Genomic DNA, 52699 nt, shown 5'->3' on the forward strand with positions numbered 1-52699 from the left:
TCACCCTGCTGAAGGTCATCGAATGGCTATAGGTAACAGTTTGGTGAAACGTAGAACTATTATGGTCGGGCGTGAAAAGCGCAGCGTGTCTCTCGAAGATGAGTTCTACGTTGCCTTAAAAGAGTTAGCGGTGAATCGCGGCATGCCAATTGGCAAACTGGTTTCTCTTATTGATTCCAGGAGGGTGACCGCGAACCTTTCGTCAGCGTTGCGTCTGTTTGTCCTCCAACAAGCACGAGATGGCGCGCTGTCGCCGCGGCAACCGAACCCGATTCGATCCGAGGATGCTCCGACGGGGGCACCACAATCGATGCCTAGTGTTTCCTGACACTCCCTCACGCCGCCGCCGGCCAGCCGACGGCCGGCAGCTCGGCGAGGAAGTCGGCGATTTCCGGCGCGGCGCGCTCGCCCGCCGTTACCTTCGCCAACTCAGTGAGCGCATAGGACCACACGGCCGAGCGCCATTCGAACAGCGCCTGCGCCTCGGCGGCATAGGTCTCGTTCGGGTCGCCGCGATAGGTCACGGCAGTCTGGATCGAATCATACTGGCGCTCGCCCGCCGTGGCGTCGAGATGCGCCTGGATCGCCGCGACATAGTCGGCCTGCGTCCCCCGCGCCCTCGTCATCCGGTTAAACAAGGGCAAGCCCGCCATCCGCCGTCGACAGGGTGAACGGCGCGCTGCCGGCGCGCGGCGTCACCTCGAGCTCGACCAGTTTGCCGACAAGGTTCAGATCCGTGAAGCGGATCGCCGGCGCCGGCGCGCTCGTGTTTCGATGCAGCGGGATCCTGATCGTTGCGGTCATCTCGGCTCCGGACATAAAAATGCCGCCCGAAGGCGGCGTGCGGGACAGGCGGGCGTGGTGGAAGCGTCAGGCCGAGACGAATTCGAGCGGGATGACGAGCGTTTGCCCGTCGCCCGTCACGGGGTGCGAGCCGTCTGCGGTGGTGATGATGAGCTGGTCCGATCCGGCGGCGACGGCGGCGGACAGGAGCAATCCGGCGCTGGTGTTCTGGCCGGGCTTGGCGGTCGATATACGCGCCGCGAACGGCAGCGTGACGGCGATGCCGTTCGCGGCCGACCCGTTGGCGCCCACCGTCACCGTGACGGCGCCCATGACGTGGTCGAAGACGGCGCTGCAATCGAAAGCCGCCGTCGCCGAACCGATCGTCCCGGAGACACCCGCCACGGCGAGGCCGGTATGGTTTCCGCTCTTGGTGTCGTTGAAGGTCGCCTTCCTTGTGTCGCGCGCCGTGATCGAGCAGTTCTTGAGCCGCCCGGCCAGGTCCAACGCGTCGACGATCGCCGATCCGCCATAGGAATAGACGTTCTGCCCACCCGGGCAGTCGAGCGCCAGCGCATCGTGGATCTGCCCGATACTGTTGAACTCGCGCAGGCCGATGGCGAGGCTGCCGGTTCCCGCATTGGCATAGATTATGCGCCCGACACCATTTGTATGGTGCGTATTCAGGGCGAAGCCGTCCATGCTCGCATCGAGGTCAAACGTCTCGATATTGATGTTTCCGTCGTTCCCCGACCCCTCGAACGAGAAGTTGAACACCATGTCGTTCATCATTGGGTGGGTCGGATCGTCGAAATAGATGCCGATCTGCATCTGGCCGTAATTGACGATGTAGCAGGTCTCGAACTTGAACTGGTTGGCCCTCGTCAGAATAAGAGACGGCTTGGTCTGGCATTTGACCAGAAGCCCTTCGGCGACATAGGTGCTGAAGGTCGAGGTGTCGAGGTCGACGGTGATCTCGTTGCCGACGATCGAAAGGATTTCCGCGCGCTCCTTCCATACCTCCACCATGCCCTGGACATCGACGCTGAAGGTCACGAGATCGCCCACCTCGAGCGGGGTGGCCGACATGTCGGAAAAGGTTATGACGGCATTGGCGGCCTTGGTGATGCCGGTGATCTTCGCCCCCACCGATGGCACATAGATCCAGCTGTCGCGCAGGAAGGTATTGTTCCCGTGGCTGACCGGACCCGAGCGCAGGGTCGTGAATTCCGAAGTGACGGGGAGAAGCGACGTGTTGCCGATATGGATGCCGATCCCCGCGTCATATTGCGAGTTGCACCAGATATTCTGGTGAGCGGTGTTCTCTTCCTGCCCGTAGGAAAGATAGGCCGCCTCGCTGAAGAAGCCGAGCGTGGAACAGCCCTGAAACAGGCCCTTTCCGCACCCCCTCAAGGTGGAGGGGCCGGAGATCCAGGCATGGGAGGGCATGTCGTTCTCGTCGCCGATCCACGCCACGTTCGTGATCGTGTAGCCGCTGGAGCCGGACAGATCGAACATCGGCTTGCCGGCGCACTTGCCGAGAAAGAGGCCACCCCGGATACGCCACCCATAGGAGGCTATCTCGGTGAGATCGATCGTATCGGTGATAAGGAACGGACCGCCGCTGAGATCGAGGAAAACGCCCATTGCATTGGCGCCCCAGGCCGGGTCGAGCGACGTGAGGGAGCTGTTGAGGCCCAGGATCGCCCTCACGGCATCCACCGCCGACTGGACGGCGGCGGTATCGTCGTTCACCCCGTCGCCCTTGGCGAAGAAGTCGAAAGGCGAGATGGCGCCGCGCGCGCGCGCGAAGTTGACGCGCTGCCACCATGCGCCGTCGAAGCTCTGGATATCGCCGGTCAGGCTGTCGGCGCGCCGGAAATAGCCGCCCATGCCGTCATGGGGCGCGTCCTCGCCCAGCACCCGCACTGCGTCCGGCGAAACACCGATGGTTGCCGCCTCGAGATCGCCGATCGTCGAGAAGGTCAGGGACGCGGCCGCGTCAAGCTCGCCCTCGATCGCCGCCAGGCGACTTCCCGCGTTGAGGCTCTCCAGCGCGTCGACGCGGCCGGAAAAGCTCGACAGGTCGGGCGACCACAGCTCGTTGTCGGTCACGTCGCTGGCGGCTATCACCTCGATATCGGTCTTCTGCGACGTTCCCCACGTTTCCACATAGAGGCGGTAATAGCGCGCCGTGCCGGGCGCGACGACGTCGACGCCGGTGCCCGCGGCGGCCGCGAAGATCTTCTCCACCGAAGTGCGTCCGCCTGAGACGATCAGATCATCCCAGACATGCAGGTCGGTCGAGGAAATGTACTCGCGCGAGGCGGTGTACCACGCGATCCTGAGCGCGACGGCGTCGCCGGACGGATCGCCGGTATCGACGTTTCGCTGCACCACGGCCCGGGCGCGGTAGGTCCGGCTCGGTTCGACGGCCCGCAGGCCGCGCCCGGCGATCAGCGCGCTTCCCGTGAGCCGGGCCACACGCCCCCGGCTGGACGTGACGACCCAGGCCGGCGGGACCGACGGCGCCGTCGCCTCGTCGCCTGTCAGGCCGCTCGCGAAACGCTCGGGCGACACGCCGGGACGGTTCGCGTCCGTGGCATCCACACGCGCGCGGATCGCCGCCTCAGCCGCGATCGCCGACATCCGGGCCGAGACCTCGAGATTGATCTGGAGCTGTAGCGCGGCGTCCTTGGAATCGAGCCGCGCCAGCATCGCACCGGCCTGGTCGCCGAGCGCGTTGATGTAGTCGACGACGTCCTGATGGGTCGACGGGATAAGGGGCATGAGCGGTCCTCGGAGTGGATCAGAGCGCTTCGACGAGCGTTAGGGTCGGGTCGGCGAACTTGCCGAGGTCGAGGTCGAGCGGGATCGACGACAAGCCCTCCGGCCAGCACTGCAGGCGCAAGTTCTGAAACGACAGGCGCGTACCGGCAGGCGCGGCGGCACGCAGCGGCGGCAGGAACCACAGTTGAACCGGCGTCACCCCCAGCGTCGGCGCCGGCCACGGCTCCCCGCCCGTCCATGCGTCCGCATCGAGCCAGTTGTCCTGTGCCTCGCCGGGCGCCGTCACTGCCACCACGCGGTAAAGACGATCGCCGATCGAGAACATTGCCCCCGGCTCGGCCTCGATCCCGTAGATCGCGACCAGCGCCGACACCGAGCCAATCGGCACGGGCGAGAGCACGGTCGCGCTGCTGCCCGCCGCGTCGGCACCCGTTGCTCGGTGCATGTCGTAGACTGTGGCGACAACGGCCTCGCCGGCTTTCATCCGCGTCACTAGCGCCCGCCAGGCGAGCACCTGTTCTCGACTGCGAATGGCGAAGGTGTAGGAAAGGCGCCAATAGCCCGCATCGGAGAGCACGCGCTGCTCGAGGCCGTTGCTGGTCCGCCCGCCGGTGGCATAGGACGCCACGAGTTCCGGATCGGTGATCTGGCTCGGCTTGAGCGAGGAAGGCCAGGTTGCGGTCATGGCAGCGTGATAAAGTTCGGGCCGTCGGCGGCCGATTGCACACCCGACCCGTTCTCCACCTTCACCCAGTAGTACCAGGTGCCGGAACCGGGAGCGGGGTCGACGAAGGAGAGGACGGCATTCGGGCCGCCATAGATCGGGCCGGAGATCTCGTCCGCGCCGGCGAAGCTGCCGTCCGTGTCGCGGTAGACCCGTCCGGCAACGACATTCCGCGAGTTCGGGTTGCGCCAGGTGATCGTGGCATTGGTCGTGCCGTTGACGCTGGTGATGCTCGGCGCCGCGGGGGCCGTGTTGTCCGCCGTCGCCACGATCCCGGAGATCACCGCCCAGGTCGAGGCGCTGCCGGCACCGACGTTCCGGCCGCGCACATTGTAGGTGGCGCCGTCGACGACACCGACGATCTGCAGCTTTTCCTCGCCGTCGTCGACGCTCCCGCCGGGCTGCCAGATCCCATCCGCCTGGTTGGCGTACTGGACCTCGACCCGCAGTCCCGGCTGCGCGGCCTGCGTCCACGTCGTGATGATGGCCGGTGCCGAGGTGCTGCCGGACACCGCCACCGATCCGCCGGTGGCGTTGAAGCCGGTCGGCAGCGGCAGGCTGGTTTCCGGCACCGCCTCCGCGGCGGTCGGCGCGGTCCCCTCCTCGGTGGCCGGGTCGAAGCTGTAGGCCGCGCCGGAGAACGAGGCGATGGACAGGGTCACCGACATGCTCGCCATGTCGAAGTCGACCCCGGTGACCTCGAACGTCTCGTTCACCTCGAGATCGGCGATGATGACGCGGATCCATCTCTCGTCCCAGGCCCGGAGCCCGGCGAGGGTGGTGTGGATCGTCCCCTGCCAGCGCGGCGAGCCGCGAAAGGCGGCGATCTTCATCAGCCGGCGGGCGAGGTTGTGGTGCTGGATCTCGAAGGCCTCGATCGTGGTCGAGCGCACTTGGCCATAGGCCGCGATCTCACTCTCGATCCGCCACGGTTCGGCCTCGACCTCGGCGAAATACTGGCCGGGATCGGTGTACTTCAGGCGGTACTCGTTCGCCTCGCGCAGCGGCCCGCCGCCATCCGAGAGCGAGAAGTCGATGATCTGGTCGTCGGTGATCGTCACCGTGGGGTCGGCCCACACCCCGACCCGGAAGCCGATCCGCCCGTCGGGCCGGAGCCGGATGTCGCCGTCGCACATCGTGATCAGCCGCGAGAGGATGCTCTGCGGCTCGGCGTCGAACTGGTAGCTGAGCGCCCCGAAATAGCGCGGCACCGTACCGCCGGCCTTGACCGGCACCGCAGCGTCGCAGGCATTGGCGGCCGCGATGAAGTCCGCATCGTCGATATAGGCCGGGTCGATCTGCAGCCCGTCCGCATGGGTCAGGTAGTCGCGCAGGAACAGCGCCGGATTGGTGCTGTAGACCACGCTCGCGCTGCGCGGGTCATAGGTTTCCGCCGCTTCGAAGATACCTTGAAGCGACGGAATGCGGTTCGGGTAGACGTCGGCGATGATCTCGGCATCGGCGTTGCGCGCCAGCAGATACGCATGGGCGATGCCGTCGCCGCGATGACCGGTCGTCCAGTAGGGATCGCCCAGCGCGGCGACGAGGCTCGCATAGGCAGCCTGCGAGGCCGAACCGTCCCGCTGCTCGATCTTGACCGTGTTCGCGGGATAGGGCGCCGTGACCACCCATCCCGACACGTCGATGCCGACCCCGCGCCCGTCGATCACCCAGCCGAGCTGGGCGTGCATCTTCTGGCTGCCGAAGGCGACGACCTGGTGCAGGTCGCCGTCCTTGGTCTCGATCATGGCGAGCGACCCGCCGATCATCACCTGCCCGTAATGGCGCCAGCGCGGCCCGACCGAATTGCGCAGCGTGGTCTTGACGTCCTGCGGCTTCGGGGCGCCCGACGAACGGCTGAAGAGCGCGTTGGCGGCGTAGGAAATACCGATCGTGAGCCCGAGGGCGATCGCGCTCGATGCAATCGCGATAGTTCCCGCCGTCGCCGTCGCCGGCAGCAGCGCGAAGGCGAGATAGGCGCCCACGGCCTGCGGCATGGCAGCGGCGGGAAGCACGGACGCCACCAGCAGCACCGCGATGAAAAAAAGGCGCATTCACACGCTCCACATGGCGACAAGATGGGGATGGGCGACCGCGACGATCCCGCTCTCGGACTTCGCCGCCCAGCGCATCCCCGGCGTACAGACCATCGCCAGGTGCTCGTCGCGCTGGCGCACGATTCCGAAGGCGCCGGGCCGCGCCTCATTGAGCCGGGATGCGCCGGCCGACGCGGCGAGGCGGGCCACCAGCCTGAGAAGCCCGCCTTCCCGCACCAGGACCGCGCGGCATTCCTCGCGCGTGGCATAGGTGCCGCGCAGGGGCGCGGCGGGATCGTGGCCATGGTTCGCCAGCCACCAGTCCGCCACCGTGAGCGCGCAGTCGAACCGTCCCCAGGCGAACGGCTCGGAAGCCATCCGCCGGAGAAAGGCCGTAAGATCCGCCGTCATGGCCAGTTGATCACCCTGCCCTCGATCCCGGCGACGCGATCGAAGAACCGGTCGCCCGGCGAGCGCGCCTTCTGGTCGGCATCGGTGTAGAAGCCGTGGCGCGGCCGGCGATTATTGATGAACGGTCCTTCGGCGCGCACCGAGACCGTGTAGACGTGCCGCATGTTGCTGTCGTCCCAGCTCCGGCTCGCGGTCATGGTCTTGAGCTGGGCGAAGCGGAACGGCATCGGCAGGTCGAGCGGCTGCCAGGACTCGTCGAAGAACTGCCAGAACACGATGACGACCGCGTCGTACCAGTTCGCCCGGTCGCCCTTCACCTTGGCGGCGAAGTCCGCATCCACGCCCGACACCGTCAGGTCGAGCGGCGCGGCCGCGCCGTTCACCGACTGCCCGAGGCCGGAAATGTCGCCGACCACGCGAAGCCCGGACCAGAGATAGCCGTCATTCGTGCGCAGCGCGCGCGCCCCATTCCACAGCCGCACGGCGCCGGTGGGGAAGTCGAAGCGTACGAGTATGCCGCAGCGGACCAGTCGACCGCCCAGCTGGGCGTCGATGGCAGCGGGGAAATCAGCCATGCAATTAATCCATGGATCGGTAGGGCCGTGCCAAAGGCCCGGCGGCGCCAATGATGCGATGATTATTCAGTCGGAGGCGTCGGCCATCGACACTTTCGGCAACGCTGTTACCGTTGCGACTTGAGGGAGGCGACAATGACACTTAAGGCGCTAACGGTCGTCGCGGCCGTGACTTTGATCACAGCATGCACTCCGAATATCAAGTATGTCGCAGACACCTATAAGGACATTCCGCGTACAGTATATAAGGTGCCGCCAAATGATGGATTGCCTGCTGTCCGTGAGCTTCCAAGTGGAAAGATCGCAGATGTTTCTAAGGCGTACATCATCTTCGATAACACCTCTGTTGGAAAGCTGATGATATTGCCTTCTGAACAGGACATAGCATCAGCCGGAGTTGTCCGCGGATACACCTTTGGGGCCGTAGATCTTATCCCGACAGAGGATGCATTCCGCGAAGCGGCATCCGGATATTTGCGATCATCCGGAAGGCAATGCGAAATCATCTCGATCCGTGAGATGGACGAGCCCGTCCACGAAATCTCCTACTCGTGCTCTACCATCGACACAGGTCAGCCGAGCCCGCTCTGAGCTGGTGCGCGGAGGCGATCCTCGGAAACCCAGCCCGAAACGTTGCCACGCACCTGCGTGACGACCTTCCGGTTGTTTTCGTCGAGGATCCGACGGAACTGCTGCTCGCTCATCTGCGAGCCGCGCGCGTCGATGTTGTAAACGGGGGCGAAGGTGTTCCCCGTGGAGGAACCCGCAGCATGAACGCCTCCCGGCGCGGAAAACTGGCGCGCCGTGGCACCTATCTCCTGCCGTTCCGCGTAGCCCCCCTCCGCATATCCCTTCTTCAGGCTGCGATGCAGCATGTCGAGATGGCCGACGCCCGCTTGACGGACGGCTGCCTGGGAGAAGACGAATTCGCCCCTGTGAACGACGCCCGCCGGCTCGTTCCGGCCGCCGGCGCCCGTATAGCCGCCCGTGTCGAAGCCGGGGAGTAGGCCGAAGAGACCGCCGCCATTCCCGCCACCGAACAGCCCGACCATGGCCTGCCGCGCTGCATAGCGCGCCAGATCCGAGATCATGCTGTCGACGAGGCTCTTGAAGTCCAGCTTGCCCGTGCTGGCGAAGTCGGCGAACGCGTCCTCGAGCGAACCGAACACCCCCTGCACCAGGTCGGCCGTGCGCTCGGCCTCCGTGCCGAGGGAATCGAAGTAACGCATCGTTCCGAGCTGCAGGCCGCTCAGCGGGTCAGACGATTTCCCCAGCCGGTCCATCAGGTCCTGCTTCTCGGCATCCGCCAGCGCCTCGGCGGCCTTCGAGGCGTTGCGCGTATACGTGTCCTGATTGATCGCCCCCTGCGCCAGCAGATCGTTCAGCTTGGCGATCTCCGCCGCATAGCGCTCCGCCGCGGTGCGGGTCTGCTCATAGTAGCGCTCGGCGTCGCGCAACGTGTCCCGCTGCGCCCGCGCCGCATCACGGGCTCGCGCGCTTGCCGCCTTGTCGGCCGCTGCGCGAGCCTGCTCCGCGGCGTAGTTCTTGGCCGCCTGCTCCTCGATCTGCTTGCGCAGGTCCTGCGGCACCCCTTGCCCCAGGTTGTCGGTATAGCGGCCGATGAACTCAGCCCGGGGGTCGCCGATGCGGGAATAGTCGCGCCGCAGTCCTTCGAGCGCCTTGGTCGCTGAAGCGATGTCGCTTGCGGCATCGGCGACGCCCACCAGCTGCTTCTGCGCATCGGTCGCGGTGCCGGCGAGCACGGCAAGCTGCGCCTCGAGCATCTTGGCGCCGCCGGCCGCGGCCGACAGGCTGTTGTCCGCATCGTCCGCGTTGCGGATGATGCCGAGCAGTTCCGAGGCCGTCTTGGCGACCTGCGGCGAGGTCTCGCCGATCTGGCCGATGCTGTCGACGAGCCGGTCGACGTCGGGTGCGCCGGCCTTCACCGAAGCCAGGAAGTCGTTTATGGGGCCGGCGAAGGCTTCGTAGTCGCCGCCGACGGTGAACCGGCGCTGCGCGCCTCGCCCCGCATACGTGCCGACGTCCCGGAGGAAGTCGCCGGAAAGATCGTTGACCTGCGCGCGCATGTCGGCGAGCGCCTGCGTGGTCTCGACCACCGTCGCGGAGCGGCTGGCATTGTTCCATTTGGTGGCGGCGCCCGACACCTCGTCATAGGCGTCCTTCACCAGCTTCAGCAGGCGTTCCTGCTCTTTCAGGTCGTCGCTCAGTGACTTCGTCGACGAGCCGAATGCCGACCACGCGGCCTCCGCCGCCAGCCCCGCCCCCACGATACCGAGAAGAGCCAGGTTGACGGGCGTCGCCATCGACAGGACCGCCTGGCCGATGCCCATCACGGCGCCCTTGACGCCCTTGTCGCCGAGGATCTGGCTGAGCTGCCCGCCCTGAGTGGCGATGACCTGGAATGGCGAGGCGCCCGATGCGAGCATCGTCGCGACATCGTTGAGCTGAAACTTCAGGTTTGTGAGCTCATGCGAGGCCAGCTGGAAGTTATCGTTCGCGCCCGGCGGGCCCTGCTTGGCCTTCAGCAGTGCAAGGGCCCGGCTGTATTCCTCCGCCGTGATGATGCCTTGCTGCATCGCCCGATCCAGCGTCGCCTGGCCGCGCGCGAGGTTCTGCTGCGCGCGGTACTCCTCGTCGATCGAGCGCCGCAGGCGATCATAGGCATTCACAGCCGAGAGCTGGCGCCGCGTCACCGTGTCGGTGACCGTCGCCACCGTCTGGCCGGTGGCGGCGACCTTACCCTGCGCCGCCGCCACCGCGTCGAGGTCGGCAACCGACTTCTCGGCGCCGCGGCTGTCATACTGCGTGACCACGCGCCGGATCTGTTCGACCGATGCCATGAAATTCCCCTGCAGGATGCGCTGGCGCTATTTCGGCCGCGCCATCACCTTCTCGACGAATGCCGCGTCCATCGCGGCGATCAGGACGCGGAGCCTCTCGAAGGCGTCGCCATGAACGTCATAGCGACGGGCGAAGCGATCGATCGCGGAGAAGGATATGCGGCCGATCATGGCGAAGCCGAGCGGCCGGTCGTTCTTCAACGCCCAGAAGGCGCTCCACGCGAATTCCAGATGCGCCGGTATGGTCGGCTGGTTACCAAGCGCCGGGATGGCCTCGCCTTCCTCGGCCAGGTCCTGGAGCCACTCGATCTTGTCGCCCCACTCCATCTGCCAGAGCAGGGCGTCGGTCAGTTTTTTGCGTCGGTCTCCAGGGCATCGCGCCCCTGCGCCGCGACAACCGCGGCGGCATAGGCGACACCCTCGCGCATCGTCTCGCCGATCTCAGGATCGGTGAGCAGATCGAGCGCGGCCTCCGGGGTGAACGGGATCAGCGCATCCGCTTCGTCGGTGAGGTTCCAGTCGAGAAGGACCGCCCGCGCCATGACTTCGGTCGCGATCGCCTCGACCGTGTCCGCCGGCAGCGCCGTGCGCTGCTCCTCGTCCAGCGCCGCGATCAGATCGGCGCGCAGCTTGATCGCGTCGGGATTGCGGGCGCCACGCACCCGGAAGGCGACGCCTTCGAGCGCGTCGATCGGGATGCGGTCGACCCACCCTCCTTCCGTCACGTTGCGCACGCCCTTGCGGATCCGGGAGAGCTTCATGTGGTGCTTCCTTCCTGCCGCCCGAACGTACGGGCTTATGACCGATTGTCGTCACGCCACCGCCCGGGTGATCTTGATCGAACAAGCCTCCGCCGCGTCGTAGACGGCGCGGAACGGGATGTTGACCATCACGTCGTCGCTATTGCCGCCGACCTGCCGCTCGCCGTTCAGGAACACGATCTTCGGGAACAGGAAGGTGTACTTCTTGCCGGCATCCTTCCCGATCGTGAAGCTGAGCGCGCCGCCGCCATGGTCGAGCACGGCCTGGTAGAGCGCATTCGAGCCGAAATAGGCGTTCAGCGTGCCGGTGACGTTGCAGCGCCCGAGCCCGAACTCCTCGGAATAGAGCGAGCCGACCACCGGCCGGGTCCGCAGATCGTTGTTCACCTCGAACGAGACCGAGCGCAGCTTCGGCGCCGGATCGAGAGAGGCGACGGCGAGCGAGGCGATGTTGCCGGAGGCGCTGAGGATCGGCTCGGCATTGGCCGCCGTGTAGGTCGCATCCTCGATCACGGCCGTGTCGAGCTCTTCCTTCTGGCCCATCAGGCCGATGGAGCCCGTCACCTTCTCCCGCGCCGACACGGACAGCGAGAAGGTGTTCACCATGCAGCCCGAGAAGCGGGAGAAGCTGTCGGTGGCGCCGAGCTCCAGCGTCTCCTCGAAGGTGAAGCTCTTCGGCGTAACGCCGTTCTTCAGCACGTCGCTCGCCCAGGCGCCCATCAGCGCCCCATCGAGCATGTCGTCGAACGTCCCGTAGGAGAATTCGAAGGGGTAGGCGCCGGCGACGTCCATCCCGACCATGCTCTCGTCGGGAACGTTGCGGTCGGCGCGGATCTCGTCCGACGTGATGGTGGTCTTGCTGGTGCGCGGACCGCCCCCGGTCGTGCGGAAGACCTTGAAGGCCGGCGTCGCCGGCGTGGTGCCGAAGGTGGCTTCGGCGACATAGGCGATGCGCGCCCCGCTCGATGCGGCGAAGGACATGGCGTGTCTCCAGAGGTGAGTGGGATCAGGCGTGGATGTCGGCGTCGTAGAGCACGGCCGCGCTCAGCAGCCAGAACTTGCCGTCGTCATTGCGATCGTCGAGCACGGCCGGCGAAGCGCCATAGGTGCGCACGCCGTCGAACTGCCTTGAGCGGAACAGGGCGCGCAGGTCGTCCATCCATTCCAGCCACGGCGCGATGCGCGAACCGCGCGGAATCGCCAGCACGAGGCGGAGGACGCCGCTCTCCCGGAACACGTTCTGTCCAGGCGCCCCGATGGTGATCTGTTCCTCGTTGCTGACCGGGAACTGGAACGTCACCCACGGCGGGTCCTGTGCCTCGGAGACATCGTTGAGATCGACGACAGGCGACCGGCTCCAGTTGACCTCGAGGCGCGCCTGCACGGCGCTGAAAACGCTAGCCGACGCCATCGCTCACCTCATCTGGATCACGACGGCGGGCTGGCGCGTCGCGTGCTCGCGGTTCCGAGCCTCGGAAACGCCGGCACCCGAGACAAACCGGCCGCGACGGTCGCGCGTCGCCGGCGCGCCGACCGGGATGTAGGCGACGATGCCGCCCTCCTGGAAAGACCGGTAGGAAAAGCGGATATGGGCGAGATTGCCGAAGCGCGCGCGAGCCATGGCGGCGACGGCCTCATAGACGCCTTCGGGCGCCTGCGGCGACAGTCCGCGCTCGATCTTGCGGGCATAGGGCTGGACATTGATGAAGACGTATTCCTCCGCCGACGGCAGCGCTGCGCCGGGATCGACCTGCACCCCGTCGGCGAAAAAGAGATGGCTGTCGGAATAGCGCCCCGTGCGCACCGGCGAGTGTTTCACCAGCATCTCGCCGACCCATTCGAACAGATCGCCCAGCAGGTCGAACTCGAAGACAATGACGCCATCCGGCTTCACACTCTCGAGCGGCGCGCCTTGGCGTCCGTCGACGAAGGTTTCGTGCGGCGGCACGGCGCCCGTCGCCTGACGGTTGATCTCCTGCGCCTCCGCAAGCGCCTGCCGGGCGAAGGCGGCGAGCCTGGCGCCGCGTTGGGCCGGATCCTCGCCCTTGCGAATGGCCAGCACGATGTTCCGGTCGATCGGCTCGACCCGGGTCGAGACCCGCGCCATCAGCCGCGGACCTGCAGGTTGATCCGCACCAGATCGCCCCCGATGTAGCGCGGATCGACGGCGATGACGGCCAGCGACCGGCTTCCGGAGATTATGACATCACCCTGGCGCGGCAGTTCGCCGGCGCCGTCCGGCCAGGCCGATGCGCCCAGCTCGGTCGGAGAGATGACGATCTCGCTGTCGCCTTGGACGATTCCACCCGTCAGCTCATCCGGCCGATAGCCCCGAAGGCAGACACGGACTGGCAGATCGGCCGATGTCCGGACGGTTCCCGCCCAGGCCTGCCTGCGCAGCAAGGCATCATGGCCGTGCTTGCGAAGTTGCCGGTCGAGGGCGGTGATAGCTGAGCTCGGCGTCATGAGACCCACATGGTGCGGAACGGTTCGAGCAACGCCTGGACGGTGGAGGAAAAGGCGCCCGGTACGGCGCCACCGATCCCGCCGACCCAGAATTCCTGTTCGCCGATTCCATCCACTCGATCGCGCTTAAGCAGCGGATCGCGCTGCGTCGCCGACCACTGTTCCTGCACTGCGACGGAAGCAGCCAGCACCAAGTCGCCCGGGACGTCGTCGAAGCCGGCTGCATAGGTGATGACGACGGTCGCCGGCTGCCACATGGCAGGCCGGGATTCTCGGAGCCGGCGCAGCATCCCGGCACTGGCGTCGAGTTCATAGTCGGAGGTCGCTGCCGCCTCACCGTCGATGCTGACAGAGGTCACGCCTGACACGAAGCGGCGCGCGAGCAGGAGCAGCGATACGGGGCACGACAGGCGGAAAGTCTGTTCGACCGTCTCCCGCTTCAACGTGGGCGGGCGCACGCCATCGCCGGCGATGCCGCATTCGCGGGCGATACGATCCGACACGCCGAGGCCAATCCTGGCCAGATCCATGTCGTGACTCGCATCGCTTGATGCGAAGCCGGCGGCCACCCGCAATTGCTCGATCGACAGCAGATTGCGGTCGTCCGCCGGCGTCACGATGGTAAGCATCACGAACCCGGCTGTTCGGTCCGGCGGGCTATCTCCGCCTCGATGACGGCTTCGGCTGCCGCGGTGTCGGCGGGCTCCTGCCCGCTGATTTCGCGGGCGAGCTTCTTCTTGGTGGCATGATGGAGCTCATGCCAGTTTTCGGGGATCTCCACGGGAGCGTCCTGCGCCCCGGACGCGTTCGACGTCGACGGCGGGGACCGCAGGTCCGCGGCGGCGGCCGGATTACCCGACCCCGGCGGGAGGCCCGGCGCGGTGATATAGCCGGCACCGACGAGCCCCGGCGCGAGTTCGCCGAAATCGCGTTCGGCTCCCACCTGGAGCTGCTCGATGTGGACACCATCAGGCGACCACGGGAAGGGCTTGCTGACGACGTGCATGTCAGCCTCCCGCGCTGGCCAGCTTGAGCGAGCCGGCGTCGTTCCAGATCGATAAGCCGTCTTCGGGATCGGTGGTGGGCAGAGAGGCGACGGTGACCACCGCCGCCGTCACGTCGGCGCCACCCACAATGATCGCACCGCCTTCCTCGACGGTGATGACGCCACCGGAGGCAACGACGAGCTCATCGCCGCCCTGTTTCCGGTACACCTTGCCGGCATAGTCCGACATGGCCCTGTCCTTTCCTGTGCTGGGATGGAACGGCGGGTTTGCCCCGCCGCCGGTCATGCCTCGTTCGGATCGTTGAGCAGCGCTCCGGCGATGACGCCGGCGGCATGGACGGTGGGCCGCGACATCGCGCCGTACTGGATCGCGAGGATGCCGTCGACGACGGCATTCGCCGTCCCGCGCTCGAGCACCGCCCGCACGTACTGTTCGCGCGGCTTGTGGACGTCGAGCAGGAGAACGGCGCTATCGGCGTCGCTGGCGCCCGCCGTGAAGCTGGCCGCGCCGTCCAGTTCGGCCATGCCGCCGGCGGCGTTGGCGGTGTTCTGCTCGGCCTTGAGAGCCAGCACCGAGCCGGTGGTGACGTCGCCGAGCAGCGCCACGAACATCACGCCGTCATAGCCGGCCATGTCGAGGATGCTGCCGTTGACGTCGCTCTGCGCCGCGACGGCGGCGTTGGCCACGCGGGTGACCTTGACGTTCTGCAGGAGGTTCATCGTCTTGCTCCGAATTGGGAAGGGAGAAGAAGGCGGGCCGTGGCCCGCCCCGTTCCGCGCGGCTATCCGGCCGAGACCACCAGCTTCTTGAGCGCGTCCGCCTGGCGAACGCCGCCGCCCACCCGTTTGCGGCAGCGGAACACGACCACGCCGTTGTCCGCGCCGGTGACGTAGTCGGGCTGGAACGCGATGGCGACGCGATCGACGATGATGTAGGCGCGCCGGAAGTCGCCATAGGCGATCGGGAAGGTTCCGGCCGCGATATCGGGCATGTCCGGGAACTCGACGTAGTTGGCGCCGAGGATCGTGTTCGGCACGCTGCCGGCGATCCCGGGCAGCCACAGATACTGGCCGTTGCCGTCCTTGAGCTTGCGAATCGCGCCGATGGTCTTGCGGTTCAGGGTGAAGACGGCGCGAGAGGCATAGCCGGTCTTCAGCGACGACCACAGGTTGATGATGCCATCGCCGGTGAGCCCGTCGGCCTGCCCGGTCGCCACCGACGCGACGCCGGCCGATGCGTGGAGGAAGCCCTGCGCTTGGTTGGCACCGCCCGGCCCTCCCACATACTCCGCATTCTCGCGGACCATGAACTGGTCCACGAACTCCGAGCGCAGCTCACCGACCAGATCGTAATCCGCGTCTTCCAGCATCTGCAGCGAGATTTCGGCACGGGCGAACATCTCCGGCGCCTGGAATTCGAGCATGCCGTAAGCCGGGTCGCCGGTATTGGGCCGCGGCTGGACCTCGCCGACGCGCGTCGCCGCGCCGGCTGCCGTCGTTCGCTTCGGCTGCTTCAGCGAAGGACCGCCGATGATGCGCACCGTCGCCAGCGAACGCATCGGCGACATCTCGATGATGTCCTTGATGATGTCCCGGTTGACGTCCGGCGGAGCCAGCAGATAGCCGGCGCCGGCATCGTCGCCCTTGACCAGCGTGTTGCGCCGTTCGTTGATCAGCGCGACCTTGGCAGTGTCCCGGCGATCGGGCGCGCGACGCAGGCAGTGGTCGAAGGCGTCGTTGTACTCGGTATCGGCCTCCATGCCGTCGCCGGGCTTGCGCGGGCGGTTGAGGGCCTTCTCGACCTGGTCGAGCTGTTCCTGCATCGACTTCTGGCCGTCCTGCACCTTGGTGAGCGCCTGGTTGAGCGGCTCCCACTTGTCCATGTGCTCGTTGAGACGGTTGAGCTTGTCGTCGAGCACGCCGTCGCGCTTCTTCAGGTTTTCGTCGTTGGTCTTCTTGAACTCCTCGAACCCGGCCATGAAGTCGTCGACCGACTTCTGGAGCGTATCGAGCGAAGGCGCGGCCGCAGCGGCGGCGATGACCATCGGCGCGGGACCGAGGTGATGGGTGGCGGCAGCTACCGCCACGCCGAGTTCGGGAACGGCCACGAGGGCCAGGGCGGCGATGAACGCGCAAGCGCAGACCGCCGCGAAGACGCGGTAATTGGTCATATCTTTCTCCGGTCGATCAGGATTTGAAGAGATGAGCCGCGCGTTCGAATCGACGCGTGAGCTCTGCAACGGCTGCGCTGTCGACCTCGTCGCGAGGTGCGACCTCCCGCTCGTCGCGAGCGGACTTGAAGACCCTCGCCGCAGCGGCAGCGACGCGCTTGGCGAGGTTGCTCGGCATCTGCTCCGCATCGCGCAGGAGATGCTCGAACTGACGGACCTCCGGCAGATCCGGTGCGGTCCGCAGGTCGGAAGGAGTGTTCTGGTAGATGTCGAGAAGGGCCGATCGGGCGGCCTTCTTCTCCTTCGTCTTATTGGGCGTCACGGAATCGGCGAAGCCATCGTCGACGGCCTGCTGACCGCGGAACCAGGTCTCCGCCTTCATCCACACCTTCAGGGCGTCGGCGTCGTTCTCCGTGCGGGCACGGTAGATGTCGACGATGCCCTGCTCGAGCCCGTCAAGGACATCGGCTTCCGCGCGCATCTCGTCGGCATCGCCGATCATGAAGCTCCACGGCTTGTGGATCATGATGTTGGCGGATTCGCCCACCCTGATCTCGTCGCCGGCCATGACGATGACCGACGCGATGCTGGCGGCGATGCCTTCGACATGCATGACGATATTGGCGTCGTGCGAAGCGAACGCGTTATAGATGGCGATGCCGTCGAACACGACGCCGCCGGGGCTGTTGACGTGGACGTTGAGCGTCGCGACGTCGAGGGCGGCGATCTCCTCGGCGATTTCCTGAGGTTCGATGCCGCCCCACCAGCCGCCGATGTCGCCGTAGATGTAGATGTCGGCGGCATCGTCGGCGGCATTCACCCGGAACGATCCGTGACCGAGCCGGGCCGGCGCGCGATTGACCGCCCGCACCGACCGCAGGCCGGCGAGGTTCACGATGTGCTTGGCCATGGTGCTATTCCGCCTGCTCTTCGAGCTTGGAGAGGACGGCATCCAGATTTTCCCGGGCGCCGCGGATCCTGCCTTCGTTCTCGGCCGACAGCACAAGGCCGGCATTCATGCGGCTCTTGGGAGCCTTCGGCGCCTCGCCATCATCCTCCGCTGCAGGAGCATCGTCCGCGGAAGGATCGTCGGCCACCGTGCTTTCCAGCGAAGGGTCGCCATTGTCGCCGATACCGCGTGGCATCGCCGCGTTCTCAACGGTGGTCATCGTCGAGGGAACGAAATGCCGCTCGCCACCCTCGAAGCCGTCTTGGTCCTCGAGAGCGAAGATGTCGTTGGGCGACATGCCCATCTGGAACATCTTCCAGTAGTACTCCGCCCGGTCCTTGGCGGCGCCACGCAGGAGCTCGGTGTCGAAGAACTTGAAATAGTACCCCGCCTTCACCTCTTCCCGGGTGAGCAGGGAGCGTTTCATCGAACGTTCGAACCGCCGGTGCCAGGGCCGCACCGTATGGACCGCATGGGCGAGGAACATCTGCTCCGCGCTCGCATAGGTCGCCGCCTTGTCCGAATAGCCCACCATGATGGGCATCACGCCGTAGGCCCGGCAGACCTCCTCGATCTGCAGCTTGCGCGTCTCGACATGCTGGGCGTCGACACCGCTCAGGTCGATCGGCTTCCAGTCCGCCTTGCGGTCGAGGATGAGCGGCTTGCCGCTATTGCGCGCCCCAACATGGTGGAGGTCAATCCACGCCTTCAACCGCTTGTACTGATCGGGCACGAGCTCCCCCTCGACGGAATAGATGCCCGTCGTCTGCAGGCCGTTCGCGAAGCGCTGCGCATGCGCGTTCTGGGTTGCCATCGCTAGGCCGAGCGCCTCGCGCGACAGCCGTGTGATGTCCAGCCCGGTCCAGGAATTCCACGAGGGGCCGCGCAGGTGCCACATCGCCGCCTGGGGGAATTCCTCGACCGAGCCGTCGATCGCACTGACGTGGTAGACGAGGCTGTAATCGTCCTTTCGCTCGACCCTCACGCCGGCCGGCTCCAGCGGAATCATCTCGACGATGCGGCCGCGAACCCGATTGAGGAAGGTGTAAGAGTTCCCGGTGAAGACGGTGTGCAGCGTCTTCGTCTCGAAGAACTGCAGCGGGTCCATCCATCCATTGGGCTCGTAGTCGAAGAGTTCGTAGAGCGGATGGTCGAATGCCGGTGCGCGCCGGCCCGTCGCCGGATCCTTCCTCATAAGCTTGCACGGCACGGTCGACACACCGTCCGCGATCACCAGGCCGCACCGAAGCGCGGTGGTCACTTCCAGCGCGGTCTTCCAGGTGACGTGCTCGCCGGAACTTGAGGCGCCCCCGACACCGAGATCCTGCCAGAACGATTCCGAGAACGCGACGTTCTGCGGCGGGCTCTTCTTGAACAGAGAGAAAAGCCACATCACGGTGTCCTGTCGGTCTCGTCCGAAACGAAGTCGTCCACGTCCCAGAAGGACTTGGCGGTATCGACCGGCTGCGCCAGGGCCGCGCCCGTGGCCATGGCGATCGTCACCATTCCGTCGATGCGCCCGCGCGAGCGCTTCTTGTCGAAGGCCCGGTTGTTCATGCCGTCGGCGATGACGTGCGCATTGGCGGCACAGGCATAGGTCACGGGTGTGTGGTCGATAACGATCGACTTCTTGAGGATCTGGTCCTCCAGCCGCTCGATTGACCTCGGCATGCAGAGCCGCTCGATGGGCTTCCCGTTCTCGTCGAGCTGCTTGTAGAACACGATCCGCGTGCCCTGGCCGTGCGGTACTAGCATCAGCCCGTTGCCCGCATATGTGTCGGGCCCTTCATAAAGCCAGGCGGGCAAACCGATGTCCTCGCAGGCCTCCATGAACGACCCGATGCCTGCCGGATCGAAGGCGAGGCATCGCGCCTCGTGCGAGGCGCAGATCTCGGCAACCTTCGCCGCCACGAAGCTCTTGTCGATGACCGCTCCGTCCACGGCGGTGATATGTCCCTCGAGCGCCCAGCGGTCATAGGGGGCCTGATCGGCCTTCGCCCGCTCCTCGAGCCCGTCTTTCGTGGTCCAGTACCAGGTCTTGGCGTAGAGCTTCCCGTCCTTGAGCCACACCGCGGTCAGCGCGGTCAGGTCGTTCTTCTGCGAGAGGTCGAGCGACAGCCAGCAGGGACACCCCCGGAATTCGTCGGCATCGACCCTTCCCTGGACCGCCGACCATGCCTCCTCGGCGATCCAGAACTCGGTCGCGCCGATGGGAATCCCGAAATAGAGGCGCTTGAGCGAGAGCGCCGTCGAGAGCAGCGACTTGGCGGTCTTCACCTGGCCGCGGATGTTCTCGATCGGGAAGGTGACGCCGAGCGCGGGAAGCGCCTTGGGCCAGCAGTCCTCGTTGTCGAACACGGTCTCCCGGTCGGCCTTGTCGACGCGGGCGACGAAGGCGAAGGCCTCGTCGTCGTCGATCTCGCCGAGTGCGACCTTCTGGTAGAACTCCGAATATTCCGTGCCGACGATCTGCGTCGACGAGGGCGTGTTGGTGCCGAGCAGCATGAAGGCGTCGCCCGGCATCTTGGCGATCGCCGCCTTCCACAGTTCGATCGACGTGTTGTTCTTGAACTCGTGGATCTCGTCCGCGCCGACGAAGGTCGGCTTCGGACCCGAGATCGCCTCGCCGTTCGCCAGCGACTGGAAGATGGATTCGCTCTCGATGAACTCCAGCTTCCAGGCGTTATCCCCCTCCCCGCGCACCACGACATGGCCGCTGGCGACCAGCGTGTCGTCTTCATCTCCGCCGGGGATCGGTGCCCGGCACATGGCGACAGCGTCCTTGAACAGCACGTTCGCCGTGTTCTTATCCTGGCCGATCGCAAAGGCGCGAGCACGGTGGATGCCGCAGAAGCCGCTCATGTAGAGGCCGGTGGCCGCCATGAAGGGGCTTTTTGCCTGTCCCTTTCCCGTCTCCAGCCACCCGCTGCGGAACCGCATGCGACCGCTGTCCTTGCGCCATCCGAACAGCGAGCCCGCCACGAAGGTGTGCCAGGGGAGCAGCTGAAACGGCTGCCCGACCTTGGTCCCCTCAGTGATGGTCAGCATCGCCGGGTAGAACCCGATGGCATGCGCCGCCTTCTCCGGACGCCAGTGCAGGCCGCGCGACGGGCCGTCCTTCAGGTCGCGGAGGTGCCGTTCAGCAGCATGCCGCACGAGCTCGCCCGCGACGATGCGGCCCTCGACGACATCACGAGCCCAACGGCTGGTCGGGTCATTTGGATAGCGATCCGAGGTAACTGTCCGCGGCGCGCGGGGCTTTCTTGCCACGTTGCACCTTCCCGGCCTTGTTGCGCCGCAGAGGCGAGAGACCAAGCTCGGCTTCGTTCATGCGGATATGCTCGTCCGCCTGCCGCATGACGGTCCAATAGGGGCTGGTCTGTGGGACCTTCGTCCGCCGCGCCCGGGTGATCGCTCCGAGCTCGCCAACCTGGCGGGCGGCCCGGCGATAGACCACGTAGAACTCGACGAGCCGCTGCACGGTGTGGCCGTTGACCATCGCCAGGGTGCCGGCCTCCCGCAGCTCGCGGGTCACGATACCCCAGCGCTCCTTCGCTTCGACGATGTCGAGCTCATCGGTGTACTGCGAAGCCCAGTCGGGCTCCGGCGGCGCGCCTTCCCCACCTTCGACAGAGGTAAGTTTCATGTTCACCCCCTATGGGGGTGGCGGAAACCCCCTTTCCAAAATCTGCTCGCAGTGCGAACGCTTGGCCCCTGCCGGTCCGGGTCCCCAACCGCCCAGAGATCGGATACCCCCCCGGGGGTCACCGCCGGTTCCAGGGATGGCTCGGATCGATCGGGCGCCCGTCGACGGTCGATCCCCATCGGCCGCCGCTGCGTTCCTCGCGTTGCTTCGTGCTGGAATGGTGGGTCGAGCAGAGCCCTTGCCAGTTGTCCGGATCGCGCAGGAGCCGAAGTGCGGTTGCCTTCTCCTCAGGCGTCCGCGCCTGACCGTATCGATGCGGGATGATGTGATCGACCACGGTTGCGGCGGTCCGCGTCCCCTGCTCTGCGCAGCGCACGCACCACGGATGCTCGGCAAGGAACTGGGCTCTGGCCCGCTCCCAACGACCGTCGTAACCGCGTGCGCGAGCTGGCTTCCGTCCGATACCCGCATATTCATTCATCGCGAGTTCCGCGGCTCGAAACGGTATCGGTGCAACCCAAGTTCTACACCGCACGTCTCAATTCTGTGGACGCGGGCGCTTAGATTCTGTCGAGAGACAATTGTCGCTATTCTTCCGACCGTCTCTGATGCAGCTTATAATTGCGGTGTTGCCGCAATGGACCCAAGGCGAAATCTAGAGAGGCTATGGGCATGGCTAACGTGAAGGGCGGCAAGGATCATTCTGATCGCATAGAGAAGCTGGCGGGACAGAAGCTCCGCGATCCCAAGGCTGGCAAGGATATGAAGGCGCTCGCTGCCGCCGTTATTGCACACGGAGACGGCAAACCCAAAAAGGCGCCAAAGAAGAAATGAACCCGTCCACAGGCGGAGATTTGGTGCATTCTTCGCGGTAGCGGCTGGTCCTCTCGCGGCTCTCCCCGCTTCAATCCGCAGCCCAAACGAAAAACGCCCGGAATTGGCATCCGGGCGCATCTATCGAACTTGAAGAAATTAGGTCTGATTTGGGGGCCTGCGTCAAGCGTCAGCGGAGCCACGATTCGAATTTGACTGAAGACGAGGCTGGTATTGGTACTCGCGCAACCGTTGGCGAGCGCGGTCGAGCTCTCTTTCGGAGAAGAGGCCGTGCCAGCGACAATTTTCTATGACAACGGCCTCGACGGTCAGATCAAGCCGCTTTCGCATATATAGCGCCGTATAGCCGTCGGACGGCTTCGATGCATTGATCAACGTTTTCGCCGTGCTCAAGCCGCCGTTGTCGGTAAGCATCTGAAGGAAAATCGTCGCATTGTAGTGCGCCTCTTCCTTTGCACGGCGGTAGACCTCGAACATCGCTTGGTCGAACTGCTTCTCAAGGGAGGTCATGGGGCGATGCTCCGTTACAGGCGGGCCCTGGATCGATGGCGACCATTCGAGAGCTTTGATCGTTCACCCCTTCGGATCAAGCATCATTGGCGCCGCCCAGCCTCTCCGCATTGCTCTGCCTCTTGCGAAGATCGCCCTTGTCCGTCACGTCCCACTCGGTTGCGGGTCCACTTGTGCTCTCTCGTGTCGACCGCATCTTCGGCAGCGTCGGAGGCTTTTCCCGCCAGAGCTCCGCCAGCAGATCCAACGCGGCCGTAACCTGGCCAGAGACGAACCCTTCGGCCCGCTTTCCGGACAACCGGCCGTAGTGCTCGGCCATCTGCTTGATCGGCACGAGTTCGCCGACGACGGCCACCGTGTAGCCGTAGAGCGTCTTGCCCAGACGCTCCCTCGCCTCGCGCAATCGCGCCTGCGCCTCCATGGCGTCGACATTCATATCCGGCTGCGGCGACGTGCCGTCGACGACTTCCCGGGCCGGGTCGATCGCCTTCAGGTTTCCGATGCCGGCGCGCTCGTAGAGCCGTCGAAACTGATCCGCCGCTCGGTGCTCCGCTTCATCGATCGTCCCGGCGGCGAGCATGTAGGACACGGGGCTTTCATGAACGTTGATCGTGACGGCCAGCGGCTTCCCATCCGCCGGGCTCGGCACAAAGCGTTCCTTCCGCTCCCGACGTCCCGGCAGGTCGGCCGGGATGTCGTCGGGAATGCGAAACGGCTGGCGAGCCAGCTTCTTCGGCTTTCGGGCCTTCGGTGCCGGCGCCGGCGGGCTGGCGGCGCAGCGCGCGGCCAGACGCCCCGCATAGTCGGACATCTGCATGATCGGCCGGTACTTGGCGAGGATCCTTTCCTGCGCCTTGGCCTGAAGCGCGCGCTTGCCGATCGACCGGCGCAGCTCAGCCGCCCGGTCGGTGTTTCCCCTGCCCTCCGCTCGCGCCAGCGCTTTTGCGTCTCGCTCATTCAGCGTAAGTGCCTTCTCGAGCCGGCGCGTCGCGGCCTCGACCCTGTCATGCGCCGTGCGCCTGGTAGCTTTCTGCATGTCCCTCTCCGTCACTCATCGCTCGCCTGCCGCCTTCTGCAGGAGGTCCGGTCCGTCCCTTGTCGGCGGCCACTCGCTGGGGAAGTACCGACCCGTCATTTCGCGATCGCGCCCGGCCATCGGTCGCGGCGGGAGGATGACCGCCCTCAGTGGGTACGCGGCCTCGCTGGCAACGGCCTCCCACGCCCTCCAGGCAGCCGTGCCGCATTCGACGAAACGGGCGCCTGCGAATGCCGCGCCGGCGGACCGCCGCAGCGCCGCGACGGCGGGAGCCTCCGGGGGCCGTGGCTTCAGCGCGCCGGCGAAATTGTCGAAGATGCGCCGCGACAGGTAGGCGCTCGGATCGAGCATCTTGCGAGGCTTCGGCCGTTCGGCAGCGCATGCGGCCCGGTAGGGCCCTATGGCCGCCTTGGCCCGCTTGCGCTCGTCAGCCGTCAGCCGGTTCCAATGGCGCCGTGGCGTGAGCCTCGATGCCATGGGCGGCGGATCGTAGGCCCTCAGGAACTCCTCGAATTCCTCATCCCGATCGTTCGCCTCCCCCGCCCCCTTGGGGGCTATGGGGGTAACCTTCGGTTCTTCTAACGGTTCTATGGGGGTGTCAGCAGTGACACCCTCGGGGGTGTCTACCGTGACACCCTCCCCCTGCATCGGGAGGGTTTCAGCCTGACACCCTCCCTCGCGAACGTTCTCGGAATGTCCTTGCAACGATGCAACATCATCTTGGGTAAGAAGACGCGACAGAACCAACCGATAGTGGTTTGCCTTCTGGCGCCCGCTCGTCTCATGCATCTCGCTCTTGACGACGAGCCCATGCTCGACCAGCCAGTCGAGCCGCCGAAGAACCGTGCTCTTGGATTGGCATGACTCCTCGCAGATGCGGGCGATCGTCGGCCAGCACTCGCCGGTCTTCTTGTCGGCGTAGTTGGCAAGCGAGATCAGCACGAGCTTCGTCGCCGCGTCGCGGATATACTGATCCAAGGCCCAGGCGACGGCTTGAACGCTCATGCACGGGCGCTCCCGTCGGCCTTGAGCACATAGCGCGAGCGCCTGATGCCGAGAGAAGCGTCACCACGCCAGTGCCCTCGCACGACCTCGAGTTTCCCCAAGCGGATGCGAAGATGAGCTCGGCAGAAGTGCAGCGCCCGCTCACCGGTCAGGTGGGCCTCGGTCGATTTCTCTCCCGATGCATCATGAGGCGGTGTGACGTGAAGCTTGATCTCAGTCCATGCGTGCAGGGGGAATTTGCCAATGGCACGGCGCTGGGCGACCAGACGACGCTCAAGCCCACGATGAGGCATATGCTGGCGTCGCCCGATGATCTTGGGCGTGTTGATGAACGCGAGTGCACCCGTCAGCGCCAGTGATAACAGACTCACGGCCCTGTTGTGTTCTTCCGGCATCTTGCCCTTTACGCGGACTATGCCGTCCCGCTCCATATCAGACGAACCGGCAAGCGGGACGGTGAACTCAATGGGGAAGGAGGCGAAGTGACCCTCGGCGCGTCTCGCGCCGCAAACCCAGGCGACGCCGCCAAGCTCTTCGAGCAGGAACCCACTTCGCTCGCCGCTGTCGGGATCTTTCCATTCAACCCATGTCCGCGACGCCGGAAGAAACGAAGTCTCCCGCGCCATGGCAATGATAGGCTTGCCGCCTTCAGCAACCAATTGAACGATCAAGGCAAAAACTTCGCTCAACTCGAAGCAGTGGATGTCGGACATCCGAGGCAACAGCCCGGTGGGGTCCGAGAATGTTCGATCCCTTATCGGCAGCGTCAGTTCCTTGACGATCTGGTACGCAAGGGGCGTCATGCCGCCACGCTCCCTTGTAGGAAGCGCTCGGCGAGCGCACGGATGCGGCTGCCATCCGAGAGAACGGGCATGACGCCCTTGCCCGGATCGACGATGCCCTGCGCCTGGCTGGCCTTGAGGCCGAGCATGCTGACGATCAGGGGATCGGAGCCGCCATTGGCGTGCAGGAAGATCGCCGTCACCTGCTCGCTCTGGCCCGGCCGGTCGAGGCGACCGATGACCTGCTCATGGACCTTGGGCGACCAGTCGAGCTCGCCGAACACCACGTGGCTGCATCTCTGCTGCAGGCCGTCGAGGCCGGCGCCGGAGCGCAGCGAGATCATCATCAGGTTGGTATCGCCGTTGATGAAGGCAGCCTTGGCCCGATCCTTCTGTGAAGGCGTCTCGCTGCCCGTGTAGAGCACGGGATCGAACTCGCCGAGCTCCCGACCCCAAATGTCGTAGACCTCGCGGTGCCAGCCGGCCAGCAGCACCGGCAGGCCTTCGTTCAGCAGCAGACGGACATAGGCAGCGACCGATTTGGCCTTGGCGAGACCCGTCACCATGCGGGCCATGATGTCGAGCTCGCGCGCCGCCTGCCCTCTCTGCGCAAACGATCCGCTGACCACAGTCGAGGCCAGCGTGCGCATCAGCGCGAGAGAATCGGCCTCGACATCCTCGTCATAGTCGACCTCGATCGGGATGGTGTTGACGTTGCCGCCCGCCCGCTCGCGTCGCAGCACGAGCTGGATTTCACGCAGATAGGTGCCGAGCGCGTCCGGCTCCTTCACGATCGCCTTGCGGCCACCGAAGCTGCACCATTCGCGCAGGAAGTCCTCATAGGTGCCCAGCGCTCCCGGCTCGATCGCCTCGACCACGTGGAACATCTCCGGCCCGTAATTGTAAACCGGCGTCGCGGTCAGGCCGATGCGCATGCGGGTGTTGGCCGAAAGGATCGCGGCCGCCTGCCCCTTGGCCGTCGAGGTGCCGGTGCGAAGCTCCTGGATCTCGTCATAGACGACGGCGCGGAACCTCCCGGTAGCGAAGACGTCGACCCAGCCGGCGATGTTGGAATAGCTGAAGAGGTAGAGGTCGGCCTCGGGAAGGTCATACGGCTGCGTGCCCTGGATGATGTGCGCCCGCAGCGTCGTGAACTTCTCGACGTATTCCTTCTTCCATTGCGTGCGCAGATGCGGCTGCACGACGATGGCGGCGGGCAGGTTTTCGCCATCGGTCAGCGCGCCGAGCGCCGTCACCGTCTTGCCCAGCCCGACATCGTCGAGCAGGAGCAGCCGGCCGAGCTTGCGAACGACCTCCGCCGCCTCCGCCTGGTAGCGATAGAGCTCGCGGCCGGGCTGGAAGCCGAGCGTCGCCGGCGGCGTCCAATCGGGCACGAAGATGCGCTCGACGTCGTTGCGCCGACCCGTGAAGGCGTCCCGGCCGGCGAGCATGCGCGCGCGGTCCGCCTCCGCCATCTCCATCGGGTAGCGATGCAGGAACCATTCGAGGTCGCTCGCCATGGCGACGCCGTCCGGGAACGTGAATGGCCCAGTCGATGCCTTGGGCACGCCCGGGAACATCGCTTTCAGCTTGATGGCGACGTGCGGCTCGAGGCCGGACATCACCCACCGCTCGCCGTCGAAGTGAAGGGTGCCGTACATCCTCACAGCCAGGCCCTCCCGAGATTGAGGACGGCCGTCGGCTTGCCCTTCAGCGACGGCGGGAAGCCCATGGCGACATTGGTCACCAGCAGGATGGCGGAGACGCTGTCATGGCCGGCATAACGCTCGCACTGGCGGTAGATCGCGCGGCGCTGCCCCTTGATCTTCACCTCCACGGCGACGGTTCCGACCATGAAGTCGACGATATCGCCGGGGCCCAGCGTCACCTCGCGCTCGAAGGCGAGGCCGCTTTCGATCAGATGCGCCTCGATCGCCTCCTGCAGCGGCTTTTCGCCGCTCAAGGGAAAGCGGGCCGGTGCCAGGCAGTCGTAGAGGGCGTAGAGGTGGGTACTCATGCGGGCGCCCCGGCAGCCGTCTGCACATCGAACTTCGTCACCTCGTTGCCCCAGCTCGCCCAGCCCTCCCGCGTCTGCCGGGCGAAGATCGACACGCGCCGAGCCTCCGGCCATGCCGCCTCGCAGCGCGCATAGAACTCGTCTGGCTTGCGGGAATGTTCGCGGGCGAGACCGTCGAGCGAATCCGCCTCCAGTGTCTCCACGAGGTTGGGAAAGCCCGCCCCGGCCCAACGGGCGCCGGGCAGCTTGGCGATGATGTAGGGCTCGTGCAGGGAGCGCGCGGAATAGCCCGTGCCCCAGCGCAGCTTTCCGCTCGCCGTGCGCTTGGCCCAGCCGCCGCCGGTCACCGGCAGCAGCCCCCAGCCCTTGATCACCTCGACATGGGCGCCGACCGCGACCAGCGGCCAGGTCGTCCACATGACGCAGATTCCGCCGGGCGCGAGCAGGTTGCCGACCGGCATCGCCTTGATGTCGGCGAGCGACATGGTCGTGTATTGCGCCTGCGCCGACTTCACTGCGACCTTCGCCGAATACAGATCGAAGTTCCACGCCGGGTCGATCTCGACCAGGTCGAAGCCGAACAGAGGAAGGGGATCGAAGAACCAGGTCACCGCTCTATCTCCTCTCGATAGGCCGTGTGGCGATGGAAGTTGCCGGACGAACGCCGCAGCGTTGCGGCCACCGCCCCGCCCTCCCGTAGAGGCGCGGATCGATCGCGCGGGCCCGACAGGCGGAAGGACCCCGATCAGCCGGGATCAGGAGGCCCAATCGCTGCTGGAATCGCGAGTGCGCGGGGTTTTTCGCTGCGGACTGCGCACAAGTGGTCATACGGCCGGAGGCCGGGGGTATAGCGTTGCCGAATGTGGCGGCGCACCGTGCGGGTGACCTGACGTTGACCGGCCCGGTCGCGCGCCTCCACCGCAAGAAAGTCGCGGGCACTCCGATGCGAGGTGCACCGACGACATAAGATCTGGGCGGGCGCATCTGCGCGTTGTCGGGACAGCGGTGCCGTTCGGGAGCCGCAGCCTTCGAGTCGCTTATGCCGGGCGCGGGACTGACCGCGTTTCTGAGCCCACTCGTCCACGTCGGTAGCTCACCGGCGGCAACATCCCGAAACCGATGACCGAACATTCGGAGAGTCGTGCGCGCATCATCTGCGCCATGGACGCGCGCCTTATCGGCCTGCGCGAGGAAGATGTCGCGGCCTTCGTCGAGCGGTTCTGGCCGGTCGTGGCGAACGAGATCAATGGCGGGCTGCTCGACCTGGAAGAGGAAGTCGACGCCGATCGGATCGCCGAGCTGCGCAGCCTGATGCAGGAGTACCGTAATTTCCGGCGCTGAGGACGGCGAAGGTGTACCTTTCGTGGTCATGCCTCGCCTCCTATCGCCCGCTTGAGCGCCATCACCTCGTCGCGTCGGTCCGGGTCGGCTTCGACCAGCCGCGCCACCTTCCGCACGCCCGACAGCACGGTCGTGTGGTCGCGCCCGCCGCAACGCCGGCCGATCTCCGGCAGCGAGCGCATGGTCAGTTCCTTGGCGAGGTACATCGCGACATGACGCGGCCACAGCAGGTCGGCTGTGCGTCGCTGCGACAGCAGGTCCGGAAGCGAGACGCGATAATGCCGGGCCACGGCCCGCATGATGTCGTCGATCCGCAACCGCTGATGGCCCCCGAAGACGCTGCGCAGGAAGCCGCGCAGGATGACGTCGGCCTGCTCGAGCGACGGCACGGCACCGGTGAGCTCGAACTGCGCGCGCAGCCAGTTCAGCGCCCCGCCGATATCGCGCCCGTTCAGCCCGCCCCGGCCAGCGATGGCGTCGACGATGCGGGCGGGAACGACGAACCCGGGCACATCCGCCGCGATCGCCGCGATCCGTGCCGCGACCAGGTCCCGCCGCAGGGCCGCGTCCATGGGATCGATCTCGGCGACCAGCCCGCCCGCGAGGCGGGAGCGCAGGTGCCGATCCAGATGCTCGATCTCTGAGGGCGGCATCGCGGCAGCGAGGATCAACGGCTTGCCCGCGGAAAGCCGGAGTTCGACGATTGCCGCGAATTCCCGGTATGCGCCCTTCCCGGTGATGCGGTGGATGTCGTCGATCAGCAGCAACCCGACGCCGCAAGCCACCTCGCGCAACGCGCTCGCCTTGAACGCGCCGCCGCCGGCGGCCAGGCTCATGAAGTGCTCGGCACCGAGATAGAGCGCGGCGCCCTGCCCGGCCTCGCGTGCCGCCGCCTGCAGCAGGTGCGTCTTGCCCAGCCCCGGGCCGCTATGCAGCAGCAGAGGGCTGAAGCGTGCCTCCTCCGCCGCGGCCTTGCGCATGGCGGCAAGAGAAAGTGCGTTCCCCTGCCCTGCGACGAAGCTGTCGAAGGTCAGGCCGGGAGTGAGCGGCGAACCGTTCGGGTCCGGCACGCAGATCGGCGCGAGCGGCGGCGCGCGATCGAGCGGCACCGGGGCTGTGATGGTGAGCGCGGCGGCCGGCATTGCGGTCGGCGAGCGAAATGCCGCCGTGCGCACCGTCAGGTCGATCCGCTCGACACCCGCCTCCTCACGCCAGAGTGCGCCGAGGCGATCGGCATAGTGCTGCTGGATCCAGGACCGGAGGAACCGCGTCGGCACCGACAGCCGGACACAGCCGCCGGTCACGCCCTCCAGCCGGAGACGCGGGAACCAGCTCCCGTAGATCTCCTCGCCGATCTCGACCCGCAATCGCCGGCGTACCCGGTCCCAGGCCTCGCCCGCGCTCTCCGTGACGTGCTCGATCGCATTCATGGCGGACCTCAATGTTGCAGGAAGGCGATGCGCCGGCGGCTCTGCCAGCACAGCGCGCAGGTGGAGCAGGATTCCGTCTTCCCCGTCTGCTGCGGGCACAGCACCGCGTCCGCCGGCACCTGCCTCGGATGCTCCACCGTGACCGTGGAGCACTCGTCGACCGGCGCGTTCGAGAAGCGCAACGCGAAGCGGTCCCAGTGGGCGAGCGTGAGCTGGACCAGCGCCCGGGCGACAGGGTCGCGCCGCCCGTCGATCCGGGCGGTGAAGCCGAAGACGTGGAGCGCCGGAAAGCAGGCGATCAATGAAGCCCACAGCGCGACGTAGCGCTCGGAATAGAAGTCACCCAGCACATGCAGGCGAACCGCGAAGCCGCGCGGGTGGCGGGACTGGAGGATGGCCACCTCATGGGCGAGCCGGTCTTCCAGCGCCTCGCCATGGCGGATGCGCTTGGCGAAGTGCATGTGGTTGCCGAAGCAGGAGCGCCAGTGCCGGCACGACGCCGGGCAGGTCGCGCGTTCCTCGAGCGTCAGCGCATAGACCGGAAACCCGGCCCAGCGACCCTTGCGGATCTCTCCGCCGATCTTCCAGTGGTTGGCACCGGCGACGAGCACGTTCAGAAGTCCGTCGACGCCGGTCACCGTGGCCGGGTAGAGCGTGCGGTCTTCGGCCAGCGCCGGATGGTCGACCGGCGGCATGGTCACGGCGCGATCGGTCGCCACCTTCGGCGCGAAGCGCGACTTGCTCCGCCGCGGTCCCTTCGGGCGGAGCAATCCGTGCCGCTTGCGCTGCAGATAGACATACTGGCGCGAGCAGCCGAACCGCTCCGCTATCTCCGGGTCCTTCAATCCCTCCTCGACGGCCGCACGGAGGTCGGCCTCCGGCAGCTTCGCCGGCCGGCCGCCCCGGCGTGCCACCGGGAACGGGACGACGGCCGCCGGCCGGTCGAGGGGATTGGTCAGGTTGGGCAGGAGACGGCCAGCCATCGACAGATTCCAGCGATTGCACGAGATCCGGCCGACCCCTCAGGGGCCGGAGCGGAGCTATTCATGAGCAGGAGAAAGGGCACCGACGGGCGTCACCCGATCATCCCGAGCGCCTGCAGGTAGAGGTCGACGATCGCGTCATGCTCGGCGCGCTGGTCGGCGTCCTGCCTGCGGATCTTCAGGATCTCCTTCAGGGCCTTCGGATCGAAGCCGGTTCCCTTCGCCTCGGCGAAGACGTCCTTGATGTCGTCGGCGATGGCCTTCTTCTCCTCCTCGAGACGCTCGATGCGCTCGATGAAGGCCTTGAGCTGCTCCTTGGCGAAGCTCGCGGGAGCGTCGGAAAGAGGTTGGTCTTTCGGCTGGTCGGACATGGAATCCCTTCCTTGATGGATGACGGGTGTGCGGCCGGTGCCGCGGGAATTACGCGTCGAAGAGATCGGCGACCGGCACGGGCCGGTCACGGCGCATCGGCATCGCTTTCAGTTCGGCCCGCAGCAGCGCCGTGGTGATCTCTTCAAGCTGCCGGGCGATCGACGCCCTCGGCCGGTGATATCTGCGGAGCCGGGCGTACTCGGCTCGCTTCTCGTTGCGCGCGACGCGCAGCCTCTGCTGCGCGGCCTGCAGGCGGTCGGCGAGAGGATCGGCCGTGCGCACATAGATCCTCGCCATGGGATCACTCGCGCAGGCGCCGCACATTCGGCGGCACCTCGTCTGAAGCGTCTTCCCTAGCGGCATGAGCCGCCTGCAGCTCGCTGTAGAGGGCGCTGGTAACGGCCAGCACGTCGGCGACGAGAGGCAGCACCGTCGCTATTTCACGCGGCGTCAGCGACGCGCCGCCTTCCGAAGTCGGAGACAGGCTCGCAGAGAGCTGAACCAGCGCCTCGCCCACCTCCTGCATCATCGTGCTGGAGAGCTCGGCGAACTTCCCCTCGCCGTCCGGCAGCGGCAGGAACACGCCGCCGGCACAGAGAGCCAGGTGTTGGGCGGCCTCGATGCAGGCGAAATGACGGGTAAGCTGGGCGACCCGGGCGTAAGAGACCTCGGAACCCTTCTGATCGGGGTCGAGCTGCTTGCGCAGCGTCGGTTCGGCGATGTCGAGGAACGAAGCGACGACGCGCACGCCCTCGGTCGGCGATCCCTTCTCGCCATGGCGCTCGCCGATCCCGTCGAACATGCGGTCGAGAGCCTCATGGGCGGAGCCCGGCTGCCGGCGTTTTGTCATGGCAAAACACCCTCGCGATTATCATTTTCGGAGGTGCCGGCGTCGGGCATGGTGCCCACGTTCACCGGCGCACGCGGAACCCCTTCGGGCCATTCCACTCCAGACGGCCAATTCGTCGAAAACCAGCGGATGATCTCGTCGTACTTGCGTGCGGTGAAGGAGCGACCGGACGCAATTCTGGAGAAGAAGCTGCCGTCATTCGCCGCCAGACGTCCGACGGTAGACAGCTCGAAACCTCTAGCCGTGGCGTAGGCTTCAGCACAGACACGAAGATTGGACCGGAGCTCATTTTCCATGCCGCATAGATAGTGGGATTATTCCCACTTCGCAACATGAATTTCCCACGCATTAACCCACTTTGAATTGTGGGATAATTCCCAACATGGAGAGTAAGCTGCAGCGGGTCGTCGAAGGCCGCTTGAAGGAACTAAATATCGGCCCGGTGCAAGCTGCCACAGCAGCGGGCATGGAGCGCACCTTCATTCGGGACATTGTGATGGGGCGTAAGACCTCGGTCCGTCAGTCCAGCATGCCACCCCTTGCGCGTGCTCTGGGGTGGTCGGTCCAACAGCTTAACGCAGCCCTCGAAGGAAAGTCGGACGTATCGTCCAATGAACTTCAGCCGGTAACAGCCGCGCTCATTCCCGTTCGCCTCCAAGGATCAATCGAAGCCGGATCCTGGCGGGAAGTGGATCAGTTCGACGATGTCCAGGACGAGCTTATCTACGACACCCGCGACCCCGACTTTCCGCAGGCCCGTCTCTTCGCCAACGATGTCGCCGGCGACTCGATGAACGATCTCAAGCCGCGGCCGATCATGCCCGGGGACCGGATCATCAGCGTGATGTTCGACGACCTACGCGGGCGGGTCCCGCTAAGGGACGGCATGGTTGTTGTGATCGAACAGACGCGCGATGGCGGGCAGATGCGCGAGCGCTCCGTAAAGCAACTCGCAATCTTCGAGGACCATTACGAGTTTCATCCCCGGTCCACCAATCCGAAGCACAAGCCGATCGTCGTGAACCGAGACCTTGAGGCCGATGACGGTCGAACAGTCGAGGTGCTAGGGCTCGTGCGGAAAATCATGAACACGATCCCGATCTCGTTTCGGTAGGCCCTGGGGGGTCGCTCTCAATATGCGCGCCTGACAACCCTCGGTAGACTCGCCACACTCTGGTGTGGAATCATCTCCCATTAGGAAGTCCGGATGAGACAAAGCAGATAATGCTACCATCGTCACTCATTATACCTCTTGGGGCCGTCGCCGCCCCTATCATCGCCAAGGTCCTCAGCCATGGCGGCGCGCGCACAGGCAGACCCAGCGGCGAAGTCAGCGCGGTGCGCACAATGACGCTCGACGGCTTCGATGAAATCGCCGCCGCTTGGGCGCCGATCCTAGGCGCTGGGGGATTTCAAATCGAATTACACTCAGTCTTCTGCCACTCGCGCCCGCACGTCACCTTCGCGCCGGTACCGCATCCGATGTACCGAGGTGGCACGACGCCCCGTCGCTGCGAACTCGCGGACCTCCTCATCGTGATCGACTATGTCGATCGCAGAGAGAAAGTTGAAGATCGTCGCGCGGTCCTGGTCCAGGCGAAGATGCTTAAAGGTGCCCCCCTTAAACTATCGGGTAAAGAATGGGTCCAGCATGAGTTGCTCGCCTGGCTTCCCGCCTTCACCTTCGTGGACAAGGCTTATGATCCGCGCATCCGTGATTTGAAGGGACCACCGATAGTCGGCTTTCCCAGATGCACCGCCGAATACGGAGGCATCGACCTCAACAATTCAACTCCTGAATGGTGGAACCTGCTAGCCGAGACCACCAAACCTTGGTGTGTTTCTCGTCTTCCGCTCTCTCTCTTTATGGCAAAAATGGCTACCGGCGATTACTACTGTAGCCGTACCGCTATAAGAGGGGGTTGCGACGATTGGTCATTCACCGTGGACGAGTTGCTCCGCGTAACGGCATCACTTCCGATCACCAAGAAGAGCGACGTCGCGCGCGGCAATTACAATGTCGTCGGCTTCATCGCTGAAACGTCGTCACTTACCGGCCTGGGAGATGGTGGCGGCGAGGATTTTATTGAGGGCGAGGTACCGGAATGGCCTGAAGGCCCAATGAGCACCGTCCACGTAACGCTAAGCCGTATGGAGTGATAGTGTCGACGCCCTCTACGGAATAACCGCGTCGCTAGCTCGCCTGTCCGTCAGAAGCTATATGCAAGTTGACTTCTGCTGGAAGGCACTCGCAACCGACTGGGCTGTCATAGGTTCTTTTCAGGCATTTTAGGCTGAGCCGATTGTGTATCTGTCCCGGCGCCGGCGGACGCAGGGACATCTCCAGCCTTCGAGTTTACGGAGGCTCCTTCGGGAACCTCGGCTGCCTTGGTCGCCGGCTCTTCGGTACCTTGCTGATACGGCAGCCCGGAAGGTCGAGCGAGTGCCGTACAGACCACAAGCACCAGAAGAAGCGTCGCCGCGATACCTCCTATCCAGGCAGCCAAATAGAACCCACCCTCCGCCGACGCTGCGGGCCCCACAACCATCGTCTCGTAGTCACTCTCCGGCATGAACCGATAGATCTTCGCGTGCCACTCACGGCGAAGGCGCCTTTGAAGGCCGACATAGTGCAAACCCGACGCAACTATCGCCGCGACATATAGAAACAATACCACTCCTATGACCGCGACGGCTTGTCTAACGATCAGGGCGGGATTATCGAGGGCCAACCGTCCCGCAATCAAGGCAATTCCTGCGAACAACGCCGCCGCAACAGCCGAGGCAATACTTCGTGTTGTGTCCGACAGCTTTCCTATTTCTTCGCTGACAGCTTTGCGAAGTTCGGTCATCGCTTTGAGGCTATCTCGACTGACTTCTGATAAGCCGAAGGCTCGCGCCATGATTGCTCCCTCTAGGGCCGATTCAGCAGCCAATAGGAACATCGCTCCCGCTCCTTGGCCGCTATGAGCCGTCCGGGCAATTTCTGGCGCAAAGAGATCATGCCGCGGTCGCATCTCGACCGAGGACTCGAAAACCCAAGATGCCGCGCGCTGGACGGCACGCATGCCTTGCGGACTTAACGCACCAATTAAGTCAGCTTCCGGCTTCAGACGCGAGAGTGGCGGCCCCCTAAACAGGAGGGTGCCATCCTCCTCAACTTCGTCGCTCAAGCAGCGGAGAAGCCCCGGAAACGCATATTTTGCCCAAGCAACAAAAGCCCAATGCGTAACCGGCCAGTCCAGATCTGGGTCACGCACCAGCCAATGATCAATCTGCGCTGTCACTAGGCGCTCAGGTGCAAGCTCGCGGACCACCTTACGAGGATCACACCCTGTTGCCATCGGGACGAAGACGGTTTCGTCGCCCCAAGGCGCGATCCGATTGGCCTTCGTCTCAAATGCGCTCGGCAACCCCGCCACCCAAATCACTGGAGGGCGCTTATCGTCAAGCAACCAGTCGGTTAGGCCAGAACGGGTAAGAGCCATCGCTGTGCCCTCTGGTCGCGCCGGCTTCGTTACCACCAGCCGATACGGCTCAAATCCGGGCGAGATCTGTTCACGGTTTATGACTTCGGGTGTGGCGTCCTCAATGACATATGTCCAACCGAGCGCAGCGACCGCCTCAACAATGGCCGTTGCGTCGACAGCACCCAGACGGGCAACCGTCAGATTACCCGCACTTTCCGTCACAGCGGCGCGCTCGGTCTGAACGAGACACTCAAGCGCTGACGCGAGATCTGTCGGGAAGGGTGCCATCCTCAACCAGCTTTTCTTCCGTCTGAACCGTGATGGTGGCCCCGCCATCTGGCAGGAACTGACGACGCACGGTCTTATTCTCCTGGTCGCCAGGAAACTCCACAATAACGCCTTCCGCAGTACGGATTCGACGCCGTGCGGCTGTACGCAACACACTGGCATCTGGCTTGAAGGCGACGCCGTTGAGCTTCTTGGCCTTTAGCTGCCGGGCGACCGCCCTCTCCACCGCCGCACGCACCTCTTCCTCGTGAGGCCGGCCGGCCGCGACGAGCATTGCCTCACGCACAGCCGCTTCATCCACCTCTTCGCGCCCTTGCAGGGCTTCCTTGACGGCGCGCAAGGCGGCGGGAACATCGCGATTGGGAAGGTGATCCCGCAGCCCTTCGACCACAGATCGCAACGCACCACGCAGATCTTCGCTCAGCTGAGCATTGTTGCGTTCACGTTTTACATCCAGAAACGCCTCAAAATAATCGGTTAGATCGGGAGCTCGACCCATCCGGTCCCTAGCTGAAAGAGCCTCCTCCACCACGCCGTCGCGAGTGCGAACGATGGCGGATTTCTGGATTGCCCCTTTCTCCTGGACAAATGCCTGCACTATCTGCCGCAACGCGTTACGGCCCTGTTTTTCATAGAGCTCCACCGCCTGTCGATAGTCGTACTTCATCATGCCATAGAGCCGCACCGTAGGATCTTCGACGATGAGTTCGAAGACGAAAAAGGCTCCAGCCGTCGCGGTCTGCGGATGAACATTGTCGAATCGGCGGGTAAGCTCTTGCGCCCCCGTTTCAAAACGAACGGAGCCAGACGCGATTTTCTCAATCGTCGCCTTCGCGTCGGAACCCGCTTTGAATTCATGAACACTGTCGAGCGCAGCATCTACCAGACGCGCCAAAAAGAAATCAAGATGGTCTACACCACTCAAATCCAATTCCGGCTGAGCAACAAATTCCTCTCTGCTCTTGCTAACGACGTGCAGAGTCATTTTGTTTATCCGCAGATTCACCAATTCTTCATCGCTGAAGAAGCCCATTGTTTCCCCCTCCCCATGAACAAGCGGTAGGGAGACACTACACTGTGACGACTGCGAGGAACAGAACCGCGTGCACCTGAAGATCAGCACCTGGCCCACTCTCCTTCAGGCGAAATGCCGTGGGCGCGACCGGCGGCCGGCTGGCATGGGCAGGCATGTTTCTTCATCGCCTCCGCGCAGCACATGGCGCGCCATGGCGATGTCATCGGCACGTATGCCGGTTTCCGACATGATCGCCTCGGCAAGCGCCGCCTCCTCGGCGACCCAGTCCAGAAGCGAGGCGAGAAAGCGCGGATCGCTTGCGCAGGTCCTGACCGCTCTCGCCTCGATCCCCATCTCGGTAAAGAAGCGCTCGAGGCGCAACGCATCGTTCGCGAGAGCGCCCAACACGCGTACGGCGATCCACTCGGCATAGTCGCGAGCCTGTCCGACACCATCACGCATCGCATGCCTCCGGCAGTCTCAGTTGCACCACGCCGGCAATGAGCCCGATAGGGTTCGCACAGGAGCTGCAGACGAAGCGCTGGCGCTCCAGGAAGGCGCTCTCGAGCAGCTCGTCGATCCCGGTCGGCGCATCGTCGACCCGCGGGACGTCGACGAAAAACTGGCTCTCGGCGACGCAGTGCTCGCACCTCAGATCCAGCCGGAAGCGCGCCGCCAGGCGCTCGTAGTCCCCTTCTTCGGCTTCGTTCATGATACCTCACACCCTGCAATGTTCTTGTTATGTTCCGATCCTCAAACATGATCGCTCGTGAGTCGAGTCCAATCGGGCGGCGGTAGCCAGCTTTTCTGGTTTATGGGTTATTTCCCACTTATAGATTGACAGTGGGAAATAACCCACTTAACGTAACTCCATCAGCCGCTCCTGCTGATGCGTGCCCGGCGGCGGTCTACCGCTCCCCCAGCCCTACCGACCGCCGGGCACGCCAACCGCTGATGGAGTTCGCGCCATGTGCGATTGCATTGCCACGACGACGGAACTGCTGAAGCCGCACAACGCCGGCGTCACCTTCAACCTGATCGGCCCGGCGCGGGCCTGCGTCGACCTCTACAAGCTCGATCCCAAAAAGCGCGGGCGCCCGCCGATCCTCCAGGCGACCTTCTGCCCCTTCTGCGGTGAGCGGTATGCCGACAGCACTTCGAGCGCCGGCGAGCGCATTCCCGACGCTCCCAGCCTGAAGACCGACGGCGTCGCCCTCTCCTGAACTTCGGCGGCCGCATCTCCCGCCACGGCCGGATCGCTCCTCCCTCAATCCCAAGTCGATCCGGCCGCCCTTCTCTTTCCAGAGGCCAGCGCATGATCCCGCATTCCCATGCCGAGGAATCCCAGCTTGCCCGGACGCCCGAATTTCAGGCGGCCCGCGCCATCGAGCTCGCGGCCTCGGAACTCGAAACCCTGCGTCTCCAGGCGCTCGATCTCGCCGAGACGCTCTCCACCCACATCCGCTCGCTCAAGGCTCGCTCGCGCGACATGCGCGACCGCCCGTTCCGGACCGAGGACTGCTCCAATGAACGCCGTTGAGACGCCGGTCGAGAAGTGGCGCCAGCGCAAGACCCGCGCCGAGGCGACCCGTGAGCTTCTGGTCCAGCGCTTCCCGCGCTGCTTCATGCCCAAGGGCCAGCCCAAGCTGCCGTTGCAGAAGGGCATCCGGCAGGCCATCCGCGCCGTGGCACCGGAGATCAGCGCCCGCCGGCTGCACGAAGCGCTTTCGGACTACGTCCACGGCCGCACCTATCTGCGCGCCATGACGGCCGGCGCCGCCCGGATCGACCTCGACGGATGGCCGGACGGCATCGTCTCCGAGGACGAGGCGCGCGAGGCCCGGGTTCGCCTCAGGCGCGCCGATCGCAACGCCGCACGCAAGGGAGCCGACCATGGCCATCGCGATGCTGCGTGATCTCTGCGCCCTCTGGCTGTTCCTTTCAGCCCTCGGCTTCTGGGCCGGCGTCTTCACGGGAGCGATGTGATGGTCTGGAAACAGCGAGGCACCATCGAACGCGTGCAGGTGGAGGTCGACCTGAGCGACTTCGACACCGGCCAGCTTCTTCAGGAACTGATCGACCGGCAGATCATCGAAAGTGCCGACGCCGAGAAGTTGCTCGCACGCGAGAAGATCACCGTACAAGGCACAGCGATCTCCCCTAACGACGAGATCTGCCTCGCGCGTTCCGAGCTGGCGATCGGCCGCAGGAGCGAAGCGCTCATCCATATCGAACGCGCCCTCGGCAACGACTTCATCGGGAGGCTCGCCTGATGGCCTGCGCCCTGTCCTCCCTCACCCTCGACGGCGCCGTATTGGGCCTTCTCTTCGGCCTGATGATCTTCGGGCCGCTCGGTTTCTGGGTCGGCCTCCGCACCGCCTGGCAGGACGATTTCCCTGCCCCCGGCTCCTCCGATCCCTACGCCCAACCCTTCCAGGACGACGTGCGCGAGGTGCCCCATGCGTGAGCACGACGAGATCGTCGACGCCATGGCGATCAGCCTGGCGCAATCCACCTGCGATCTGGCGGACGAACGGGAGGTCGCGCTTCTCCTGCTGAGCGCCGGCTACGACGAACGGGAGATCGCCGATCACCGCCGGCAGGCGGTCCGCCTCGCCGCCGCCAGCCGGCGCACCGACAGCATCTGTGCCGGCCTGTCGGGAGGCGCCTATGGCTGAGGTTCATCCCACGCCGGAATTCGCGGCTGCCACGCTGGCGATCAAGGCCCAGATCAACGACCTGATGGCGCGCATCGTCGCGTGTGGGCTGTCGCCCGCGGAGGTCGAGCGCCTCCTTGTCGGCATGACGGGCCGCGCCGCTTGCTTCTGTGCCGGCGCTTCGAAGGCGCTTGCGGGATCGCCGCCTCCTTCCGATGCCCACCCGGACGACATGCTCGAATGGGTCGACAAGACCCTGGCGAGGATCCGGAACGAGATCGAGGCGGAGCTGCGCCAGGCCGCCGCCCGCGCCTTCCCGGAGGTGCAGGGCCATGGCTGACCTCGTCAAGCGCCTCGCCGCCTGGATACGGCGGCCCTGCCCGGCCGAACTGGACATGCGCGCCATTCTGCGCCGCGACGCGATCGATCCCGGCGTCTGCCGCAACTGCCGCTTCTGGAAGCGCGGGCCCGCCTATTCGCAGCGGGGCGAGTGCCGGCGGCTTCCCCCGCCCAACGATCTCGGCTGGCCGCGCACCGACATGCACGGCTCGTGCGGCGAGCACCAGCGGATCGGAACCGGAGTTCGGCCATGACGGACGCCCCGAACATCTTCGTCGCAGGGCTCGGGCGCTGCGGCACCACGCTGGTGATGACCATGCTCGACCGCGGCGGCTTTCCGGTCGTTGGGAGCCGTCCGGCTTACGAGCTCGACGAGATGCGGCCCGGCCAGCACCAGGAAGTCATCCTTCGGCAGATGCGCGGTCGCGCCGTGAAGTGGATCGACTCCATCGCCTTCTCGGTGCCGATCGGCACCCGGGCGCTCACGGTCTGGATGCATCGCGACCCGATCCAGCAGGCCCGCTCGCAGATGAAGCTGCTCGGGCTGGAAGCGAACCGGCAGGATGCACGGCGCATGGCGGCACGCATACGCGCCGACGAGCTTCGCGCGCGGGAGACGGTTCGCCGCCTCGGGCCGGTGCTCGACATCGCCTTCGAGAGCGTCCTGCAGGATCCGACCGGCACCGCCATCCGTCTGTCGGTCTTTCTGGAGGGTCATGGGAAGCTGGAGACGGCGCCGGCGGCAGCAGTCGTCATTCCGCGCTCGCCGCTCTGCGCGCCGGACCTCTCCATCGAGTTTCACCTCATGCGGGAGGCCGGCCATGTCTGATGCCCCCGTTCTCCGACGCTTCCGCGATGTCGTCGCCGCAGGCGGCTATATCGGCGCGGGCGATCCCGACGCGGTCGCGGCCTTCGGCGAGCACGGCGCGATGGCGGCACAATCGGCCACCACCGGCCCGCTCGGCGGCTCCGTGGATGGCGCCATAGCCTTCAAGGAAGCGCTGTTGCCCCGTTGGTTCTGGCGTTGCGGGCACGGCAGCCAGGAGCCGGGCTGGGCTCATCTCAACCGCGTTCACCCCGACCACTGTGACCGGCTCGACGAAGCGAACGGGAAAGCGTCAACCCCGGCCAAGGCCCTGGTGCTGGCGGTCCTGAACGCGGCGCTCGCCATGGCGGAGGCGGGGCAATGCGCATGAACCCCTCCGTGAACCGCTACCTCGCCGACAAGGCAATGGATGATATCGATCATGCTCTTGGCCGGCCGCTCGACCCGATGGGCGAGACCTACCGCAACCGTTTCGCCACCAGCGGGGCGAAAGCCGAGGAAATGGCCTCTTCACCGCACTGGGAGGAGTTCGAGCGCGCGGCAACCATGCGCTTCTTCGGCGTGACGGCGGAAGGCCGGAAGGCACTCGCCGATCATCTGCGGGCGATCGGAGATCGGTACCGCGCTTTCGTGGTCAGCTTCGAGGGCTATGAGGACGTCGTCGCGGCGCCGTCTCCTGCCGAGGCGCGCTACAAGCGGTGGCTTAGCATCAGCGATAGCTGGAGCGAACTCACCTTCGGCGAGTTCCTGCGCGGCTCCCGCGTCCGGAGGGCCGCATGAACGCTCGCCTCTCCTATCGCCGGTTCCTCGAAGCGAAAATGAAGGTTGCCCCGTCGACCGGCATCTCCGTGCCGCTGGACGGGATCAACCCGGCGCTCAAGCCCTTCACGCGAAGCATCGTCCAATGGGCAGCGGCGGGCGGGCGGCGGGCCATCTTCGCCAGCTTCGGTCTGCACAAGACCTCGACGCAGATCGAGCTCTGCCGGCTGCTGAAGGCCCGCGTCGGCGGCGAGGCGCTGATCGTGCTGCCGCTCGGCGTGCGTCAGGAGTTCTTCCGCGACGCGCGCGAGCGCTTCCACGACGCTTTCGCGGTCTCGCTTCGCTTCGTTCAGTCAGACGACGAATTCCACGGGGCCCGCGCTCAGGGCGACCACATCTACCTGACGAACTACGAGAGCATCCGTGAGGGCAAGCTCGACCCCGGCAACTTCGCCATCGCCAGCCTCGACGAGGCGTCGATCCTGAGAAGCTTCGGCTCCAAGACCTTCCAGACCTTTCTGCCGCTCTTCGACAAGGCGCGCTTCCGCTTCGTCGCCACCGCCACCCCTTCGCCCAACCGCTTCAAGGAGCTGATCCATTACGCCGGCTTCCTTGGCGTGATGGATACGGGTCAGGCGCTGACACGCTTCTTCCAACGCAACTCGGAAAAGGCAGGCGATCTCACGCTCTTTCCGCACAAGGAACATGAGTTCTGGATGTGGGTGTCCACCTGGGCCGTCTTCCTCCAGAAGCCGTCGGATCTGGGGTTCTCCGATGAAGGCTACGACCTCCCGCCGCTCACCGTCCGCTGGCATGAGGTGCCGGTCGACCTGGTCGGCTCGACGGCCGATCGCGACGGGCAGCTGGCGCTGATCCGTCCCGAGGCCAAAGGTCTGTCGCAGGAAGCGCGCGAGCGGCGCGCCGCCCTGCCTGCCTGCATCGGTAGGATGCAGGAGATCATCGCCGGCGATCCGACAAGCCATCGCATCCTTTGGCATGACCTCGAGGATGAGCGCCGGGCGATCGAGGCGGCGGTGCCGGGCGTCCGGTCCGTCTATGGCACGCAGGAGCTCGAGGAGCGCGAGGGCCGCGTCATCGGCTTCTCGGACGGTGCCTTCCAGTTCCTCGCTGCCAAGCCGGTGATGCTCGGCTCCGGCTGCAACCTGCAGCGCCATTGTCACAAGGCGGCGTTCCTCGGCGTCGGGCACAAGTTCAACGACTTCATCCAGGCGGTCCACCGCATCCAGCGGTTTGGCCAGCTCCATCCCGTCGAGATCGACGTCATCTATCCCGAGAGCATGCGGCCGGCGCGACGCGACCTCGAGGCCAAGTGGGCGCGCCATGAGGAAATGGCCGCGCGCATGAGCGAGATCATTCGCAAATACGGGCTCAGTCTCGCCGGCATGGCGGAGGTCCTGCAACGCTCGATCGGCATCGAGCGGATCGAGGCCAGCGGCCAGGGCTGGCAGGTGGCGAACAATGACTGCGTCGAGGAGTGCCGGCGGATGGACGCCGATTCCGTCGACCTGATCGTCACGTCGATCCCGTTCTCGAACCACTACGAGTACACGCCGACCTATGACGACTTCGGCCACACCGACGACGATGACCACTTCTTCGGCCAGATGGATTTCCTGACGCCGGAGCTGCTGCGGATCCTGAAGCCGGGCCGGGAATGCTGCATCCACGTGAAGGACAGGATCCTGTTCGGTTCCGTCACGGGCGCCGGGACGCCGACGGTCAACCCGTTCCACGCGAAGACGCTCTTCCATTTCATGAGGCACGGCTTTGCCTACATGGGCATGGCGGTGATCGACACCGACGTCGTGCGCGAGAACAACCAGACCTACCGGCTCGGCTATTCGGAGAATGCCAAGGACAGCACGAAGATGGGCTTCGGAAGCCCGGAATTCCTGCTGGTGTTCCGCAAGCTACCGAAGGACCGCTCACGCTCCTATGCCGATCAGCGCGTGGCGAAGGAGATGCCTGCTGTCGAGATGCCCGACGGCGCGATCGTCTCCTTTAACGACAAGGGACGCCCGGTGCCCGGCACCGGCTATTCCCGCGCTCGTTGGCAGACCGACGCGCATGCCCGTTGGCGGTCGAGCGGCAACCGCCTGCTGACGGCGGACGAGCTTGCGAAGCTCGATCCCGATGTCATCGGAAAGGTCTTCAGGCAGTTCAGCATGGAGACCGTCTACGATTACGAGACGCATGTGCGGATCGGCGAGGAGCTGGACTATCGCGGCGTCCTGCCGGCCGTGTTCATGGCGCTCTGGCCCGGCAGCAGCCGGCCGGATGTCTGGCACGACATCGACCGGATGAAGACGCTGAACACGGCGCAGGCCTCGGCCGGCCGGGAGCTCCACGTCTGCCCGCTCCAGTTCGATGTCGTCGACCGCTGCATTACCCGCTACTCGGCGCCCGGGGAGCTCGTCTTCGATCCTTTCGGCGGGCTCTTCACGGTGCCCTACCGGGCCCTGCATCTCGGCCGGCGCGGGCGAGCCGCCGAGCTCAACCACAGGTATTTCCTCGACGGCGTGAAATACCTCGAGGCGATCGAACGCAAGAAGGCCATTCCGACGCTGTTCGACTTCCTGGCTCCCGCGGATCAGCCGGAGGCGGCGGAGTGATGAGCGACGTCGAAATCCGCCACTTTCACATCTGCTGCGGCCTCGGCGGCGGTGCCAAGGGCTTCAACAAGGGACAGGCGCGCGTCGGCTCACTGAGGGCGAAGTTCCGCTGCATCGGCGGCGTCGACAGCGACGCCGCGGCGATCCGCGATTTCAGCCGCTCGGCCGGCGTGCCGGGCACCGTGATCGACCTGTTCGACCGCCAGCAATATCGCGACTTCCACGGGCACGAGCCGCCGGCGGACTGGCACGAAGCGGCGTCGGAGGACATGCGGCGCGCCGCCCACTACGAGCGCCCGCACATCGTCTTCGCCTCGTTCCCCTGCAAGGGCTTCTCCGGCCTGCTGTCGGAGACCAAGAGCCTCAGCACCAAGTACCAGGCGCTCAACCGGCTCACCTTCCGCGGCCTGTGGCTGGCGCTCGATGCCTGGTCGGACGACCCTCCGGAGCTGTTCATCTTCGAGAACGTGCCGCGCATCGCCACGCGGGGCCGTCACTTCATCGACCAGATCGTCGCCCTGCTGCGCAGCTACAACTATGTCGTAGCCGAGACCACGCATGATTGCGGCGAGATCGGCGGTCTCGGCCAAAGCCGCAAGCGCTTCCTGCTGGTCGCCCGCCACCAGGTGAAGGTCCCGCCCTTCCTCTACGAGCCGCCCAAGCGCCGGCTGCGCGGTGTCGGCGAGATCCTCGAAAAGCTCCCGCTCCCGGGCGACGAGACGCGCGGCGGCCCCATGCACCGTGTGCCCTCGCTCCAGTGGAAGACCTGGGTGCGCCTCGCCTTCGTCGAGGCCGGGTCGGACTGGCGCTCGCTCAACCGTCTCGGTGTCGCCGACGGGGTCCTGAAGGATTTCGGCATCGCGCCCGATGCCGACTGGCAGGCCGGCGTGCTCGGCGTGCAGCCCTGGGAGCACCACAGCGGCGCCGTAACCAGCCGCGGCGGCCCGACCAACGGCACCTTCGCTGTCGCAGATCCGCGCGTCGACGGGCACCCGAAGTCGGTCCAGCTCGGCGTTCGAGAATGGAACAGGACCGCCGCCACGGTGAAGGGCGACGTTTCGGTCGGCACCGGGCCCTACGCCGTGTGTGATCCTCGGCTGCAGGGCGCCCCGCGCTTCAACAACACCTTCCGGATCGTGCCCTTCGGCGCGCCCTTGCCGGCGATCGCCGGCCCGGGCGGCCCCGCCGGCGGCCTGGCCGTGGCGGACCCGCGCCCGAGCGACCGGCCGGACTACAAGCAGACGAAATACCGCGTCACGCGGATGGACGAGGCGTCCGGCGTCGTCATCTCGGCCTCGACCACCGGCAACGGCGCCTTTGCCGTCGCCGATCCTCGAACGGGATTTGGGCCGGCCACACATCACAACATCATGCAGGTGCATGGCTGGGAGGATGCGGGGAAGACTGTCACCGGCGCCGCGCACCCGAGCGGCGGCGCGCTCTGCGTCGCCGATCCCCGGCCGGCCGCGCTAAGCCGGGAGGATCGCAGCGTCTACCTCACCGGCGGCCACTACGGCGTCACCGGCTGGGAGGAGACGAGCGGTGCGGTACCGGCCTTCGCAAAGAACAACAACGGCCATTGGTCGGTCGCCGATCCGCGCGCGCCGGAGGCGGCCGTCGCCTCGATCGACGCCCTGCCGGAGGGCAACACCAATCTGGTCGCCATCATCCGCGCCCTTGACGGCACCTGGCATCGCCCATTCACCACGCTCGAACTCGCCGCGCTGCAGAGTCTCGTCGACCCGGAGACGCTGTTCACGCTGGAGGGCCGGAGCGATTCCGCGTGGCGCGAGCGCATCGGCAACGCCGTGCCGCCCGATGCCGCCGCGGCGATCGCGTCCGTCATGGGCCGAACGCTGCTGCTCGCCTGGGCGGGCGAGAGCTTCATGCTTTCCGCCGACCCGATATGGGTCCAGCCGCTGACGGTGGCGCTGTCGGTCGACCAGCGAGGAGCTTTCCCATCGGAGCGAAGCCAGCCATGAGCCAGGCATTCCCCCTCTCATGGCCGCCCGGCCGCCCGCGCAGGACGTCGCGCCGCACCGCCACGTTCGGCACCACGAAGCGCGGGAGCTTCAAATCGCGGCTCACCGTCGCCGAAGCGATGCAGCGGCTGCAGTCCGAACTCGATCTGCTTGGCGCGCGCTATCCGATCGTGTCGTCAAACCTCGAGCCACGACTGGACGGGCTCCCGCGCTCCGGCCAGCGCGAGCCGACCGACCCGGGCATCGCGCTCTATTTCCAGCTCAACGGCAAGCCGCATTGCATGCCCTGTGACACCTATGACCGCGCCGCCGACAACATTGCCGCCATTGCCGGGCATATCGAGGCGACGCGCAAGATCGAGCGGCACGGCGTGGCGACGGTGGCAGAGATGTTCTCCGGGTTCGCCGCCCTCCCGCCCCCCGACGCGCGGCGTCCGTGGCGTGACGTTCTGGAGCTCGCCAACGTGCCGGGCAGCCACATTACCCGCGAAACGATCATGGCCGCCTATCGCCGTCTCGCGCGCTCCAAGCACCCCGATGCTGGCGGAAGCGAGACGGCTATGTCCGAGTTGAATGTCGCCCGCGACGAGGCGCTTAAGGGGAACGGGAATGGCTGACACACCCGTCCGCATCCGCCTCTCGCGCGCCAGGGGTTGGCGCATGCCGCGCGACACGGTGAAGGTCGACCGCTCGACGCCGTGGGGAAACCCCTTCGTGGTGGGCCGGGACGGCACCGCTGCCGAATGCGTCAGGCTCTACCGGGCGCTCCTCGGTGGCCTCGTCTGCGTCTCACGCGATGCCGTTCCGCAGGACCAGCGAGACGCCGAGCACCACGCGCGGGCCCACATCAGCGAGATACGCGGCAAGAACCTCGCCTGCTGGTGCGCCCTCGACAAACCGTGCCACGCGGACGTGCTGCTCGAGGTCGCGAATACGCCGGAGAGCGGGGAGGCGCGACCATGACCTGCGGATGGCGCGCCCTCTCGATCATCCAGCCGCGGATCTGGTGCATTGCCCACCATGGCAGGTGCGATGAGTACTTGCGTCCGCCGTCAGTCATATACTACCGGTGGACGTTGCTCTGTTCAGTTGCGTCCGTCGTTCGGCGGTATGAATACGCCACTAGCTTCGCTGTGGCGCTTCCTTTCCAACCCCGTTTGCCGCAACGCCTCGGCGCGAGATTTCATGATGCGCATTTATCTGGCATTCGCGCTGGCTGTCGCTGCCCGTGCCGTCGCTCCTCGTGGCCTGCGCCGTTATTTCGATACCCCAATAGAGGCACTTCGAAGCTACATCGAGCCGATGTGACGACCGACAACACGACATTCCCTTCTCCGGCCCCCGTTACCCGCAAACGAGACCGGTCCCTCCCCGCCTCAGCCGAACCCGTCGGCCCGGCCGTCGCCGCCTTCGAGCAGGGCGCGCGCCACGTCGAAATGCAGGCAGTCGCGGTCGAGCTCGCCGATGCGGATCGGAACCGGGCGGCCGGATTCGAGCACGAGGAAGGCGGGCGAGGTGCCGCGCGCGGCGAGCATGGTGAAGGTTTCCGCCCGCAGCACCCCGGCCAGCACCGGGCCGGCGCCCGGCTCGATGGCATAGCTCGCCGTCGAGGAGCCCATGGTCCGTGTGCGCAGCCAGCCATCGCCGCGCAGATCGCCGCGGGGCAGCGGCGCCGGCGTGGCTGCCGGCATCGCACCGGCCGGCCGCTCGTCGCGCGGACGCGGCCCGGTGCAGCGGCATGTGTTCTCTGGGCAGAAGGGCGCCGCCAGCCAGGCGGCAAGGGTCCTGTTCAAGGCCCGCATGAGGAATGCCTCCCCCGTGACATCCGGCCCGCGATGAGCCTTCGGGGGAGGAACCGGTGGTGGACGCCGGCGTTCCTCGGCGCCCCGGCATCTCGATCGGGAGGGTTAACCTTCCCTTTCAACAAACGGTCGATTTCCGGGCAAGCCCCAGAAAGGCAAGTCAAATCATGACCTTCGGCCATCTCGCCGGCGCCGGATCAGCCATCGCCTTCTGCTTGGTCGTCATCCTCTGTTTTCGCCGGCTCGCACGGCACCAGCAGCGGGACCGGGACGATGGCTGAACCGCGCCGTCTCCAGCTCACGAAGATCGCCGGCCGCACCATCGTGCCGGCCGGTTCCGTGAGGGTCGATCGCGCCACCCGGTGGCGCCCGCCATTCTGGCTCGATCACCGCTATGTCGAGTACCTGCTAAAGGCTCGAGGATGGCTGCCGACGCAGGCGAACCGATACGGGGTTCTTGCCTACCTGTATCGCGTCTGGCTTGCCGGCGGCCTCAAGAGCAGCGATTTCCATTACGATGGCTTCCGGGCCCGCCACTTCGACCAACCGCCGCCGCTGCCCCCGTCGCAGGAAGAGATTGATCGGCACCTTCGAGGTCGCAACCTCGCCGACTGGCCGAAGCCCGGATGCCCCTGCGTCGGCGATGTCCTTCTGTCGATCGCCAATCGAGGACCCGATGGCACGCCGTTCCCGACGGCGTCAGATGCTTATCGACCGGCGCGCATGCCTCGTTCGGGCAGTTCGCGCCGCAGCGACGCCTATCAGATCACGCGCTTTGGACGGTGAGCATGGCGTTCCGGATCGAGACGGGCGTCAGGCCCAACCTCAAGAGCGCACGTCGCAAGCGTCAGCGCCCGCTCCCGGCGCCGAGGGCCCGCCTGAAGGATGAGACCCATCTGCGGATCCTGCGCCAGCTCCCGTGCCTCGTAAGCGGCACGGCGCCCGCCGGCGAGGCCGCCCATATCCGCTACGCCAGCGCGCTGCACGGCAAGGGCATTACCGGGATCGGAACGAAGCCTGACGACAAATGGGCAGTGCCGCTGTGTGTCTGGCTTCACACGATGAGCTCGGGAGCCCAGCACCGCGACGGCGAGGAATGGTGGTGGGAGGAGCGAGGCATCGATCCTCTCTTCATCGCGGCGCAGCTCTATGCGGTCTCCGTCGCCATGCGCGACGCCAAGGTGCCCGAGCATGATGTCGTGCGCCAGCTCACCCGGATGGTGATCGATTTCCGCCGGAACGTTGGTTGAGGTGACAAATGCGGCGCGCTCCCTCCGTCCGATTCCCCGTGGATCCTCGCGACGTGCCGGCCGAAAAGGCGGCACGCCGCCTTCACCTCACGCTCGCGGAATTCGAGGCGAAGCTGCTCTCGTTGCAGGATCGCGGGTTCCCTCGCGCCGACCCCACGACCGGCATGTTCGACCTGAAGGCGATCGACGCCTGGATGGATCGCCGGTCAGGCTTGACCAGGCCGGAGCAGGCGCGCGACTCTAGGGAGGTAGCGCTTGGCCGCATCGCCAATCTGTGAGCTTCCTTTGGGCACCGACAAGATCCGCTATCTGGTCTTCGTGCAGGGAAAATGGCGCTGGCGGCCGACGCGGGCCATGAAGGCCCATGGCTTTCGGCTGGTGACGTTCGGCCCTCGGCTCACAGTTGAACATCAAGCTCGCGCTCTTGACCTCAATGCCGAATGGGATGTCGCGCGGCGCGCCGGTCCGCCGGGCGTCGTGGCTAGGCCGTCCTATCCTCCCGGCAGCGTCGGCGACGGCTATCTCCGCGCCATGTCCATGCGGACCAGGGATCGGGTGAGCAAGGGCAGATCGTGGTCGAGCGAGCAGAGCAGCCGCGACGATTGGCCAAGAGCGTGGAAATGGCTTGCTCCGGTCTGGGGTGATGTCGACCCGAAAACGATCCAGCCGGAAGAAATGCAGGCCTTCCGGGAGAAGATCGCCGCCAGGGTTTCGCCGTCGGAGGCGTTCCGGACCATCAAGGTTTGGCGGGCTCTATGGAAGAAGATGGCGGTCATGGGCTATTGCGCGCCGGACCGCGACCCGTCTCTTGCCACCGCGAACAGCGCACCGTCTCCTCGATCGGCCGTCTGGCAAGACCGGGAGGTCAAGCTGATGGTCCAACGGGCCTGGCGCATGGGCTACCGCGGCCTCGCGGCATGTATGGCGGTGATCTGGGACACCCAGTTGTCGCCGGTGGATGCACGCACGCTCACAACGGCTCAGCGCCGCACAGACGCCACCGGAACCTATTTCGCGGTGGAGCGGGCGAAGACGGGCCAAGCAGCCGCCGGAACCCTCTCCCGATGGTCGGAAGCGATCCTCGACGCGTATGTCGCGCAGCTCGGATTTGATCTCCTCGAGAACGCGCCGATTTTCCGTACTCGTTCCATCTCCGCCTCGGGCAGGGGCGGGCGCCCCTATTCACCGGTGCCCTACAGCAAGGATAAGCTGGGCAAGGACTTTGCGACTGTCCGAATTGCGGTGTTCGGTCCGACCGAAACGCGGATGCTTGCGGATATGCGTCGATCCGGAACGGTCGAAGCTTTCGCCGGCGGCGCCACGCCTGGCAGCGTCTCGACAAAAATGGCGAACACCCTGTCCGCTTCGAACCGGCTCCTGAAGACCTACAACCCGGTCCACGTCGCGACAGTGCGCCAGGTAGACGAAGCTCGCGAGCGCGGCCGGGCACGCATCAAGGAACAAAATGGCAAGGAAAGTGTCACGGCGCCGGTCCGGAAAGTATCACGGATTGTTCGGCACGGGCGCCAAGCCGTTGAAACGACTGGCGGGAGTGACGGGGCTCGAACCCGCGACCTCCGGCGTGACAGGCCGGCGCTCTAACCAACTGAGCTACACCCCCAACGACGGGTCGGTGGCGACCTCGCGTCGAGTGCGGCGGGTGTTAAGGCAGGCACTTACGGGTGTCAAGCGGGTGCGTGAGCATCCTCGTCGCTTCACCCAGGAAGGTGTGGACGACGCTTCGCCAGTATGGCGTCCATCAACGCCATCGCCGTGATCAGCAGCGGCACCGAGAGGAAGGTGCCGACCGGCCCCCACAGCCATGTCCACAGCGCCATTGAAAGGAACACGGCGAACGGGTTGAGCGACACGCGGCGGCCCACGATCATCGGCGTCAGGAACTGCCCCTCTATGCCCGTCAGGGCGAGGAAGGCGGCCGCCGGCAGCAGCCCCTCCACCAGGTCCGGGAAGGTCACGATGCCCGCCATGGCGAGAATCGCCGTCATCGCCGCCGGCCCGAGATAGGGCACGTAGTTGAGCACGCAGGCGAGCGCGCCCCACATCGGCGCGTTGGGCAGGCCGAGCGCGAAGGTCATGAGCGCCGTCGCCACGCCGAGCCCGATATTGATCAGCGTCGCCGTCACCAGATACGCGCCGAGCCGCTCCTCGATCTCGCGGAAGACGCGCAGCGCCGTCAGACGCGTCGAGCGCGGCGTCATCGCCTGCACCACCCGCCGCTTGATCTGGTTCCGGCCCGCCAGGAAGAAGATCAGCGACCCGACGAACAGGATGAACTCCCCGATCGCCGGCGTGATGAGGCCGACCATGCTCTCCACGAGCTGGGAATCGGCGATCTCGACCTTCATCGGCGGCGAGGCCATCCGGCCCATGGATTCGATCGACTCGGCGAATGAGGACAGCCGGTAGATGAGCGGGCGGAACGCGGCGAGGCGTTCCTGCAGGATCCCGCCGATCTCCGGCCCGCGCGCGGTCCAGTCCGCCACCGGCCCTGTCAGCGCCATCACCGCGCCGTACACGCCCGCGACCAGCGCCGCCACGATGATTAGCGTGCCGAGCCAGGTCGGCAGGCCGCGCCGCGCCATGGCCTCGATCGCCGGTCCGATCACGCTGCCGATCATGACCGCGGCCACGATCGGGATCAGCACCGGCCGCGCCACTACCAGGGCGGCGGCGAGCATGACGACCGCGACGGCGATGATCGACACCTGGGTCACGCGCAGCCACAGCCGCTCGTTGCGCTCGCCGGGCGTGGCCGTGGAACGGTGGCCCCCCTGCGCCGCGATCAGGAATGCGCCACCGGAGGCGCCCTCTCCGCCCGCTTCGTCCACCGCCCCGGACCTCATAATCGGTTACCTTCGCTCCACACCAACGTCACTCGCGCCGCCACGACAAGAACGCGGGGCGGATGCGTCGGTTCCGGAGCGTCGCGCGCGCGGCCGGCCGACGGCGAGCCGGGCGGCCGCGGCGTTGCGCAGCGGCATGGACAATTCGTCCGTTTCGGGCATTCTGCACCCCTTCCAAGGAGATCACGTCCATGTTGAGCCCCGCGCCCGTCGTTCCCGTCATTCTCGCTGGCGGCAGCGGAACGCGGCTGTGGCCGGTATCGCGCGACAGCCTGCCCAAGCAGTTCCAGGCGCTGATCGGCGACCACACGCTCTACCAGGACACGCTGCGGCGGGTGTCGGACCGCACCCTGTTCGCGCCGCCGATCGTGCTGACGCATGAAGACTTCCGATTCTTCGCCCGCCGCCAGGCGAGCGACCTCGGCATGGACGTCACCGTGGCGCTCGAGCCGACGCGGCGCGATTCCGGGCCGGC

Annotated in this window: 70 protein-coding genes and 1 tRNA gene (1 of these 71 only partly in view); 26 read left to right on the forward strand and 45 right to left on the reverse strand. The window is 65.8% G+C overall.

Annotated features, from left to right (window positions below):
- The first annotated feature begins 22 nt into the window (after positions 1-22).
- On the forward strand, positions 23-328 hold the full coding sequence (locus NVS89_RS23015) for a ribbon-helix-helix domain-containing protein (protein ID WP_374114629.1): 306 nt from the start codon (positions 23-25) through the stop codon (positions 326-328).
- A 7-nt stretch (positions 329-335) separates the two neighbouring features.
- Here NVS89_RS23015 and NVS89_RS22440 read toward each other — a convergent pair whose 3' ends face one another.
- The 7 genes from NVS89_RS22440 to NVS89_RS22470 all read right to left on the reverse strand — a co-directional run bounded on the left by NVS89_RS22440 (position 336) and on the right by NVS89_RS22470 (position 7319).
- The gene (locus tag NVS89_RS22440) at positions 336-626 is read right to left on the reverse strand and encodes a hypothetical protein (protein ID WP_258735008.1); all 291 of its coding nucleotides are present in this window, start codon (positions 624-626) and stop codon (positions 336-338) included.
- Between the two features lie 4 nt (positions 627-630).
- Positions 631-804 carry a hypothetical protein gene (locus NVS89_RS22445; protein ID WP_258735009.1) on the reverse strand — a complete coding sequence of 58 codons (174 nt, stop codon included), beginning with the start codon at positions 802-804 and terminating at the stop codon, positions 631-633.
- Between the two features lie 66 nt (positions 805-870).
- A complete protein-coding gene (locus NVS89_RS22450) occupies positions 871-3573 on the reverse strand; it encodes a ubiquitin-activating E1 FCCH domain-containing protein (RefSeq protein WP_258735010.1) in 2703 nt (900 codons plus the stop codon).
- 19 nt (positions 3574-3592) lie between these two features.
- Positions 3593-4258 carry a hypothetical protein gene (locus tag NVS89_RS22455; protein ID WP_258735011.1) on the reverse strand — a complete coding sequence of 222 codons (666 nt, stop codon included), beginning with the start codon at positions 4256-4258 and terminating at the stop codon, positions 3593-3595.
- Positions 4255-6351: a phage tail protein gene (locus NVS89_RS22460; protein WP_258735012.1), complete on the reverse strand. Its 2097-nt coding sequence runs from the start codon at positions 6349-6351 to the stop codon at positions 4255-4257. The genes NVS89_RS22455 and NVS89_RS22460 overlap by 4 nt, the downstream gene beginning before the upstream one ends.
- Positions 6352-6744: a DUF6950 family protein gene (locus NVS89_RS22465; RefSeq protein ID WP_258735013.1), complete on the reverse strand. Its 393-nt coding sequence runs from the start codon at positions 6742-6744 to the stop codon at positions 6352-6354.
- Complete coding sequence (locus NVS89_RS22470; RefSeq protein WP_258735014.1) at positions 6741-7319, reverse strand: hypothetical protein; 579 nt, start codon at positions 7317-7319, stop codon at positions 6741-6743. Before NVS89_RS22470 ends, NVS89_RS22465 begins: the two co-directional genes overlap by 4 nt.
- A 135-nt stretch (positions 7320-7454) precedes the next feature.
- On the opposite strand from NVS89_RS22470, the gene NVS89_RS22475 reads away from it, so the two are divergent.
- Positions 7455-7910: a hypothetical protein gene (locus NVS89_RS22475; protein WP_258735015.1), complete on the forward strand. Its 456-nt coding sequence runs from the start codon at positions 7455-7457 to the stop codon at positions 7908-7910.
- Here NVS89_RS22475 and NVS89_RS22480 read toward each other — a convergent pair.
- The 17 genes from NVS89_RS22480 to NVS89_RS22560 form a co-directional block, all read right to left on the reverse strand.
- The gene (locus NVS89_RS22480) at positions 7892-10180 is read right to left on the reverse strand and encodes a phage tail tape measure C-terminal domain-containing protein (RefSeq protein WP_258735016.1); all 2289 of its coding nucleotides are present in this window, start codon (positions 10178-10180) and stop codon (positions 7892-7894) included. The genes NVS89_RS22475 and NVS89_RS22480 overlap by 19 nt on opposite strands.
- Before the next feature lie 27 nt (positions 10181-10207).
- A complete protein-coding gene (locus NVS89_RS22485) occupies positions 10208-10507 on the reverse strand; it encodes a phage tail assembly chaperone (protein ID WP_258735017.1) in 300 nt (99 codons plus the stop codon).
- A gap of 20 nt (positions 10508-10527) precedes the next feature.
- Entirely contained in the window at positions 10528-10941 is a 414-nt protein-coding gene (locus tag NVS89_RS22490; protein WP_258735018.1) for a phage-derived protein YdaY family protein, read from the reverse strand.
- Positions 10942-10992: 51 nt separating this feature from the next.
- Positions 10993-11922, reverse strand: coding sequence for a phage tail tube protein (locus NVS89_RS22495; protein WP_258735019.1), 930 nt, complete (start codon positions 11920-11922; stop codon positions 10993-10995).
- 25 nt (positions 11923-11947) lie between these two features.
- Complete coding sequence (locus NVS89_RS22500; protein WP_258735020.1) at positions 11948-12352, reverse strand: hypothetical protein; 405 nt, start codon at positions 12350-12352, stop codon at positions 11948-11950.
- A gap of 3 nt (positions 12353-12355) precedes the next feature.
- Positions 12356-13048: a hypothetical protein gene (locus NVS89_RS22505; protein WP_258735022.1), complete on the reverse strand. Its 693-nt coding sequence runs from the start codon at positions 13046-13048 to the stop codon at positions 12356-12358.
- Positions 13048-13407: a hypothetical protein gene (locus NVS89_RS22510; protein WP_258735023.1), complete on the reverse strand. Its 360-nt coding sequence runs from the start codon at positions 13405-13407 to the stop codon at positions 13048-13050. Before NVS89_RS22510 ends, NVS89_RS22505 begins: the two co-directional genes overlap by 1 nt.
- The gene (locus NVS89_RS22515; protein WP_258735024.1) at positions 13404-14039 is read right to left on the reverse strand and encodes a hypothetical protein; all 636 of its coding nucleotides are present in this window, start codon (positions 14037-14039) and stop codon (positions 13404-13406) included. The genes NVS89_RS22510 and NVS89_RS22515 overlap by 4 nt, the downstream gene beginning before the upstream one ends.
- The gene (locus NVS89_RS22520; protein ID WP_258735025.1) at positions 14036-14413 is read right to left on the reverse strand and encodes a hypothetical protein; all 378 of its coding nucleotides are present in this window, start codon (positions 14411-14413) and stop codon (positions 14036-14038) included. Before NVS89_RS22520 ends, NVS89_RS22515 begins: the two co-directional genes overlap by 4 nt.
- A gap of 1 nt (position 14414) precedes the next feature.
- On the reverse strand, positions 14415-14642 hold the full coding sequence (locus NVS89_RS22525; protein ID WP_258735026.1) for a hypothetical protein: 228 nt from the start codon (positions 14640-14642) through the stop codon (positions 14415-14417).
- 53 nt (positions 14643-14695) lie between these two features.
- Entirely contained in the window at positions 14696-15133 is a 438-nt protein-coding gene (locus NVS89_RS22530; RefSeq protein ID WP_258735027.1) for a hypothetical protein, read from the reverse strand.
- A gap of 62 nt (positions 15134-15195) precedes the next feature.
- Positions 15196-16584, reverse strand: a complete 1389-nt coding sequence (locus NVS89_RS22535; RefSeq protein ID WP_258735028.1) for a phage major capsid protein — start codon at positions 16582-16584, stop codon at positions 15196-15198.
- 16 nt (positions 16585-16600) lie between these two features.
- A complete protein-coding gene (locus tag NVS89_RS22540) occupies positions 16601-17494 on the reverse strand; it encodes a head maturation protease, ClpP-related (RefSeq protein WP_258735029.1) in 894 nt (297 codons plus the stop codon).
- Between the two features lie 4 nt (positions 17495-17498).
- On the reverse strand, positions 17499-18926 hold the full coding sequence (locus NVS89_RS22545) for a phage portal protein (RefSeq protein ID WP_258735030.1): 1428 nt from the start codon (positions 18924-18926) through the stop codon (positions 17499-17501).
- Positions 18926-20689 (reverse strand): terminase large subunit, encoded by a 1764-nt coding sequence (locus NVS89_RS22550; RefSeq protein ID WP_258735031.1) that lies wholly within the window; start codon positions 20687-20689, stop codon positions 18926-18928. Before NVS89_RS22550 ends, NVS89_RS22545 begins: the two co-directional genes overlap by 1 nt.
- A 58-nt stretch (positions 20690-20747) precedes the next feature.
- Positions 20748-21179 (reverse strand): P27 family phage terminase small subunit, encoded by a 432-nt coding sequence (locus NVS89_RS22555; RefSeq protein WP_258735032.1) that lies wholly within the window; start codon positions 21177-21179, stop codon positions 20748-20750.
- Between the two features lie 118 nt (positions 21180-21297).
- Positions 21298-21660, reverse strand: coding sequence for an HNH endonuclease signature motif containing protein (locus NVS89_RS22560; RefSeq protein ID WP_258735033.1), 363 nt, complete (start codon positions 21658-21660; stop codon positions 21298-21300).
- 191 nt (positions 21661-21851) lie between these two features.
- Between NVS89_RS22560 and NVS89_RS22565 the strand changes: the two genes are divergently transcribed.
- Positions 21852-22013: a hypothetical protein gene (locus NVS89_RS22565; protein WP_258735034.1), complete on the forward strand. Its 162-nt coding sequence runs from the start codon at positions 21852-21854 to the stop codon at positions 22011-22013.
- A gap of 162 nt (positions 22014-22175) precedes the next feature.
- Here NVS89_RS22565 and NVS89_RS22570 read toward each other — a convergent pair whose 3' ends face one another.
- The 7 genes from NVS89_RS22570 to NVS89_RS22600 form a co-directional block, all read right to left on the reverse strand.
- The gene (locus NVS89_RS22570) at positions 22176-22523 is read right to left on the reverse strand and encodes a hypothetical protein (RefSeq protein WP_258735035.1); all 348 of its coding nucleotides are present in this window, start codon (positions 22521-22523) and stop codon (positions 22176-22178) included.
- Positions 22524-22599: 76 nt separating this feature from the next.
- A complete protein-coding gene (locus NVS89_RS22575; RefSeq protein WP_258735036.1) occupies positions 22600-23559 on the reverse strand; it encodes a hypothetical protein in 960 nt (319 codons plus the stop codon).
- Between the two features lie 15 nt (positions 23560-23574).
- Positions 23575-24564 carry a helix-turn-helix domain-containing protein gene (locus NVS89_RS22580; RefSeq protein WP_258735037.1) on the reverse strand — a complete coding sequence of 330 codons (990 nt, stop codon included), beginning with the start codon at positions 24562-24564 and terminating at the stop codon, positions 23575-23577.
- Complete coding sequence (locus NVS89_RS22585) at positions 24561-25367, reverse strand: hypothetical protein (RefSeq protein ID WP_258735038.1); 807 nt, start codon at positions 25365-25367, stop codon at positions 24561-24563. Before NVS89_RS22585 ends, NVS89_RS22580 begins: the two co-directional genes overlap by 4 nt.
- Positions 25364-27007, reverse strand: coding sequence for an SNF2-related protein (locus NVS89_RS22590; protein WP_258735039.1), 1644 nt, complete (start codon positions 27005-27007; stop codon positions 25364-25366). Before NVS89_RS22590 ends, NVS89_RS22585 begins: the two co-directional genes overlap by 4 nt.
- 2 nt (positions 27008-27009) lie before the next feature.
- Positions 27010-27363 carry a hypothetical protein gene (locus NVS89_RS22595; protein WP_258735040.1) on the reverse strand — a complete coding sequence of 118 codons (354 nt, stop codon included), beginning with the start codon at positions 27361-27363 and terminating at the stop codon, positions 27010-27012.
- Positions 27360-27974 (reverse strand): MT-A70 family methyltransferase, encoded by a 615-nt coding sequence (locus NVS89_RS22600; protein ID WP_258735041.1) that lies wholly within the window; start codon positions 27972-27974, stop codon positions 27360-27362. Before NVS89_RS22600 ends, NVS89_RS22595 begins: the two co-directional genes overlap by 4 nt.
- Positions 27975-28482: 508 nt before the next feature.
- Here NVS89_RS22600 and NVS89_RS22605 point away from each other — a divergent pair.
- Positions 28483-28704, forward strand: coding sequence for a hypothetical protein (locus tag NVS89_RS22605; RefSeq protein ID WP_258735042.1), 222 nt, complete (start codon positions 28483-28485; stop codon positions 28702-28704).
- A 26-nt stretch (positions 28705-28730) separates the two neighbouring features.
- Here NVS89_RS22605 and NVS89_RS22610 read toward each other — a convergent pair whose 3' ends face one another.
- The 6 genes from NVS89_RS22610 to NVS89_RS22635 form a co-directional block, all read right to left on the reverse strand.
- Positions 28731-30134: a DnaA ATPase domain-containing protein gene (locus tag NVS89_RS22610; RefSeq protein WP_258735043.1), complete on the reverse strand. Its 1404-nt coding sequence runs from the start codon at positions 30132-30134 to the stop codon at positions 28731-28733.
- 8 nt (positions 30135-30142) lie between these two features.
- The gene (locus NVS89_RS22615) at positions 30143-31117 is read right to left on the reverse strand and encodes a COG3415 family protein (RefSeq protein WP_258735044.1); all 975 of its coding nucleotides are present in this window, start codon (positions 31115-31117) and stop codon (positions 30143-30145) included.
- A 92-nt stretch (positions 31118-31209) separates the two neighbouring features.
- The gene (locus NVS89_RS22620; RefSeq protein ID WP_258735045.1) at positions 31210-31488 is read right to left on the reverse strand and encodes a DUF2312 domain-containing protein; all 279 of its coding nucleotides are present in this window, start codon (positions 31486-31488) and stop codon (positions 31210-31212) included.
- Positions 31489-31537: 49 nt separating this feature from the next.
- Positions 31538-31786, reverse strand: coding sequence for a hypothetical protein (locus NVS89_RS22625; protein WP_258735046.1), 249 nt, complete (start codon positions 31784-31786; stop codon positions 31538-31540).
- A gap of 4 nt (positions 31787-31790) precedes the next feature.
- Positions 31791-32339: a COMM domain-containing protein gene (locus tag NVS89_RS22630; protein WP_258735047.1), complete on the reverse strand. Its 549-nt coding sequence runs from the start codon at positions 32337-32339 to the stop codon at positions 31791-31793.
- Positions 32336-32635, reverse strand: coding sequence for a hypothetical protein (locus NVS89_RS22635; protein ID WP_258735048.1), 300 nt, complete (start codon positions 32633-32635; stop codon positions 32336-32338). The genes NVS89_RS22630 and NVS89_RS22635 overlap by 4 nt, the downstream gene beginning before the upstream one ends.
- A gap of 86 nt (positions 32636-32721) precedes the next feature.
- Here NVS89_RS22635 and NVS89_RS22640 point away from each other — a divergent pair, with 86 nt between their 5' ends.
- Entirely contained in the window at positions 32722-33453 is a 732-nt protein-coding gene (locus tag NVS89_RS22640) for a LexA family protein (protein WP_258735049.1), read from the forward strand.
- A 233-nt stretch (positions 33454-33686) separates the two neighbouring features.
- The gene (locus tag NVS89_RS22645) at positions 33687-34499 is read left to right on the forward strand and encodes a hypothetical protein (protein WP_258735050.1); all 813 of its coding nucleotides are present in this window, start codon (positions 33687-33689) and stop codon (positions 34497-34499) included.
- 107 nt (positions 34500-34606) lie between these two features.
- Here NVS89_RS22645 and NVS89_RS22650 read toward each other — a convergent pair whose 3' ends face one another.
- From NVS89_RS22650 to NVS89_RS22665, 4 genes are all read right to left on the reverse strand, one after another.
- Entirely contained in the window at positions 34607-36097 is a 1491-nt protein-coding gene (locus NVS89_RS22650; protein ID WP_258735051.1) for a hypothetical protein, read from the reverse strand.
- Positions 36060-37130: a TetR family transcriptional regulator C-terminal domain-containing protein gene (locus NVS89_RS22655; RefSeq protein ID WP_258735052.1), complete on the reverse strand. Its 1071-nt coding sequence runs from the start codon at positions 37128-37130 to the stop codon at positions 36060-36062. Before NVS89_RS22655 ends, NVS89_RS22650 begins: the two co-directional genes overlap by 38 nt.
- Before the next feature lie 105 nt (positions 37131-37235).
- A complete protein-coding gene (locus NVS89_RS22660; protein ID WP_258735053.1) occupies positions 37236-37574 on the reverse strand; it encodes a DUF3572 family protein in 339 nt (112 codons plus the stop codon).
- On the reverse strand, positions 37567-37824 hold the full coding sequence (locus NVS89_RS22665; RefSeq protein WP_258735054.1) for a hypothetical protein: 258 nt from the start codon (positions 37822-37824) through the stop codon (positions 37567-37569). The genes NVS89_RS22660 and NVS89_RS22665 overlap by 8 nt, the downstream gene beginning before the upstream one ends.
- Before the next feature lie 256 nt (positions 37825-38080).
- Between NVS89_RS22665 and NVS89_RS22670 the strand changes: the two genes are divergently transcribed.
- The 16 genes from NVS89_RS22670 to NVS89_RS22745 all read left to right on the forward strand — a co-directional run bounded on the left by NVS89_RS22670 (position 38081) and on the right by NVS89_RS22745 (position 47616).
- Positions 38081-38335, forward strand: coding sequence for a hypothetical protein (locus NVS89_RS22670; RefSeq protein WP_258735055.1), 255 nt, complete (start codon positions 38081-38083; stop codon positions 38333-38335).
- A 92-nt stretch (positions 38336-38427) separates the two neighbouring features.
- Positions 38428-38652: a hypothetical protein gene (locus NVS89_RS22675; RefSeq protein ID WP_258735056.1), complete on the forward strand. Its 225-nt coding sequence runs from the start codon at positions 38428-38430 to the stop codon at positions 38650-38652.
- Positions 38639-39028 (forward strand): ProQ/FinO family protein, encoded by a 390-nt coding sequence (locus tag NVS89_RS22680; protein WP_258735057.1) that lies wholly within the window; start codon positions 38639-38641, stop codon positions 39026-39028. Before NVS89_RS22675 ends, NVS89_RS22680 begins: the two co-directional genes overlap by 14 nt.
- A gap of 69 nt (positions 39029-39097) precedes the next feature.
- Positions 39098-39385 carry a hypothetical protein gene (locus tag NVS89_RS22685; protein ID WP_258735058.1) on the forward strand — a complete coding sequence of 96 codons (288 nt, stop codon included), beginning with the start codon at positions 39098-39100 and terminating at the stop codon, positions 39383-39385.
- Positions 39385-39579 (forward strand): hypothetical protein, encoded by a 195-nt coding sequence (locus tag NVS89_RS22690; protein WP_258735059.1) that lies wholly within the window; start codon positions 39385-39387, stop codon positions 39577-39579. Before NVS89_RS22685 ends, NVS89_RS22690 begins: the two co-directional genes overlap by 1 nt.
- Entirely contained in the window at positions 39572-39790 is a 219-nt protein-coding gene (locus NVS89_RS22695) for a hypothetical protein (protein WP_258735060.1), read from the forward strand. The genes NVS89_RS22690 and NVS89_RS22695 overlap by 8 nt, the downstream gene beginning before the upstream one ends.
- Complete coding sequence (locus NVS89_RS22700; RefSeq protein WP_258735061.1) at positions 39783-40109, forward strand: hypothetical protein; 327 nt, start codon at positions 39783-39785, stop codon at positions 40107-40109. The genes NVS89_RS22695 and NVS89_RS22700 overlap by 8 nt, the downstream gene beginning before the upstream one ends.
- The gene (locus NVS89_RS22705; protein ID WP_258735062.1) at positions 40102-40362 is read left to right on the forward strand and encodes a hypothetical protein; all 261 of its coding nucleotides are present in this window, start codon (positions 40102-40104) and stop codon (positions 40360-40362) included. The genes NVS89_RS22700 and NVS89_RS22705 overlap by 8 nt, the downstream gene beginning before the upstream one ends.
- The gene (locus tag NVS89_RS22710) at positions 40359-40937 is read left to right on the forward strand and encodes a sulfotransferase family protein (protein ID WP_258735063.1); all 579 of its coding nucleotides are present in this window, start codon (positions 40359-40361) and stop codon (positions 40935-40937) included. The genes NVS89_RS22705 and NVS89_RS22710 overlap by 4 nt, the downstream gene beginning before the upstream one ends.
- Positions 40930-41304, forward strand: coding sequence for a hypothetical protein (locus NVS89_RS22715; RefSeq protein WP_258735064.1), 375 nt, complete (start codon positions 40930-40932; stop codon positions 41302-41304). The genes NVS89_RS22710 and NVS89_RS22715 overlap by 8 nt, the downstream gene beginning before the upstream one ends.
- A gap of 8 nt (positions 41305-41312) precedes the next feature.
- Positions 41313-41714 carry a hypothetical protein gene (locus tag NVS89_RS22720; protein WP_258735065.1) on the forward strand — a complete coding sequence of 134 codons (402 nt, stop codon included), beginning with the start codon at positions 41313-41315 and terminating at the stop codon, positions 41712-41714.
- Entirely contained in the window at positions 41711-44326 is a 2616-nt protein-coding gene (locus tag NVS89_RS22725; protein ID WP_258735066.1) for a DNA methyltransferase, read from the forward strand. The genes NVS89_RS22720 and NVS89_RS22725 overlap by 4 nt, the downstream gene beginning before the upstream one ends.
- On the forward strand, positions 44326-46308 hold the full coding sequence (locus NVS89_RS22730) for a DNA cytosine methyltransferase (protein WP_258735067.1): 1983 nt from the start codon (positions 44326-44328) through the stop codon (positions 46306-46308). The genes NVS89_RS22725 and NVS89_RS22730 overlap by 1 nt, the downstream gene beginning before the upstream one ends.
- Entirely contained in the window at positions 46305-46925 is a 621-nt protein-coding gene (locus NVS89_RS22735) for a J domain-containing protein (RefSeq protein ID WP_258735068.1), read from the forward strand. Before NVS89_RS22730 ends, NVS89_RS22735 begins: the two co-directional genes overlap by 4 nt.
- Positions 46918-47271 (forward strand): DUF4326 domain-containing protein, encoded by a 354-nt coding sequence (locus NVS89_RS22740; protein ID WP_258735069.1) that lies wholly within the window; start codon positions 46918-46920, stop codon positions 47269-47271. The genes NVS89_RS22735 and NVS89_RS22740 overlap by 8 nt, the downstream gene beginning before the upstream one ends.
- Positions 47272-47493: 222 nt before the next feature.
- Positions 47494-47616, forward strand: a complete 123-nt coding sequence (locus NVS89_RS22745) for a hypothetical protein (protein WP_258735070.1) — start codon at positions 47494-47496, stop codon at positions 47614-47616.
- A 68-nt stretch (positions 47617-47684) separates the two neighbouring features.
- Here NVS89_RS22745 and NVS89_RS22750 read toward each other — a convergent pair whose 3' ends face one another.
- On the reverse strand, positions 47685-47999 hold the full coding sequence (locus tag NVS89_RS22750) for a hypothetical protein (RefSeq protein ID WP_258735071.1): 315 nt from the start codon (positions 47997-47999) through the stop codon (positions 47685-47687).
- Positions 48000-48383: 384 nt separating this feature from the next.
- On the opposite strand from NVS89_RS22750, the gene NVS89_RS22755 reads away from it, so the two are divergent.
- From NVS89_RS22755 to NVS89_RS22765, 3 genes are read left to right on the forward strand one after another with little or no spacing between them, the layout of a single operon-like run.
- The gene (locus tag NVS89_RS22755; RefSeq protein WP_258735072.1) at positions 48384-48896 is read left to right on the forward strand and encodes a DUF4326 domain-containing protein; all 513 of its coding nucleotides are present in this window, start codon (positions 48384-48386) and stop codon (positions 48894-48896) included.
- Between the two features lie 2 nt (positions 48897-48898).
- Positions 48899-49360, forward strand: coding sequence for a hypothetical protein (locus NVS89_RS22760; RefSeq protein ID WP_258735074.1), 462 nt, complete (start codon positions 48899-48901; stop codon positions 49358-49360).
- Between the two features lie 38 nt (positions 49361-49398).
- Positions 49399-49638 carry a hypothetical protein gene (locus NVS89_RS22765; protein WP_258735075.1) on the forward strand — a complete coding sequence of 80 codons (240 nt, stop codon included), beginning with the start codon at positions 49399-49401 and terminating at the stop codon, positions 49636-49638.
- 240 nt (positions 49639-49878) lie between these two features.
- Here the strand turns inward: NVS89_RS22765 and NVS89_RS22770 are convergent, their stop codons facing one another.
- From NVS89_RS22770 to NVS89_RS22780, 3 genes are all read right to left on the reverse strand, one after another.
- Positions 49879-50136: a hypothetical protein gene (locus NVS89_RS22770; RefSeq protein ID WP_258735076.1), complete on the reverse strand. Its 258-nt coding sequence runs from the start codon at positions 50134-50136 to the stop codon at positions 49879-49881.
- 768 nt (positions 50137-50904) lie between these two features.
- A tRNA-Asp gene (locus NVS89_RS22775) sits at positions 50905-50981 on the reverse strand.
- A gap of 94 nt (positions 50982-51075) precedes the next feature.
- Positions 51076-52224, reverse strand: coding sequence for an AI-2E family transporter (locus tag NVS89_RS22780; protein WP_258735077.1), 1149 nt, complete (start codon positions 52222-52224; stop codon positions 51076-51078).
- A 191-nt stretch (positions 52225-52415) separates the two neighbouring features.
- Between NVS89_RS22780 and NVS89_RS22785 the strand changes: the two genes are divergently transcribed.
- Positions 52416-52699, forward strand: partial view of a mannose-1-phosphate guanylyltransferase/mannose-6-phosphate isomerase gene (locus NVS89_RS22785; protein ID WP_258735078.1) — the beginning only. 1141 nt of this gene lie beyond the right edge of the window; the window shows 284 of its 1425 coding nt (coding positions 1-284); it begins with the start codon at positions 52416-52418; its stop codon lies off the right edge, out of view.

The organism is Ancylobacter mangrovi (genome assembly GCF_024752355.1).
Taxonomy (GTDB): Bacteria; Pseudomonadota; Alphaproteobacteria; order Rhizobiales; family Xanthobacteraceae; genus Ancylobacter; species Ancylobacter mangrovi.

Coding starts and splice junctions, on each gene's coding strand:
- NVS89_RS22745 (WP_258735070.1), top strand. CDS start 47,494: ATGATGCGCATTTATCTGGCATTCGCGCTGGCTGTCGCTGCCCGTGCC.
- NVS89_RS22480 (WP_258735016.1), bottom strand. CDS start 10,180: ATGGCATCGGTCGAACAGATCCGGCGCGTGGTCACGCAGTATGACAGC.
- NVS89_RS22715 (WP_258735064.1), top strand. CDS start 40,930: ATGTCTGATGCCCCCGTTCTCCGACGCTTCCGCGATGTCGTCGCCGCA.
- NVS89_RS22470 (WP_258735014.1), bottom strand. CDS start 7,319: ATGGCTGATTTCCCCGCTGCCATCGACGCCCAGCTGGGCGGTCGACTG.
- NVS89_RS22660 (WP_258735053.1), bottom strand. CDS start 37,574: ATGCGTGATGGTGTCGGACAGGCTCGCGACTATGCCGAGTGGATCGCC.
- NVS89_RS22575 (WP_258735036.1), bottom strand. CDS start 23,559: ATGCAGAAAGCTACCAGGCGCACGGCGCATGACAGGGTCGAGGCCGCG.
- NVS89_RS22440 (WP_258735008.1), bottom strand. CDS start 626: ATGACGAGGGCGCGGGGGACGCAGGCCGACTATGTCGCGGCGATCCAG.
- NVS89_RS22535 (WP_258735028.1), bottom strand. CDS start 16,584: ATGACCAATTACCGCGTCTTCGCGGCGGTCTGCGCTTGCGCGTTCATC.
- NVS89_RS22555 (WP_258735032.1), bottom strand. CDS start 21,179: ATGAAACTTACCTCTGTCGAAGGTGGGGAAGGCGCGCCGCCGGAGCCC.
- NVS89_RS22540 (WP_258735029.1), bottom strand. CDS start 17,494: ATGGCCAAGCACATCGTGAACCTCGCCGGCCTGCGGTCGGTGCGGGCG.
- NVS89_RS22665 (WP_258735054.1), bottom strand. CDS start 37,824: ATGAACGAAGCCGAAGAAGGGGACTACGAGCGCCTGGCGGCGCGCTTC.
- NVS89_RS22560 (WP_258735033.1), bottom strand. CDS start 21,660: ATGAATGAATATGCGGGTATCGGACGGAAGCCAGCTCGCGCACGCGGT.
- NVS89_RS22625 (WP_258735046.1), bottom strand. CDS start 31,786: ATGGCGAGGATCTATGTGCGCACGGCCGATCCTCTCGCCGACCGCCTG.
- NVS89_RS22675 (WP_258735056.1), top strand. CDS start 38,428: ATGATCCCGCATTCCCATGCCGAGGAATCCCAGCTTGCCCGGACGCCC.
- NVS89_RS22615 (WP_258735044.1), bottom strand. CDS start 31,117: ATGGCTGGCCGTCTCCTGCCCAACCTGACCAATCCCCTCGACCGGCCG.
- NVS89_RS22580 (WP_258735037.1), bottom strand. CDS start 24,564: ATGAGCGTTCAAGCCGTCGCCTGGGCCTTGGATCAGTATATCCGCGAC.
- NVS89_RS22485 (WP_258735017.1), bottom strand. CDS start 10,507: ATGGAGTGGGGCGACAAGATCGAGTGGCTCCAGGACCTGGCCGAGGAA.
- NVS89_RS22710 (WP_258735063.1), top strand. CDS start 40,359: ATGACGGACGCCCCGAACATCTTCGTCGCAGGGCTCGGGCGCTGCGGC.
- NVS89_RS22685 (WP_258735058.1), top strand. CDS start 39,098: ATGGTCTGGAAACAGCGAGGCACCATCGAACGCGTGCAGGTGGAGGTC.
- NVS89_RS22635 (WP_258735048.1), bottom strand. CDS start 32,635: ATGGAAAATGAGCTCCGGTCCAATCTTCGTGTCTGTGCTGAAGCCTAC.
- NVS89_RS22725 (WP_258735066.1), top strand. CDS start 41,711: ATGAACGCTCGCCTCTCCTATCGCCGGTTCCTCGAAGCGAAAATGAAG.
- NVS89_RS22630 (WP_258735047.1), bottom strand. CDS start 32,339: ATGACAAAACGCCGGCAGCCGGGCTCCGCCCATGAGGCTCTCGACCGC.
- NVS89_RS22770 (WP_258735076.1), bottom strand. CDS start 50,136: ATGACCGCCATCTTCTTCCATAGAGCCCGCCAAACCTTGATGGTCCGG.
- NVS89_RS22510 (WP_258735023.1), bottom strand. CDS start 13,407: ATGACGCCGAGCTCAGCTATCACCGCCCTCGACCGGCAACTTCGCAAG.
- NVS89_RS22445 (WP_258735009.1), bottom strand. CDS start 804: ATGACCGCAACGATCAGGATCCCGCTGCATCGAAACACGAGCGCGCCG.
- NVS89_RS22505 (WP_258735022.1), bottom strand. CDS start 13,048: ATGGCGCGGGTCTCGACCCGGGTCGAGCCGATCGACCGGAACATCGTG.
- NVS89_RS22545 (WP_258735030.1), bottom strand. CDS start 18,926: ATGTGGCTTTTCTCTCTGTTCAAGAAGAGCCCGCCGCAGAACGTCGCG.
- NVS89_RS22740 (WP_258735069.1), top strand. CDS start 46,918: ATGGCTGACACACCCGTCCGCATCCGCCTCTCGCGCGCCAGGGGTTGG.
- NVS89_RS22565 (WP_258735034.1), top strand. CDS start 21,852: ATGGCTAACGTGAAGGGCGGCAAGGATCATTCTGATCGCATAGAGAAG.
- NVS89_RS22695 (WP_258735060.1), top strand. CDS start 39,572: ATGCGTGAGCACGACGAGATCGTCGACGCCATGGCGATCAGCCTGGCG.
- NVS89_RS22450 (WP_258735010.1), bottom strand. CDS start 3,573: ATGCCCCTTATCCCGTCGACCCATCAGGACGTCGTCGACTACATCAAC.
- NVS89_RS22730 (WP_258735067.1), top strand. CDS start 44,326: ATGAGCGACGTCGAAATCCGCCACTTTCACATCTGCTGCGGCCTCGGC.
- NVS89_RS22455 (WP_258735011.1), bottom strand. CDS start 4,258: ATGACCGCAACCTGGCCTTCCTCGCTCAAGCCGAGCCAGATCACCGAT.
- NVS89_RS22640 (WP_258735049.1), top strand. CDS start 32,722: ATGGAGAGTAAGCTGCAGCGGGTCGTCGAAGGCCGCTTGAAGGAACTA.
- NVS89_RS22605 (WP_258735042.1), top strand. CDS start 28,483: ATGACCGAACATTCGGAGAGTCGTGCGCGCATCATCTGCGCCATGGAC.
- NVS89_RS22780 (WP_258735077.1), bottom strand. CDS start 52,224: ATGAGGTCCGGGGCGGTGGACGAAGCGGGCGGAGAGGGCGCCTCCGGT.
- NVS89_RS22655 (WP_258735052.1), bottom strand. CDS start 37,130: ATGGGCTTCTTCAGCGATGAAGAATTGGTGAATCTGCGGATAAACAAA.
- NVS89_RS22495 (WP_258735019.1), bottom strand. CDS start 11,922: ATGTCCTTCGCCGCATCGAGCGGGGCGCGCATCGCCTATGTCGCCGAA.
- NVS89_RS22490 (WP_258735018.1), bottom strand. CDS start 10,941: ATGAAGCTCTCCCGGATCCGCAAGGGCGTGCGCAACGTGACGGAAGGA.
- NVS89_RS22700 (WP_258735061.1), top strand. CDS start 39,783: ATGGCTGAGGTTCATCCCACGCCGGAATTCGCGGCTGCCACGCTGGCG.
- NVS89_RS22610 (WP_258735043.1), bottom strand. CDS start 30,134: ATGAATGCGATCGAGCACGTCACGGAGAGCGCGGGCGAGGCCTGGGAC.
- NVS89_RS22525 (WP_258735026.1), bottom strand. CDS start 14,642: ATGTCGGACTATGCCGGCAAGGTGTACCGGAAACAGGGCGGCGATGAG.
- NVS89_RS22670 (WP_258735055.1), top strand. CDS start 38,081: ATGTGCGATTGCATTGCCACGACGACGGAACTGCTGAAGCCGCACAAC.
- NVS89_RS22650 (WP_258735051.1), bottom strand. CDS start 36,097: ATGGCACCCTTCCCGACAGATCTCGCGTCAGCGCTTGAGTGTCTCGTT.
- NVS89_RS22690 (WP_258735059.1), top strand. CDS start 39,385: ATGGCCTGCGCCCTGTCCTCCCTCACCCTCGACGGCGCCGTATTGGGC.
- NVS89_RS22755 (WP_258735072.1), top strand. CDS start 48,384: ATGGCTGAACCGCGCCGTCTCCAGCTCACGAAGATCGCCGGCCGCACC.
- NVS89_RS22500 (WP_258735020.1), bottom strand. CDS start 12,352: ATGGCGTCGGCTAGCGTTTTCAGCGCCGTGCAGGCGCGCCTCGAGGTC.
- NVS89_RS22570 (WP_258735035.1), bottom strand. CDS start 22,523: ATGACCTCCCTTGAGAAGCAGTTCGACCAAGCGATGTTCGAGGTCTAC.
- NVS89_RS22590 (WP_258735039.1), bottom strand. CDS start 27,007: ATGTACGGCACCCTTCACTTCGACGGCGAGCGGTGGGTGATGTCCGGC.
- NVS89_RS22750 (WP_258735071.1), bottom strand. CDS start 47,999: ATGCCGGCAGCCACGCCGGCGCCGCTGCCCCGCGGCGATCTGCGCGGC.
- NVS89_RS22460 (WP_258735012.1), bottom strand. CDS start 6,351: ATGCGCCTTTTTTTCATCGCGGTGCTGCTGGTGGCGTCCGTGCTTCCC.
- NVS89_RS22530 (WP_258735027.1), bottom strand. CDS start 15,133: ATGAACCTCCTGCAGAACGTCAAGGTCACCCGCGTGGCCAACGCCGCC.
- NVS89_RS22520 (WP_258735025.1), bottom strand. CDS start 14,413: ATGCACGTCGTCAGCAAGCCCTTCCCGTGGTCGCCTGATGGTGTCCAC.
- NVS89_RS22760 (WP_258735074.1), top strand. CDS start 48,899: ATGGCGTTCCGGATCGAGACGGGCGTCAGGCCCAACCTCAAGAGCGCA.
- NVS89_RS23015 (WP_374114629.1), top strand. CDS start 23: ATGGCTATAGGTAACAGTTTGGTGAAACGTAGAACTATTATGGTCGGG.
- NVS89_RS22735 (WP_258735068.1), top strand. CDS start 46,305: ATGAGCCAGGCATTCCCCCTCTCATGGCCGCCCGGCCGCCCGCGCAGG.
- NVS89_RS22620 (WP_258735045.1), bottom strand. CDS start 31,488: ATGTCCGACCAGCCGAAAGACCAACCTCTTTCCGACGCTCCCGCGAGC.
- NVS89_RS22645 (WP_258735050.1), top strand. CDS start 33,687: ATGACGCTCGACGGCTTCGATGAAATCGCCGCCGCTTGGGCGCCGATC.
- NVS89_RS22705 (WP_258735062.1), top strand. CDS start 40,102: ATGGCTGACCTCGTCAAGCGCCTCGCCGCCTGGATACGGCGGCCCTGC.
- NVS89_RS22680 (WP_258735057.1), top strand. CDS start 38,639: ATGAACGCCGTTGAGACGCCGGTCGAGAAGTGGCGCCAGCGCAAGACC.
- NVS89_RS22585 (WP_258735038.1), bottom strand. CDS start 25,367: ATGACGCCCCTTGCGTACCAGATCGTCAAGGAACTGACGCTGCCGATA.
- NVS89_RS22475 (WP_258735015.1), top strand. CDS start 7,455: ATGACACTTAAGGCGCTAACGGTCGTCGCGGCCGTGACTTTGATCACA.
- NVS89_RS22595 (WP_258735040.1), bottom strand. CDS start 27,363: ATGAGTACCCACCTCTACGCCCTCTACGACTGCCTGGCACCGGCCCGC.
- NVS89_RS22465 (WP_258735013.1), bottom strand. CDS start 6,744: ATGACGGCGGATCTTACGGCCTTTCTCCGGCGGATGGCTTCCGAGCCG.